This window comes from Rheinheimera gaetbuli (assembly GCF_054781935.1).
The window spans coordinates 1-57,671 of record NZ_BAAGTL010000007.1 but is presented as its reverse complement, the minus strand read 5'-3'; the positions used below and the strand labels follow the sequence as shown (position 1 = coordinate 57,671).

General features: G+C 48.9%; 47 protein-coding genes and 1 tRNA gene (1 of these 48 running past the window's edge). 12 read left to right on the top strand and 36 right to left on the bottom strand.

Going from position 1 to position 57,671, the window contains the following annotated elements; genetic code table 11:
* Positions 1-310, bottom strand: the beginning of a protein-coding gene (locus tag ACYVIC_RS06795; protein WP_460858471.1) for a GAF domain-containing protein. It extends 395 nt beyond the left edge of the window; the window shows 310 of its 705 coding nt (coding positions 1-310); the start codon lies at positions 308-310; its stop codon lies off the left edge, out of view.
* Between the two features lie 161 nt (positions 311-471).
* Between ACYVIC_RS06795 and ACYVIC_RS06790 the strand changes: the two genes are divergently transcribed.
* A complete protein-coding gene (locus ACYVIC_RS06790) occupies positions 472-870 on the top strand; it encodes an SUI1 family translation initiation factor (RefSeq protein ID WP_460858470.1) in 399 nt (132 codons plus the stop codon).
* Between the two features lie 163 nt (positions 871-1,033).
* Here the strand turns inward: ACYVIC_RS06790 and ACYVIC_RS06785 are convergent, their stop codons facing one another.
* The 4 genes from ACYVIC_RS06785 to ACYVIC_RS06770 are packed head-to-tail and all read right to left on the bottom strand — an operon-like array spanning position 1,034 to position 10,211.
* On the bottom strand, positions 1,034-2,728 hold the full coding sequence (locus ACYVIC_RS06785) for a M28 family metallopeptidase (protein WP_460858468.1): 1,695 nt from the start codon (positions 2,726-2,728) through the stop codon (positions 1,034-1,036).
* A 60-nt stretch (positions 2,729-2,788) separates the two neighbouring features.
* Positions 2,789-4,099: an amidohydrolase family protein gene (locus tag ACYVIC_RS06780; RefSeq protein WP_460858467.1), complete on the bottom strand. Its 1,311-nt coding sequence runs from the start codon at positions 4,097-4,099 to the stop codon at positions 2,789-2,791.
* Positions 4,100-4,110: 11 nt separating this feature from the next.
* Positions 4,111-7,233 carry an amidohydrolase family protein gene (locus ACYVIC_RS06775; protein ID WP_460858465.1) on the bottom strand — a complete coding sequence of 1,041 codons (3,123 nt, stop codon included), beginning with the start codon at positions 7,231-7,233 and terminating at the stop codon, positions 4,111-4,113.
* Positions 7,234-7,247: 14 nt separating this feature from the next.
* Positions 7,248-10,211, bottom strand: a complete 2,964-nt coding sequence (locus tag ACYVIC_RS06770; RefSeq protein WP_460858464.1) for a bifunctional diguanylate cyclase/phosphodiesterase — start codon at positions 10,209-10,211, stop codon at positions 7,248-7,250.
* Positions 10,212-10,320: 109 nt separating this feature from the next.
* Between ACYVIC_RS06770 and ACYVIC_RS06765 the strand changes: the two genes are divergently transcribed.
* Positions 10,321-10,773: a c-type cytochrome gene (locus ACYVIC_RS06765; protein ID WP_460858462.1), complete on the top strand. Its 453-nt coding sequence runs from the start codon at positions 10,321-10,323 to the stop codon at positions 10,771-10,773.
* A 17-nt stretch (positions 10,774-10,790) separates the two neighbouring features.
* Here the strand turns inward: ACYVIC_RS06765 and ACYVIC_RS06760 are convergent, their stop codons facing one another.
* Positions 10,791-11,438, bottom strand: coding sequence for a cytochrome b/b6 domain-containing protein (locus ACYVIC_RS06760; protein ID WP_460858460.1), 648 nt, complete (start codon positions 11,436-11,438; stop codon positions 10,791-10,793).
* A 55-nt stretch (positions 11,439-11,493) separates the two neighbouring features.
* Here ACYVIC_RS06760 and ACYVIC_RS06755 point away from each other — a divergent pair, with 55 nt between their 5' ends.
* A complete protein-coding gene (locus ACYVIC_RS06755) occupies positions 11,494-13,839 on the top strand; it encodes a penicillin acylase family protein (RefSeq protein ID WP_460858458.1) in 2,346 nt (781 codons plus the stop codon).
* Positions 13,840-14,023: 184 nt separating this feature from the next.
* Positions 14,024-15,178, top strand: a complete 1,155-nt coding sequence (locus ACYVIC_RS06750) for a chorismate mutase (protein WP_460858455.1) — start codon at positions 14,024-14,026, stop codon at positions 15,176-15,178.
* A 106-nt stretch (positions 15,179-15,284) separates the two neighbouring features.
* On the opposite strand, the gene ACYVIC_RS06745 is transcribed toward ACYVIC_RS06750, so the two are convergent.
* The 4 genes from ACYVIC_RS06745 to ACYVIC_RS06730 form a co-directional block, all read right to left on the bottom strand.
* Positions 15,285-15,710 carry a potassium channel family protein gene (locus tag ACYVIC_RS06745; RefSeq protein ID WP_460858453.1) on the bottom strand — a complete coding sequence of 142 codons (426 nt, stop codon included), beginning with the start codon at positions 15,708-15,710 and terminating at the stop codon, positions 15,285-15,287.
* A 208-nt stretch (positions 15,711-15,918) separates the two neighbouring features.
* Positions 15,919-16,314 (bottom strand): SMU1112c/YaeR family gloxylase I-like metalloprotein, encoded by a 396-nt coding sequence (gene gloA2, locus ACYVIC_RS06740; RefSeq protein WP_460858451.1) that lies wholly within the window; start codon positions 16,312-16,314, stop codon positions 15,919-15,921.
* Between the two features lie 49 nt (positions 16,315-16,363).
* A complete protein-coding gene (locus tag ACYVIC_RS06735; protein WP_460858449.1) occupies positions 16,364-17,335 on the bottom strand; it encodes a tetratricopeptide repeat protein in 972 nt (323 codons plus the stop codon).
* Positions 17,336-17,438: 103 nt separating this feature from the next.
* Positions 17,439-18,845 carry an MBL fold metallo-hydrolase RNA specificity domain-containing protein gene (locus ACYVIC_RS06730; RefSeq protein WP_460858447.1) on the bottom strand — a complete coding sequence of 469 codons (1,407 nt, stop codon included), beginning with the start codon at positions 18,843-18,845 and terminating at the stop codon, positions 17,439-17,441.
* 149 nt (positions 18,846-18,994) lie between these two features.
* On the opposite strand from ACYVIC_RS06730, the gene ACYVIC_RS06725 reads away from it, so the two are divergent.
* Positions 18,995-19,876 (top strand): LOG family protein, encoded by an 882-nt coding sequence (locus ACYVIC_RS06725; RefSeq protein ID WP_460858445.1) that lies wholly within the window; start codon positions 18,995-18,997, stop codon positions 19,874-19,876.
* Positions 19,877-19,901: 25 nt separating this feature from the next.
* Here ACYVIC_RS06725 and tyrA read toward each other — a convergent pair whose 3' ends face one another.
* From tyrA to ffh, 8 genes are all read right to left on the bottom strand, one after another.
* Entirely contained in the window at positions 19,902-21,035 is a 1,134-nt protein-coding gene (tyrA, locus tag ACYVIC_RS06720; RefSeq protein ID WP_460858443.1) for a bifunctional chorismate mutase/prephenate dehydrogenase, read from the bottom strand.
* A 1-nt stretch (position 21,036) separates the two neighbouring features.
* Positions 21,037-22,095, bottom strand: coding sequence for a 3-deoxy-7-phosphoheptulonate synthase (locus ACYVIC_RS06715; protein ID WP_460858440.1), 1,059 nt, complete (start codon positions 22,093-22,095; stop codon positions 21,037-21,039).
* Between the two features lie 234 nt (positions 22,096-22,329).
* Positions 22,330-22,944, bottom strand: coding sequence for a DNA-J related domain-containing protein (locus ACYVIC_RS06710; RefSeq protein ID WP_460858439.1), 615 nt, complete (start codon positions 22,942-22,944; stop codon positions 22,330-22,332).
* Positions 22,945-23,002: 58 nt separating this feature from the next.
* Complete coding sequence (rplS, locus tag ACYVIC_RS06705) at positions 23,003-23,362, bottom strand: 50S ribosomal protein L19 (protein WP_068234280.1); 360 nt, start codon at positions 23,360-23,362, stop codon at positions 23,003-23,005.
* A gap of 22 nt (positions 23,363-23,384) precedes the next feature.
* Positions 23,385-24,173 carry a tRNA (guanosine(37)-N1)-methyltransferase TrmD gene (gene trmD, locus ACYVIC_RS06700; protein WP_460858437.1) on the bottom strand — a complete coding sequence of 263 codons (789 nt, stop codon included), beginning with the start codon at positions 24,171-24,173 and terminating at the stop codon, positions 23,385-23,387.
* Complete coding sequence (gene rimM / locus ACYVIC_RS06695; RefSeq protein WP_460858435.1) at positions 24,173-24,700, bottom strand: ribosome maturation factor RimM; 528 nt, start codon at positions 24,698-24,700, stop codon at positions 24,173-24,175. Before rimM ends, trmD begins: the two co-directional genes overlap by 1 nt.
* Before the next feature lie 30 nt (positions 24,701-24,730).
* On the bottom strand, positions 24,731-24,982 hold the full coding sequence (rpsP, locus tag ACYVIC_RS06690) for a 30S ribosomal protein S16 (protein WP_027671544.1): 252 nt from the start codon (positions 24,980-24,982) through the stop codon (positions 24,731-24,733).
* A gap of 171 nt (positions 24,983-25,153) precedes the next feature.
* A complete protein-coding gene (gene ffh / locus ACYVIC_RS06685) occupies positions 25,154-26,521 on the bottom strand; it encodes a signal recognition particle protein (RefSeq protein WP_460858433.1) in 1,368 nt (455 codons plus the stop codon).
* Between the two features lie 149 nt (positions 26,522-26,670).
* Between ffh and ACYVIC_RS06680 the strand changes: the two genes are divergently transcribed.
* Positions 26,671-27,477, top strand: a complete 807-nt coding sequence (locus ACYVIC_RS06680; RefSeq protein ID WP_460858431.1) for a cytochrome C assembly family protein — start codon at positions 26,671-26,673, stop codon at positions 27,475-27,477.
* Between the two features lie 65 nt (positions 27,478-27,542).
* Positions 27,543-28,811 (top strand): HlyC/CorC family transporter, encoded by a 1,269-nt coding sequence (locus ACYVIC_RS06675; RefSeq protein WP_460858429.1) that lies wholly within the window; start codon positions 27,543-27,545, stop codon positions 28,809-28,811.
* 35 nt (positions 28,812-28,846) lie between these two features.
* Here ACYVIC_RS06675 and ACYVIC_RS06670 read toward each other — a convergent pair whose 3' ends face one another.
* The gene (locus ACYVIC_RS06670; protein WP_460858428.1) at positions 28,847-29,476 is read right to left on the bottom strand and encodes a transglycosylase SLT domain-containing protein; all 630 of its coding nucleotides are present in this window, start codon (positions 29,474-29,476) and stop codon (positions 28,847-28,849) included.
* 93 nt (positions 29,477-29,569) lie between these two features.
* Complete coding sequence (gene gshA / locus ACYVIC_RS06665) at positions 29,570-31,165, bottom strand: glutamate--cysteine ligase (protein WP_460858426.1); 1,596 nt, start codon at positions 31,163-31,165, stop codon at positions 29,570-29,572.
* Between the two features lie 226 nt (positions 31,166-31,391).
* Between gshA and ACYVIC_RS06660 the strand changes: the two genes are divergently transcribed.
* The gene (locus tag ACYVIC_RS06660; protein WP_460858424.1) at positions 31,392-32,939 is read left to right on the top strand and encodes a methyl-accepting chemotaxis protein; all 1,548 of its coding nucleotides are present in this window, start codon (positions 31,392-31,394) and stop codon (positions 32,937-32,939) included.
* A 50-nt stretch (positions 32,940-32,989) separates the two neighbouring features.
* On the opposite strand, the gene pssA is transcribed toward ACYVIC_RS06660, so the two are convergent.
* The 4 genes from pssA to rluD form a co-directional block, all read right to left on the bottom strand.
* On the bottom strand, positions 32,990-33,829 hold the full coding sequence (gene pssA / locus ACYVIC_RS06655; RefSeq protein WP_460858422.1) for a CDP-diacylglycerol--serine O-phosphatidyltransferase: 840 nt from the start codon (positions 33,827-33,829) through the stop codon (positions 32,990-32,992).
* Positions 33,830-33,947: 118 nt separating this feature from the next.
* The gene (clpB, locus tag ACYVIC_RS06650) at positions 33,948-36,524 is read right to left on the bottom strand and encodes an ATP-dependent chaperone ClpB (RefSeq protein ID WP_460858421.1); all 2,577 of its coding nucleotides are present in this window, start codon (positions 36,522-36,524) and stop codon (positions 33,948-33,950) included.
* 93 nt (positions 36,525-36,617) lie between these two features.
* Positions 36,618-37,358 (bottom strand): peptidoglycan editing factor PgeF, encoded by a 741-nt coding sequence (gene pgeF, locus ACYVIC_RS06645; protein WP_460858419.1) that lies wholly within the window; start codon positions 37,356-37,358, stop codon positions 36,618-36,620.
* Positions 37,351-38,325, bottom strand: coding sequence for a 23S rRNA pseudouridine(1911/1915/1917) synthase RluD (gene rluD / locus ACYVIC_RS06640; RefSeq protein WP_460858417.1), 975 nt, complete (start codon positions 38,323-38,325; stop codon positions 37,351-37,353). Before rluD ends, pgeF begins: the two co-directional genes overlap by 8 nt.
* A 123-nt stretch (positions 38,326-38,448) precedes the next feature.
* On the opposite strand from rluD, the gene ACYVIC_RS06635 reads away from it, so the two are divergent.
* On the top strand, positions 38,449-39,198 hold the full coding sequence (locus ACYVIC_RS06635) for an outer membrane protein assembly factor BamD (RefSeq protein ID WP_460858415.1): 750 nt from the start codon (positions 38,449-38,451) through the stop codon (positions 39,196-39,198).
* Between the two features lie 38 nt (positions 39,199-39,236).
* Here the strand turns inward: ACYVIC_RS06635 and radA are convergent, their stop codons facing one another.
* Positions 39,237-40,598: a DNA repair protein RadA gene (gene radA / locus ACYVIC_RS06630; protein ID WP_460858414.1), complete on the bottom strand. Its 1,362-nt coding sequence runs from the start codon at positions 40,596-40,598 to the stop codon at positions 39,237-39,239.
* Between the two features lie 120 nt (positions 40,599-40,718).
* Here radA and ACYVIC_RS06625 point away from each other — a divergent pair, with 120 nt between their 5' ends.
* Positions 40,719-43,238, top strand: a complete 2,520-nt coding sequence (locus ACYVIC_RS06625; protein ID WP_460858412.1) for a PilZ domain-containing protein — start codon at positions 40,719-40,721, stop codon at positions 43,236-43,238.
* Here ACYVIC_RS06625 and ACYVIC_RS06620 read toward each other — a convergent pair.
* Positions 43,209-44,102 carry an alpha/beta fold hydrolase gene (locus tag ACYVIC_RS06620; protein ID WP_460858410.1) on the bottom strand — a complete coding sequence of 298 codons (894 nt, stop codon included), beginning with the start codon at positions 44,100-44,102 and terminating at the stop codon, positions 43,209-43,211. The two genes, ACYVIC_RS06625 and ACYVIC_RS06620, sit on opposite strands and share 30 nt — an antisense overlap.
* A 2-nt stretch (positions 44,103-44,104) precedes the next feature.
* Positions 44,105-45,148 carry a phosphoserine phosphatase SerB gene (gene serB / locus ACYVIC_RS06615; RefSeq protein WP_460858409.1) on the bottom strand — a complete coding sequence of 348 codons (1,044 nt, stop codon included), beginning with the start codon at positions 45,146-45,148 and terminating at the stop codon, positions 44,105-44,107.
* Positions 45,149-45,225: 77 nt separating this feature from the next.
* Between serB and ACYVIC_RS06610 the strand changes: the two genes are divergently transcribed.
* Complete coding sequence (locus ACYVIC_RS06610) at positions 45,226-45,819, top strand: AhpA/YtjB family protein (protein ID WP_460858407.1); 594 nt, start codon at positions 45,226-45,228, stop codon at positions 45,817-45,819.
* On the opposite strand, the gene ACYVIC_RS06605 is transcribed toward ACYVIC_RS06610, so the two are convergent.
* Together ACYVIC_RS06605 and ACYVIC_RS06600 are read right to left on the bottom strand one after the other, a co-directional pair.
* Positions 45,799-46,578 carry a TatD family hydrolase gene (locus tag ACYVIC_RS06605; protein WP_460858406.1) on the bottom strand — a complete coding sequence of 260 codons (780 nt, stop codon included), beginning with the start codon at positions 46,576-46,578 and terminating at the stop codon, positions 45,799-45,801. The genes ACYVIC_RS06610 and ACYVIC_RS06605 overlap by 21 nt on opposite strands.
* A gap of 91 nt (positions 46,579-46,669) precedes the next feature.
* Complete coding sequence (locus tag ACYVIC_RS06600) at positions 46,670-48,202, bottom strand: amidohydrolase family protein (RefSeq protein ID WP_460858405.1); 1,533 nt, start codon at positions 48,200-48,202, stop codon at positions 46,670-46,672.
* A 109-nt stretch (positions 48,203-48,311) separates the two neighbouring features.
* Here ACYVIC_RS06600 and ACYVIC_RS06595 point away from each other — a divergent pair, with 109 nt between their 5' ends.
* Positions 48,312-50,294 carry a winged helix-turn-helix domain-containing protein gene (locus ACYVIC_RS06595; protein ID WP_460858403.1) on the top strand — a complete coding sequence of 661 codons (1,983 nt, stop codon included), beginning with the start codon at positions 48,312-48,314 and terminating at the stop codon, positions 50,292-50,294.
* Positions 50,295-50,299: 5 nt separating this feature from the next.
* Here ACYVIC_RS06595 and pdxH read toward each other — a convergent pair whose 3' ends face one another.
* From pdxH to ACYVIC_RS06560, 7 genes are all read right to left on the bottom strand, one after another.
* Complete coding sequence (pdxH, locus tag ACYVIC_RS06590; RefSeq protein WP_460858402.1) at positions 50,300-50,938, bottom strand: pyridoxamine 5'-phosphate oxidase; 639 nt, start codon at positions 50,936-50,938, stop codon at positions 50,300-50,302.
* Positions 50,939-50,940: 2 nt separating this feature from the next.
* Positions 50,941-52,680 (bottom strand): arginine--tRNA ligase, encoded by a 1,740-nt coding sequence (argS, locus tag ACYVIC_RS06585; RefSeq protein ID WP_460858400.1) that lies wholly within the window; start codon positions 52,678-52,680, stop codon positions 50,941-50,943.
* 12 nt (positions 52,681-52,692) lie between these two features.
* Entirely contained in the window at positions 52,693-54,279 is a 1,587-nt protein-coding gene (gene prfC, locus ACYVIC_RS06580) for a peptide chain release factor 3 (protein ID WP_460858399.1), read from the bottom strand.
* A 128-nt stretch (positions 54,280-54,407) separates the two neighbouring features.
* Positions 54,408-54,848, bottom strand: coding sequence for a ribosomal protein S18-alanine N-acetyltransferase (rimI, locus tag ACYVIC_RS06575; RefSeq protein ID WP_460858397.1), 441 nt, complete (start codon positions 54,846-54,848; stop codon positions 54,408-54,410).
* Positions 54,838-55,230 carry a hypothetical protein gene (locus ACYVIC_RS06570; RefSeq protein WP_460858396.1) on the bottom strand — a complete coding sequence of 131 codons (393 nt, stop codon included), beginning with the start codon at positions 55,228-55,230 and terminating at the stop codon, positions 54,838-54,840. The genes rimI and ACYVIC_RS06570 overlap by 11 nt, the downstream gene beginning before the upstream one ends.
* Before the next feature lie 9 nt (positions 55,231-55,239).
* Positions 55,240-55,316, bottom strand: a tRNA-Trp gene (locus tag ACYVIC_RS06565).
* Between the two features lie 153 nt (positions 55,317-55,469).
* Positions 55,470-57,506 carry a S9 family peptidase gene (locus tag ACYVIC_RS06560; RefSeq protein ID WP_460858395.1) on the bottom strand — a complete coding sequence of 679 codons (2,037 nt, stop codon included), beginning with the start codon at positions 57,504-57,506 and terminating at the stop codon, positions 55,470-55,472.
* Positions 57,507-57,671: the final 165 nt, after the last annotated feature.

The following is a 57,671-nucleotide window of genomic DNA, read 5'->3' as shown; positions in this document are numbered from 1 at the left end:
GGTAAAACGCGGCAATATTAGTTAATTGCGCCAGCAAACGCTGATTGTTTGCGCTTTGGCCACCTAAAATAGCGCTTAAGTCATAAGGCTCGTCGGCTAATTGACCAAACAGCGAGCAGGCGCCGCCGTCGCCTAACTCCGGCACTTTATATTGCCATTGCACTTGTGGTTCCGCCGTAGCTGCAAGGTAAGCCTGTAATTCCGCTTGCAGTTGTTGTACTTTTTCAGCAAAGCTTGCCACATCACCGGTGCTTAGCGCTAAACCGGTACGTTCAATATATTCCGCTACAGAAACAGCATCTCGTGACATTATAGCCATCCAGATTTCTAAAATTGACGAGCATTTTACCAGAAGCGCTTAAAAAGCCAAGCCAGCAGCACACAAGTTAAGGAAATTGTTGCCGCCGCTATTGTGGATGTTTAAGCTGACAGCACTGTAAAGTGAGCGAAGTAAAGTAAGCGAAGCAAATTATGGCAGGTAATAAGATTTCTCTGGCCGATTGGCAGGCCAAAATGAACCCGGCCGCAACCACAACAGCGGTAAAAAACGACCCTAATCTGGTATACAGCACTGAGAGCGGCAAAATAAGTGCAAAACCCGCAACCAAACCGCAGCCGGAAGCATTTACCGATGGCGCAGTACGTATAAGGCGTGAAACCAAAGGCCGTGGCGGCAAGGCTGTGCTTACCATTAGCGGTATTGCCAAGCCACATGACGAGCTGGTACTGCTGGCGACAAAGCTGAAAAAGAAGTGCGCTTGTGGCGGCGCGGTTAAAGAGGGCGTAATTGAAATTCAGGGTGATAAGCGCGAACTGGTAGAGCAACTATTGCAAGCCGAAGGCTTTAAAACCAAATGGGCCGGTGGCTGATTGATGGAAAACTGCCGGTTCATTATCTCTCAACGAGAAGAGAACCGGCTTGCTCTAAGCTAACCGTTGAAGCCCCGGACGGGCTGAGACGAGCCCCCAGGGATGGGTTTACGGCGTGTTAGCGTGAGCAAACCGGTTCGAGTCCGGAGCACTAAACGTTATGCTACTTTACCGCTTCGCGGTTATACGGCTGACCAACAGCGCCATTAAAAAAGCTGTCTTTTAGCCAGTATGGCCGCTGCTCGGTGTTAGCCACATCCAGCGCAATATTAAAGTTAATATCAGCAAAAACGGCACCAAAGTCATAGCGGATAGCACCATAGTCTTTAATTAAACTGGGGATATCATCCGACGGTTTATGGTAGTGCTTAGCAAAAAAGCTGGCCCAAATTTTACCGCCATCCTGTTTCGGATCCTGCGATTTAAAGCCGGTCATTAAAAACACCGCCGGTACGCCTTTTTTTACCAGGGTATAGTGATCTGAGCGGGTAAAAATAGCCTGCTCCGGCATGGGATCAGCACTTAGTGCTATTCCCTCTTTGGCAGCAGCCTGTTCAACCACTTTACCCAGTGATGAATGATTAGCCCCAAAAGCAATCATATCGGCAAACGGATACAGCAATACCGGCATATCCAGATTTACGTTGGCGACTAGCTTATCAATCGGCCGCGTTGGGTTATGAGCAAAATAGTCTGCGCCCAACAGGCCCTTTTCTTCACCGGTTACTACCACAAACAAAATAGAGCGCTTGGGTTTTTCTGGCAGTTGCGCAAACAAGCGCGCCGTTTCCAGCAGTATCGCCACGCCGGCAGCGTTATCCATAGCGCCGTTGTTTATCTTATCGTCGCTGCGTAAATCGTTGCTGTAACCAATGTGGTCAGAATGCGCCGTTATGACCACGTATTCATCTTTCAACAACGGATCAGAACCTTCCAGCACGGCAACAACATTGGGGCTGCTGATATCTTCATGGCTGCTGTCTCGGCTTAAAGTAGCCGATACTCCAAGCTCAAAGCCAACCGGGTTTTGCTTATTATCGACCTGACTAAAAATGTCAGCCAGTGACAAATGGGCTTTGCTGAATAACGCGGCAGCAGCCTCATGGTGCACATAGGCGCCGACTTTTAAATCCGGATAGCTGTCGGCTGGCGTACCGTCTGGTTGCAGCCATTCCATCGACGGCGTATTTAAATACAATAAGCGGGTAGCATAAGGCCGCACTTTTTCCTGCTTTGGTGTATGCACGGTAATAATGCCCACTGCACCACGCTCTGCTGCCAGCCGGGTTTTCTGGCTGCTTAAATGCGCGGCCTCTTCGCTGGGTAAGCTATCCGGCCTGCCGGTTAACAACACCACAATCTTGCCTGCTACGTCCAGCCCGGCATAATCATCCAAACCAAACTCTTTTGAAACCAGACCATAGCCGGCAAACACCAGCGGCGCTGTAACCTTAGTCTGGGCAAACTGTAAGCTTGGACCGGTGAAAAAGGCCTTTGGATAGCTAAACTCAGTATTTTTGTCATCGACATGCAGGGTAAACCTGGCGCTGTCCTGCGCCAACCGCGCTTTGCGCAGCGGCACCTGCTGCAGATAGCTACCGTTATCACCGGCAGGCTGCAAGCCCAATGCCTGCAGCTGTGTAGCAATATATAACGAGGCAATCTCATGCTCTTTGCTACCAGTATCGCGCCCGGCTAAAGCATCCGCGGCCAGAAACTGCATATGTGCTTCAATCGCCTGGGCATTAGCTGCAACACCAAATGCACTGGGTGCAGTCTTTAAAACCGCGGGACCACCGCTGGCACAACTTACTATGGCAGTTAAAGCAAAGGTGCCTAATATGACGTTAATTTTCATTGTTTTTCCTTATAAACAGCAGTGCCCGCGTATAGCTGGCACTGCCATTACTGCAAAAGCTTAACCTTGGTTTATCCGCTGCTGATATTTATTATGCAATTGCTTGTGGCGATTGTTTAAATCAACAGCGCGACCGTCGATCCACAGATGCGTGATCTTATGGCCGAGATAATCGAAAATATCACCTTCTGACACCACCAGACTGGCAGCTTTGCCTACTTCAATGCTACCGATTTTATCGGCAACACCGGCAATTTGCGCAGCATTAATGGTAACAGAGCGAAGTGCCTGTTCCGGCGTTAAGCCGTAGCTGATGGCCTGACCAGCAGCGAATACCAGGTTGCGCGTGTCCCAAAAGCCATCCAGTGACAACGCATACTGCACGCCAGCATCTTGTAGAGTTTTTGGTACCGTAAAAGCCTGACTGTAGTTTTCATCTACCCGCGTCGGCAAGCCGTAGGGTGCGGTATAAATAACAGCCACGTTAGCCGCCGCCAGCTCGTCCGCCATCCGCCAGCTGTCACGCCCACCAACGATAGTCAGCTTCAGTTGATACTGATTGGCCAATAACATCGCCTGACGAATTTGCCGTTCATCATCGGCATGCACAAACAATGGCCGCTTACCGTCAAATACCACAAGCATTTGGTGCCAGCGTGAGTCAACACCACGGTTTAACCCCGCTTTTTCAGCATCATAGTAAGCCTTAGCGTCTTTAAAATGCTGCTGCAACGCCTCTAGCTGGCGGGTATTGGCTTTGCGAATCTCATCGGCTGGTTTCGGGTTCCAACGCGACCCCAAAGTGCTGGCGTTAGGCCAGCGCACATGCAGGCCAGTACCATCTGCGACAACCGCATCCTGATAGTTCCAGGCATCTAACTGCATCAGGCTCGATTGCCCCATCAACATACTGCCAGAGGGATACACCATGCTGTAAGCAAAGCCGTTACTGCGGATCGTCGGGATGACTTCTGAGTCGGCGTTGTAAGCAATTTTGGCTCTAATATCTGGATTAGTTTGGGTTACCTCTGTTGAATCGTCAGTTGAGCGTACGGCTTCAATTTCAATTAAACCCAGCTGATTAGCCAGTGCAATCAAACCAGGGTAAAGGTGCTTGCCATCCAGTGCTAATACGGTCGCGTCTTGTGGCGCGGCCAGGTCTTTGCCTACAGCGGCAATTTTGCCGTCGACAATTAACACATCGCTGTCGGTTTTAACGCCGTCAGTGACAGTGTGTACCGTAAGGCCGGTTAATAATAGCGGCGTAGTTTGGGCTGTGCCCGGCACTATATCGTGTGCAATGGCGGTGGTAGCGCTCAGGTTGGCGGCTAAGGCAGCCAACAGGCTTAAACAGGTTTTGCTAAATTTCATGCTGCAGCTCCTTAGTGGCTATGGTTGTGGTTATGGGCACGGCCATGGATATGGCTACCGATATGCCACCAGTCGCCCTGATCTTCACAGTGCCACTCGGGTTCATCCTGCTTGTAGGCGTCTTTGTCACCGGCTTTGGCCGCTGCAGGGGCATTAAGCAGCTTTTGAATCAGCGCGACTTTTTCCGCCTCCAGCTGTTGGCGTAATTGCTTGTCGGTATTAATGTCAAAGTACTTGGTGCCGGCAATCCAGGTTTGTTGCGCCTGGCTGTACACGGATAGTGGATGAGTATTCCACAGCACAAAATCAGCTTGTTTACCCGCCTTAATAGAGCCTGTTACGCCATCTATTTTTAACTGCATAGCGGGATTAATGGTTACCATCTTCAATGCTTCATGCTGGTCCATTGCGCAGTACATCACTGATTTAGCCGCTTCCTGGTTTAGCCGGCGTTGCAAGCCAGCATCATCTGAATTAATGCTAACATTAACTCCCTGCTCAGCCATCAGGCAGGCATTAGTGGGGATAGCATCTTGCACTTCCATTTTAAACGCCCACCAATCAGCAAAGGTTGATGCGCTAGCGCCGTGCGCAGCCATTTCTTTAGCCGTTTTGTAGCCCTCAAGAATGTGAGTAAAGGTGGTGATATTAAACCCCATTTCTTCAGCCAGCTCGATCAGCATCAGGATCTCTGATGCGACATAGGAGTGAGTATGAATAAAGCGTTGTTTATCCAGGATCTCTACCAATGCCTGCAAACGGTAATCAATGCGTGGCGGCGCTACCTGCTCGCGCTGGCGTTTAGATAACGTGTTATAAGCTGCCAGATTAGCTTTGTATTCTTTAGCGGCTTGAAACGCATCGCGAATGGTGGTTTCAACGCCGATACGGGTTTGCGGGTAACGCTCTGTAAACTCATCCCCCCAGTTTGACTGTTTAACGTTTTCACCCAGCGCAAACTTAATGCTTGGCGGTGCCGCCTGCATTTTCAGCCCTTCTGCGCTTTCGCCCCAGCGAAATTGAATAACCTGTGCCTGGCCGCCAATCGGGTTGGCGCTGCCGTGCAATAGTTGTGCAGTAGTGGTACCGCCGGCTAAACCGCGATACAGGTTAATATCTTCCGGATTTAACACATCACCAATACGCACTTCTGAAGTTACCGCATCAGTACCCTCGTTTACGCCGGCCTCTATTGCGACATGCGAGTGCTCGTCAATCATACCCGGTGTCAGGTGCATACCACTGGCGTCAATCACGTCGAAGCCTCGCGGAGTCGTCAGGTTTTTACCAATTTTGTCAAACTTACCGTTGCGTACAATAACATCAGTATTTTCCAGCACACCGTCTTTTTCAGCTGTCCACACTGTGGCATTTTTAATATGTACATTCTGCTGTTGTGCCAGCGCCGGTAAACCGTAAGCGCGATTGGGAAAGGTTAACTGCGATAATAGTGTCAGGTCGTTCGTCTCGGTTTTCGCATCAGCTTTGTTATCGGCCAAGGGCTGACGCTGTGCAACAACGGTCTCGCTAACGCCGGCTAGCTGCCACTTACCGCTTAACTGATTGTCCAGCAATTGGCCACTAAATTGCGCGACTTGTTTGTCACCGGTTAACTCTGACAGATTGAGGTTAAATTGCAGCTGTTGTTGCAGGCTGTGCACATGCTTTAGCTTTACGCCTTTAGCATCAGCACTGCCGCCAAGCACAACCGCGGTGCCACTAAGCTTATCGGCATTGCCTTTCAAGCTGATTTTAAGCACTTTTCCGGCTAACGTTAACTGGTAATCACCGGCAAATTCAACCGGCGCAATGGCTTTAATGTTATGTTGCTGGCCGCGCGCCCAGGTGGCAACAATTTCACCATCAGTAAACAAGTCACCACTAACTAAAACTAAATCAGCCTGATACCCGGGTGCTATTTTACCCAGCTTATCTGCTACACCGGCAATAGACGCTGGCACTGTCGTTAATGCGGCAAGCGCAGCATCAACAGGTAAACCATGTTTTACCGCCTTGCGCAGATTGGGCCAAAAATCTTTTTTCTCTTTTAACTTAAAGGTTGTCAAAGCAAAAGGCACACCAACCCTGGCTAGCTCTGCAGCATTGGCAGGCGCCCGTTCCCAATGACGTAAGTCAGCCAGATTCACATCAAGTTGATCAGCAACCTGTTCAACTTCAGGTGCAGCAGGAAAGTTCAGCGGTAAAATCAGTTTGCGTTGCATTGCTTTGACGTCTTTCAGCCTGACGTACTCAAAGCCCGAGCCGACCATCGCAGCATTATCCAATTTAAATTCGTTCAGCAAATGATGGGCCCGCAGCAATGATCTGTCATCAGTCGTTTCAAATACCACTCCGGTTTGATTAACGTTTGTCAGGCTTTGCAGCGCAGCGTTAAACTCAACCGGCGCGTCAAAATAACGTACATCGGTTTTGCCGTAGGCTTGGTTATACCAGGTAGCATCGCTTAGCGTTTGGCGGATTAACGCCATACTACCCATCAGTGATGACGGATAACTCTGTTTTGATGTGCCTTTACTAAACGCCATAAACTGTGGGCCATTGGCATTCAACACCACATCGTTGGCGATACCATCGGCTAACGAGCTAACAAAGGCCCGGCCGCGAAAAATGCCGTCAAACCTGGCAGACTGCACCGCGGTAAAACCAAGTTTTCGCAGCTCATCAGCTGATTTGGCATCAGGTTTAAATTGCGTAACCCATTCTAATTCAGCATGAATAGCAGCATTGCTGGCATTGCCCCCTTTGCGCTCGTTTTTGTATTGCGGCGCATCGCGGTAACTGCCTGGTTTTGCTGGCTTAGCCGCTGCAATACCATATTGGGTATAGGGGTCAATAAAACCGGGGTACAGAGTATAGCGGCTGGCGTCAATTTGCTGATAGCCGGCTGGCACAACAACATCAGTTCCCACTGCGCTAATGCGGTCATTAGTAATTAACACCACGGCATTTTGCAGTATTTTACCGGGTTCGGTATAAACAGTTGCCCCGGTTAACGCAATTAAGTTAGGTGTTTTGTCGACAATTCCCTGTATGGGGGAAGTTTGATCGGCATGGCTGCTTACACAAAGCGTTAACAACGCTGAGCTTAGCAACGACAGGCGGGCTTGGGTCATATAATGTTCCTGGATTAACTATTAATGTTGTAGCTCAGGCGGCTCAACTCCTGCTCAGCCAGCGGCACGCTGAAGTAGTAGCCCTGAACCTGGTAGCAAGCATTTTTTCTTAGAAACTCTACCTGTTCAGCTGTTTCTACCCCTTCGGCAACGACACGCAAGTTCATCTTTTGCGCCATAGCGATAATCGCAGCAACAATATCCATGTCGTTACGATCATCCGGGATGTCTTTAACAAATGAGCGGTCTATTTTCAACTCGTCTACCGGAAAACGCTTTAGATAACTAAGCGACGAATAGCCTGTACCAAAGTCGTCGATAGATAAAGACACTCCAAGGCGTTTTAACTGATTTAACTGACTGATAGCCGCATCAGTGTCTCCCATTAGCATACTTTCTGTAATTTCAAAAATGATACTGGCCGGATCAGCGCCGGTTCGTTGCAAAATACGCTCAACGATTTCCGGCAGGTTGTCATCACGAAACTGTCGAACTGACAAGTTAATTGACAAAGTAACATTATAGCCACGGGCTTGTTGTCGGGATAAAAACCGGCAAGCTTCCCAGATAATCCATTCACCTATTTGTACAATCAGGCCGGTACTTTCGGCAACACTGATAAACCGCAATGGTGGGACCAGGGTGTTATCCGGACGCAGCCAGCGCAGTAGTGTTTCATATCCCACAATACTGTTATCACGCAGGTCTATCTTTGGCTGGTAGTACAATAAAAATTGATGATCCCGAATGGCTTCACGCAGTTGGTTTTCAATTAGCAGGCGCTCATTAGCCGCTTCATTTAAATCCGGGCTGAAAAAATGAAAGGTATTTTTACCGCGGGCTTTGGCTTCATACATCGCCAAATCAGCATGTTTTAGCAATAACTCCTCTTCTGAGGCGTCTTCCGGCGCGACTGTAATCCCAATACTGGCACTGATAGACACTTCGTGGTTACCCAGTTTTACCGCTGCTGCAAAAGCTTGCTGTAAATTTGCCGCAATACTGGATGCCTGAGCCCTATCCTTTATACCACTTAGAATTACTGCAAACTCGTCCCCCCCCAGGCGCGCTATCGTATCTTCTTCGCGCAAGCGACTGGTTAGACGACGCGATACTTCTTTTAATAACTCATCACCGGCATCATGGCCTAGAGTGTCGTTAATACGCTTAAATTCATCTAAATCAAAATACAACAAAGCAAAGCTATAATAGCCTCTGTGCGACATAGCTATGGCTTTACGCAGTTGGTCTCGAAAGTAGCTACGGTTGGCCAAGCCGGTTAACACGTCGTAATAAGCCAGTTGTTCCATTTTCTTCTGGCTTTGCTTAATAAAAGAAATATCCTGCATCGCACATACATAGTTGGTGACATCACCTTTATCATCACGGATAGGTGCAATAGCAAGCGACACCCAAAGCTGACGGTCTTTGTACTGCAGCAACATGTCACCGCGCCAGTGCTGACGTTCAGCCAGTGTTTGCGCAATCACTTCAGCAACATGAAACATCTCTTGGGCAAACAGGTTATGCAGAGGTTGCTGTTGTAACTGCTCGGCACTACACCCCATCATTTCTATCAAAAATGGATTGGCATATTCAATATTTAGCATAGCATCAGTCAGCACAATACCTGAGCTGGAAAAAGATACAGCCTTACTAAGCTTGCGAGCCGAGCGCTCTGCAAGCTCCTTTTCTTCAATACGCGCATTTAGCCCGGATACCAACTCAGAAATCTCGCCGGACATCCGGCCAAACGCCTGATTTAGCATGCCAATTTCATCAGATGTATAATCAAGCTGCGCCGGTTCCAGCTCACCGCGTGACAGCCTGGGAATAGCTGCAGACAACCGGTTCAGCCGTTTTAATATTAAGTGGTAAACAACCAGTTGCAGCGCCAAGGCAATTAGCAAGGCTGCTGCAACAAAACTAAGCAACAGTTTGTAACGAAAACTCACTAACGACGCCATGATCTTACTGTTGTCGGTATAAACACCAATATACCAATCCAACCTATCCACCGCCGCCGCTGCAACCAGATGCCCGGGCAAACGCTGAGTGCTGATTTTGCGGTTATCAGTCGCGGCGACAACCTGACGTATGTAGTGCTCTAACTCAGGCTGATTGAGACTAACGCCCTGAAAACGGGCATTCATTGCTATAGTTTGCTCGGTAAGCGGTGCCTGCGGTTTAAGTAGAGTACCGGTGGCATCAAACAAGAAAATTTTGCTCTGATAATTGTTTTCGGATAGCTCGGGTAAGATGTCGAGAATATCGCTCAACACATAATCAGTACCTGTTACACCAACAAACTTATCATTGATATATACAGGGATCACCAGGCTGGTCATCCATTTTTGCCAGATACTGTCGTAATATACCGGTGTCCAGCGTGGCTGCCTGGCGGGGTTTTGTTCAGGTGTCGCTATATGATAAAAAATATCGTTCGAAAAGTCATGCCCGCTGTCAACCTGCAGTGCCCAATCTCCAGGCGAGATGCGAATGAAGTGCTCTGCGGAAATAAAATAGAAATTAAAGAAATCTTGTAATATCAGCGGTGACAATTGCTGCCACAATACCCCGGTGCGCTCAAACAACGCTGCAGTTCGCCTGTTGTAGCGCTCAGCATTTATAAAAGCAGCAGAATAATCATCCTGCATTCTTACACTATTGTCAGGTTTAATTGTAAGTCGCTCAGCAGACTGCAGTTCCTGCTGAGCCAGTGCCCGCATAACTATTTGATTTGCCGCTATAGCTTTTTGCTCTTTATGCAAAAAATTATCGCTGAGTAATTTAGCGTTTTGCGTTGCCTGCTGGCGCAAGAACTGTTGCTGTTGGCTAAACACGATATCTTGCTGCTGCCAGCTGACCAGGTAACCCACCGCCATACCAGCAACGACGATAGCAAGAAATACAACCAGGGCAAATTTGCGGCCAAGTGAGTCCATCCCAACGGGTTTATTAAAAATAACGTCCTTCACCTGCTCTGCCTGTTATAAGAAAACGCTTAGTTATTGGCAAGATACTGCTTTCTGTTAAGATACTACTTAACCATTATTGCATGTAAATTCAGCAAAAGAGAACGCCACGATGAAAAAACCATTAATTTCAGTTCTATTAATAGGCGCTATTAGCTCGTCAGCCTATGCCGGCAGTGCCTTTACCGATGCTAAAGACAGTGTGACCTACCGCCAGGCAGCATTTCAGCTCATTCGACATAATATGGCAGATATCGCTGACATGTTAAAAGGTGAAGTAAATTACGATGCTAACCGTGTTACGCAGCGAGCAACTGCACTTGCGACCTTAACCACACTGCCGTGGCAGGCTTTTTCGGTGCCGGGTACAGAGCAAGGTGGTGGTGATGCCAAAGCTGAGATCTGGCAAAATCTGCAGGACTTTAACAGCCGTGGTGAGAAGCTAGCCACGGATGCGCTGGCATTAAAAGCGGCTGCCGACAGCGGTGAACAAGCAAAAGTTCGCAAAGCCTTTGGTGATTTTGCCCGCAACTGTAAAGCTTGTCACGACGACTACAAAAACTGACCTTTAATGGCGCTGTGCTATAGCAGCGCCATTAACTTACTGCCCTGCCAGTAATACAACAGCACTAACAACGCCACAAACAACAGAAAAAACCAACCGCTGTGTCGCAGGTTTACGGCTTGCTGTGCTACTTTATCCTTACCGGTAAAAAGTGCCGTCAACACATTATGCACCCGCACACTGTGCCACAATGCTGCTACAACATGCACCGCTATAGCAGATAATAATATATTGATATTTATTTTGTGAATATCTGACGCCACTTCTACCCAACTGGCAGGCAACCAGGCTACCAGCGGACCGTCACTCATATAACTGTTATCAAATGTCGCCAGCCCGGTAAGTAATTGCAGCAACACCAATGCAAGCAGCAGTATGATCATATAAAACGATGCCGGATTATGGCCGGTAACGGCATAGGGCTTACGAAAATAGCGTACTGCAGCGGTGGGTGTTGCTGCAAAGCGGGCAAACCTGGCGCTGTCACTGCCGACAAAACCCCAGACAATGCGTGCAATAACCAACGCAAGTAACGTATATGCCAACAACTGGTGCTGTGCGGTTAAGCCTTCTTCGCCGGTATACCACAAACCAGCAATCAACAGTAGCTGACTCCAGTGAAAAAACCGTACGGCCAGATCCCATACTTTTACTTTATGTGACATTGAGTTTTGTCTCCGTTATGCTAAGTTTTTGATTTTATACCAGAGAAGCAAAAAGATGAATTGGTGGAAATGGATAATCGGCGCAATAGTCTCCCTGACAGCTCTGGTGGCGGTAAGCCTTTATACCTTGCTGTACCTGAGCTTGCCGCAATATGATGGCGAGCAACAGGCTAAAATCAGCAATACTGCGCGGCTTGAACGCGACGGTACCGGCTACCTGAGTATACATGCCGCTAACCGCAATGACGCAGCCTACGCGCTAGGTTTTGCCCACGCTCAGGAACGTTTTTTCCAGATGGATTTGCTACGGCGTAATGCAGCTGGCGAATTATCTGCCCTGTTTGGTGAGCGGGCGCTAGAGGCAGACAGAAACCTGCGTCAGCATCGCTTTCGCGCCAGAGCCCAGCTCGCACTGAGCTTGCTGAGCAAGCCAGAACAACAGCTGCTCAGTGATTACAGTCGTGGCGTCAACGCAGGACTATCCGCGCTTAGTTTAAATCCGTTTGAGTACCTGTTACTGCAGCAAAAGCCAGCACCATGGCGTGATGAAGATGCCTTTTTAGTTATTTACTCAATGTACCTTGATTTGCAAGGTAAACTGGGACGCGATGACTACGCGATGACACTATTGCAACAGGCCGTGCCCGCGCAGTGGTATGCCTTCTTGCAGCAGCACTCTACTACCTGGCAGGCGGCATTGGATGACAGCACAGTTCAACCTGTGGCTGTGCCCGACACAGCCTACCCTGCAGTACTACGCGACGATAGTCTGGCCTGCAATAGCTGCCAGTTGCATGATGCAGCAGACATCGGTAGTAACAACTTTGCAGTTGCCGGCAGTTTAACTGCACACGGCAGTGCAATTCTGGCAGATGATATGCACCTGAGCATCCGGGTGCCGGGCACCTGGTACAAAGCCCAGCTAAACTGGCGAGAAGATGGAAAAATCCTCACTGTTACGGGTCTGACATTGCCCGGGGCGCCTGCCATAGTGGCTGGCTCAAATGGCAATATTGCCTGGGGCTTTACTAACAGCACGGCAGACTGGCACGATTTAGTCACATTGCAACTATCTGAAGACGGCAAGCGCTACCTGACACCAGATGGCTGGCAGGCGCTACAGTACCACTACGAAACTATTAAGGTGGCGGGCAAACCGGACCAAACGCTAAAACTGGCAGAAACAATCTGGGGACCGGTGGTCAGGTTTGGCAGCAGCCCGGCTTATGCGCTGCGTTGGGTAGCGTATGACGAGGTAGCCGTAAATTTTAATCTGATACAACTTGAGCTGGCAAACACCGTACAACAGGCACTCGCTATCGCCCCCAAAGCCGGCATACCGGTGCAAAATTTACTGGTTGCAGATAATCAGGGCCAGATTGGCTGGAGTCTGATGGGGCCAGTACCACAGCGGCAATTATCAGATTTCGATATCGCACAAGACTGGAGTAACGGCGACCAACGCTGGCTGGGTTATATTGATGCTGCACAACAACCACAACTCACCGGCTCTACACGCTTATGGACCGCAAATTCTCGTATGATTGGTGGTGACGCCTATCAACTGATTGGTAATGGCGGTTATGATTTAGGCGCACGTGGCTGGCAGATCAAGCAAGGGCTGGACACTTTACTTCAGGCAGATGAACAGGCTCTGCACAGTATTCAACTGGACAATCGTGCCCTGATGTTACAACCCTGGTATCAATTACTATTGGAAACGCTTACTGCAGACGTTGTGGCACAGCATCAGCTGCAAGCATACCAGCAGCACCTGGTTAACAGTAACCAGCAAGCAGCAATTGATGATATCGGTTATACGTTAGTGCGGGCATTCCGCTTAAAAGCGCTTGAACTACAGTTTGCTCCGCTGTCATCTTATCTGGAGCAACATGACGCCCGCAGCCAGGATTTAAAGTACTCTCTGGAAACACCGTTCTGGGCGCTACTACAGCAAGGGCGAACCGATACACTTCCTGCCAATTACGCCAGTTGGCAGGCACTGTTACTGGAGGCGATACTACAAAGCAAACAACAGCTTGAGCAAAAAAATGGCAGCCTTAATGCCAGTAACTGGGGAGCGGTAAATCAAGCCCGTATTCAACACCCGCTATCTTCTGCCGTACCGCTGCTGGGTGACTGGCTAAATATGCCGGCAACGCCGTTAAATGGTGACAGCCATATGCCAAGAGTACAGCGGCCGGGCTTTGGCCAGTCGCAACGCATGGTTGTCGCACCCGGGCAAGAACATTTGGGCATTTTAACCATACCAGCCGGTCAGTCCGGCCATCCGTTATCGCCGTTTTACCGCGCCGATCACCATTATTGGTTAAATGAAGTTGCGCTACCATTTCTCCCCGGCGAGAAAAAATATCAACTGCTACTGACACCACAGGGTTGACTTTAGCCATCCGGACGGATTATGTTAGAACCAATGAAAACTGTATTTATCGCGCTCAGCTTTTTTAACTTTACCACCCCCAACGGGAGGCGGTGAGCTGCGCGCGCAGTAAAACCAGAAAACCTCCCCGTCCGGGAGGTTTTTTTTTGCCGTTTAAAAATTATCACATAAAGAGAATACCAACATGGAACTGGATGAAATACGCCGCGCAATAAGCGATACCGATCAACAACTACTTGGCTTACTGTCTAAACGGCGCAAGCTCGCGCTGGCAGTTGCCGATGCCAAGCTGGTACAAAACAAACCAATTCGGGATCAGAAGCGTGAGCAGGAACTGCTGGTATCTTTAATTGGCCAGGGCAAGCCGCTGGGGCTGGACGCCCAATATGTCACGCGGCTTTATCATGTTATTATTGAAGACTCTGTATTGCAGCAACAAGCAAAAATTCAGGGCCAGCTAAACGGCACCAGCAGCCCCGCAGTGAGGGTTGCCTTTCTCGGTGGCCAGGGCTCGTACAGTTACTGGGCAACACAAAAATACTTTACCCGCCGCGCCGAGCGCATTATCGAGCAAGGCTGCGACAGCTTTAACGAGATAGTTCAGGCAGTAGAAACCGGCCATGCCGATTATGCCTTGCTACCAATTGAAAACACTTCGTCTGGCAGTATTAACGAGGTATACGACATATTGCAGCATACGCGGTTATCGATAGTTGGCGAGCTAACTCACCCTATCGCCCACTGCTTACTCGGCTTACCTGACACAGATTTAAGTAAAATCCGCCAGGTGTGTGCGCATCCGCAGGTTATCGCTCAGTGCAGCCAGTTTTTACAGGGCTTGTCGCAAGTAAAAATTGAGTACTGCGACAGCTCATCCGACGCCTTTAACCGCATTAAGCAGCAGCAAGACCCTACGGTAGTAGCCATTGGCGGTGAAGAAGGCGGTCAGTTATATGGTTTGCAAGTACTTACCCGCGACCTGGCCAACCAGAAAGACAACGTTAGCCGCTTTATCGTGGTAGCACGCAAACCAGTAGTAGTGGCCAAAGCCATACCGGCGAAAACCACCTTTATTATGTACACCGGCCAGCAACCGGGTGCGCTGGTAGATGCATTGCTGGTGCTAAAACAGCACGGTATCAGTATGGGCAAGCTAGAATCGCGGCCAATTAACGGCAACCCGTGGGAAGAGATGTTTTACGTTGACGTATTTGCCAACCTGAACGACTACGCCATGACACGCGCCCTGGAAGAGCTGAATAAAATTACCAAATTTATTAAGGTGCTGGGCTGCTACCCCAGTGAAGATATCGAGCCCACTCAGGTTGTCGCAGGTTAAACCGAGTAACGCAGGGGCGCATAGTTGCGCCCTGTTGCAGTAGTTTTTAATCATAGAGCGCAACACTCCGGCAATACTGGCAATACTGGCAATACGCTAACGCCTATTATTTTGTAATCCAGTAGCGCTGCATTTCAAAAAATAAAAAAGACGCCGACCAGGTAATCAGCACCAGCCCGGTCAGCGATTCAATACCGGTTAAATAGCGTAAATCGCCCATTGGCACTATGTCGCCAAAGCCTACAGTACTGAACACTGTAAAAGAGAAATACACGCAGTCCATCAGGCTGCCGTTAAAATTACCGGTAAGCTCACCCCAGCCTTCGGCTTTATGCATTAAATAATACGCCACAGCAAACAGCCAAATTTCAACCGCATGGGCAACCAGCGCACCAAATACGCCAAACACAATTTTATAACGATGTTTTATCTGTATTTTCGGGATAACTGCAGATAAGCGGAATAAAAACTCGTAGTGCACCAATACCGCAGTGGCGACAACCAGGCAGTTAATCAAAAACACATAAAACATATTGTACCTCTTTTACATACAGCTTCAGCAGATAGCCGTGTTGGTTGCGCTGTTTTTTTAATCTTAGCTACCGTAGTTAACTATAGATGTTGTCTTGCGGCCATGAGTAGCCTTGGCACTTAGTCCTGATATTTAGCAGCAGTAAAAATTGGAAAGCTGCTATTTAACCGGCGCGGTATTAATTCAAAGTGCTGTTGTCTGCCTCGGACTAGCGTTGATATAACTCCAGCGGCAGGCCGTCGGGGTCTTGAAAGAAGGTAAAGGCTTTGCCGGTAAATTCGTCGATGCGAATTGGCTCGACTACTACGCCCTGCGCAGTTAAGTAATCGGTAAATTCTGCGACGTTATCTACCACAAACGCCAGATGGCGCAGGCCTTGCGCTTCGGGTTGGCTTGGCCTTGGTGGTGGATTAGGAAAGCTGAACAGCTCGATTTGGTTGCCGTTTGGCAGGGCTAAATCCAGTTTCCATGAATCGCGCTCGCGGCGGTAGTTTTCGGCAATAACGCTTAAACCCAGCAACTGCGTGTAAAACTGCTTTGAGCGGGCGTAGTCGCTGCAAATAATGGCGACATGATGGATGGCTAATAAGGATGGTTGTGACATAACAAAGGCCTTAATGCGCTAACTATTGCTGGTTAAGGCCCGTAGTGTATCAGAGCAGTGCTTTAAGCTCATCTTGTAATCTTTTATCTGTGCTGGAGTGCAACTGCTGAACTAACAGCGTTGCCTCCTCTGTTTGCCCCGCTTGCTGATGCAACTGCGCCAATCGCAAGGTCGCCCATTCGGCAAACATTGGCTCCGGCCCCAGTTCAATATATTGTTGCAGCACGGCTATAGCATCTGCGGTATGCGTTTTACCTATTACTGCAGCACGAGCCAGTTGATAACGTGCCGTTTGCTGGCTGTTTTGTTGCGCTTCATCTTGCGCCGGCAACTGCAGTGCCAGGTTAAAGCTGATAATTGCCTGAGCATACTGTTTCGCGGCCGTTAGCGCCTGGCCGCGGCGTAAAAAGCTTTCCGGCTCTTGCCGCAGTTGCGGGTATTGCGCTAAGGCCTTATCAAAAACCGTTTCATCTTCCAGTTGCAGTGTTTTCAGATACAACAAAGCGCCCTGACCCGGTTCCAACTTTAATAGTTGCTGCGCCAGCGCACGCGCCTGTTCTTTATCACCACCGGCAATACCCGGAGCCTGCGCATAAAAGCTACCCAGCGCCATATAGCTGCGCGGATTTTCCGGCGCTAACTTCAATGCCGCTTCATAGGCTTTTTTACAGCGTTTGGCATAACCCAGTGCACTGAGCATACCGGCCGAGGTTGCCAGGTTACAACTTACCGTAGCATACCAGTGCTGATAGTCAGCATTGCGGCTATCGTATTTCAGCGCGGTTTCTAACAGCTGCTCTGCCCGTGCAGCATTATGCAGCGCCGCCTCAGTTTGCCCCAGCAAGGCCAGCAGCTGCGCATCTTTGGTTTTTTTATTAACCATAGGTGCCAACAGCGCCTGCGCTGTTGCATAATCCTGCGCCTGCCACAAACTTTTAACCTGTTGCGCCAGCTCCGGGTTACTGGCTTGCGCTGTGCTGCTTAGCAGCAACAGGCTGGAAAATATAATAGTATTGCGCATTTAAGTGCCCCGCTCAGTGCTTAGCTAATTAAACCAGCAAGCACTTTAAAGCAGTACTATCCGCTTCGCTATAGGCGAAAAGTAACAAAATATATGTTAACGCCTATAGTTCAATAACATCGCCTTTACTCGGAATTTTCGCCGCTATGCCAAGCTGTGCCAATTCCTGCTGCAATACGGCTTGCGCCTCTGGCTCGCCATGCACCAGATAAAACGCAGGCTTACCACCAATCGCCTGCGCCCAATCCAGCAGTTCACTTTGACCGGCATGCGCCGAAAAACCGCCGATGGTGTGCACTTTGGCTTTTACCATGATTTCCTGGCCAAACAACTTAACCCGCCGCTCGCCATCTACCAAACGCCGGCCCAGGGTACCGTAAGCCTGAAAGCCGACAAAGATCAGATGGTTGCTGCTTTTCCACAAACTGTGTTTAAAGTGATGCACTATACGGCCGCCGTTACACATGCCGCTGCCGGCTATAATAATAGCGCCGCCGCTAACGCGGTTTATTGCCATCGACTCTTCTACACTTTCGGTTAGCCGCAACATAGGCAGCAAGTCCTGCAATTGCATACCTTTTTTAAAGCCGATAGCTGCAAGATCTTTTTGGTCCAGGCAATGCAGGTAATCGTTGTAGATATTGGTAATGCTAATCGCCATGGGGCTATCGAGAAACACCATGCGCTGCTTTAACCGGCCCTGATGATGTAACAGTGCAAGGTAATACAGAATTTCTTGTGAGCGGCCAAGCGCAAATGCAGGTATAAATACATTGCCACCGTCTTTGTCAGCCTGTTGCAATGCATTAGCAAACTCATCTAGTGAGCTGTCCATATTTTGATGATTACGATTGCCGTATGTGCTTTCCATCAACACAATATCGGCCTGGCCAATATCAGTTGGGTCGTACATTAATACCGTAGCCGGGTTGCCTAAATCGCCGGAGAACACCAGTTTACGCATCGCCTGGCTGCCTTTTAACCACAATTGTACTATTGCCGAGCCAAGAATATGGCCGGCATCGGCAAATTCCAGCTCTACCCCTGACAGTGGCATAACACGCTTTTTATAATTCACCGTTTCACATAGCTGCACCACCCTCTCAGCATCGCTTATCGACAGCACTGGGTCTTGCAGTTTTTTACCGGCCCGCGCCGCCTTCTTGTTTTGCCACTCCAGGTCTTTTAAATACAAATGTACTGAGTCTTTCAACAATACCGGTAACAGTTCAGCCGTGCCGGGGGTGCAAAGTATTTTGCCGTCAAAACCACGCGCTATTAACAATGGTAATAAGCCACTATGGTCGATATGGGCATGAGATAAAATCACCACATCGATGTCTTTGGGTTTGAACGCAAAACGAAACTTATGCCACTCACGAATTTGATCGGCACCCTGCACCATGCCGCAATCCAGTAATATTTGTTTGTCATTCAATTTGATAAGATAACAAGAGCCGGTAACTTGCTGAGCAGCTCCGATAAATTGTAACGTAGCAGAAAGAGGCATGGAGGTTGTCCTTTTCGATGTGATGCATAGCGTTATAACGCACACGGCAAGGTTAAAGATTAGCCTATATCAAACAATATGTTAGTTTTGAAATTTTTGCTTTCAGCTGAACCACACTGTAGCGCAACTTAGTGACAGAGGAAGAGACAATGGCAAGCGATCCACATCAGCTACATGAGCGCCATCTGGCGTCGGCGCAGCAATCTTTAGATGCTGTTGCGAAACTGCAGGACCATAGCTCGTACCGGCTGGCCTTTGCCGATAATGAATTTTTAATGCAGGACGAACTACGCCACGTGCGGCTGCAACTAGAATACTTAAAACCACAGTTAGTGCTGGAGCAGCACAACATTAATGCCACGATAGTGGTTTTCGGCAGTGCACGGTTTTTGTCACCACAGCAAGCTCAAACCGCGCTGACGCTGGCAGAGAAAACGCTAAAAGACGCAGATACACGTGAAAACCGCCAAGCTGTACAGCGGGCGAAAAAACAGCTGGATAACAGCCAATACTATGCCGCCTCACAGCAATTTGCTGCATTGGCAACCCGCTACAGCTGTTGCACCCCCGATTGCGCTATGACCATTATCAGTGGCGGTGGCCCTGGGGTGATGGAAGCGGCGAATCGCGGCGCCATGGACGCCGGCGGCGAAAGTATCGGTTTAAACATTGTGCTACCCAAAGAACAGCAGCCTAACCCTTACATTACACCCCGCTTTTGTTTTCAGTTTCACTATTTTGCCATTCGTAAAATGCACTTTTTGCAGCGCGCCCGCGCCTTAGTGGCCTTTCCGGGTGGCTTTGGCACCTTGGATGAGCTATTTGAAACGCTAACGCTTATTCAAACCAAAAAAGCCGAACGGGTGCCGGTGATTTTATATGACAAAACGTTTTGGCAGCGCCTGATTAACTTTGACATGCTGGTAGAAGAAGGCCTGATTAGCCCTGAAGACCTGGATCTGATCCAATACGCTGATACACCCGAGCATGCCTGGCAGCTGATAATGGATTATTATCAGCTGAAGCAGTAGACACTGATAAAACGCCGCGGTTTGTTTAGCTACGACTATCGGCGGCTTTTTGCAGTAGTTGCTTACTTTCCTGCAAAAATTGCCCGGCCAACTCACCAAAAAACTGCTGGCCTTTGCCAAACTGCGCCATTAAACCGGCTTTGTCTTTGTTTTTCAGCAGTTGCAGCAAAGCAGTGAAGCGTTGTTGATAGCGCTCAAGCAAAGCAGCCACTTCGCAGGATGACAACATAATATCGGCGTATAGCTCGGCGTTTTGCGCGAACAGGCGACCTACCATCGCCAACTCGAGACGGTATATCGGTGAGCTGAGTTGCAGCAGCTCATTAAGGTCAGCGTTTTCATCGGCCAAATGCACGCCGTAAACTAACGACGAAAAGTGCCGCATAGCCTGAATCAGCTGCATGGCGCTGTCGTGCTCAGCCGCCTGTTTTACTGCCAATTCAGCGCCCCAAACATTAAGCTGTTTTAACAGCCATTGGTATTGGCTTTCATCGCGGCCATGACATACCACTACCACTTGTTTTACCAGGTTAGTAATATCCGGGCCAAACATTGGGTGTAGCCCCACAACCGGGCCTTTATGTTGCTGCAGCATGGCATTAAGCGGCTGTTGTTTAATACTGGTGATATCAGCCAGCACGCAGTCCAACGGCAATGTCGGTAGCTTGCTAACTAGCTGCGCCGTCAAGGTAATGGGCACAGCCAGAAGCACCAGCGCAGCATCAGCACAAATCGCTTCTGCATCTGGCCAGTCTTGTTGCTCCAGCACTGCGACCTCGTAGCCGGAGCGGGCAAATAAGCTGACAAAGCGGGCACCCAGCGCACCAGCACCGCCAACAATAACAACCTTGCCACCGCCTTCGCGACAACAAACAAAGCCACTTTCCTGCGTTTGGTAAGACTCGCGCATGATTCGCCGCAGCACATCTTCGGCTAAATCAGCCGATACTCCGAGCACTTGCGCCTGTTCGCGCCGGGCACTTAACAGTGCCTGCTCTCGCTCGGGCACATATACCGGCAAAGCAAATTGCTGCTTTATTTTACCCACCTGCGCCGTAACATTAGCGCGCTGCGCCAGCAGCGCCACCAGTTGACTATCGATGCTGTCTATTTGCTGGCGCAATGGCGCCAGTGCCTGCTGTGCTGTCAGCTGTGTCATATCAGGCCGCCACTACCGCCGGTTGCATTTGCTGGTGTAAGCTGGCTAGCAGCGCAGCGGTAGTATCCCAATCAATACAAGCATCGGTTACCGATACACCATATTTCTCTGCTTTGCCGTCAATTAAATCCTGCCGTCCGGCATATAAATGACTTTCCAGCATAATACCAATGATGGCTTCATTACCCGCCAGACGCTGTGCAATAACATTGTGCGCCACTTCGCCCTGGCGGTTATGATCTTTGTTCGAATTACCATGGCTGCAATCGACCACTATGCCACGCGGCAATTTAAGTTTATCCAACTTAGCCAGAGCCTCGCCGATGCTATGCTCGTCGTAGTTTGGTTTAGCACCGCCGCGCAGAATAATATGCCCGTCCGGGTTACCGGCCGTTTGCACCAGACTAACTTCACCGCGCTGATTTATACCGATAAAGCTGTGGCCACTGGCTGCAGATTGCAACGCATTAAGTGCGATATTTAAATTGCCGTCAGTACCGTTTTTAAAACCAACCGGCATCGATAGGCCACTGGCCATCTCGCGGTGGGTTTGCGACTCTACCGTGCGGGCACCAATGGCTGACCAGCTGATTAAGTCAGATAAATACTGCGGGCTGATAGGGTCCAGTGCTTCGGTGGCGGTAGGTAATTCCATCTCAACCATTTTCAGCAACAGCTCGCGGCCCCAGGTTAAGCCGGTTTCCAGATCGAATGAGTCGTCCAGATGCGGATCGTTAATAAAGCCTTTCCAGCCCACCGTAGTGCGCGGTTTTTCAAAATATACCCGCATTACTATGTACAGGCTTTCAGCGTATTGTAACTGCAGCTGCTTTAACTTTTGTGCGTACTCAATTGCTGCGACCGGATCATGAATGGAACAAGGACCGGTTACCACCAGCAGGCGCTTATCGCGACCGTGTACTATGTCGGCAATGGTATTGCGCGCCTGTTGCACAAACTCTGCACCTTGCTGTGACAAAGGTAATACTTTTTTTAATACCGCCGGCGGGCTTAACGGCTTTTCTGCCACTATGCGCAGGTCATCTACTATTTTACTCATGCTAAAACTCCGGTGTGCGGTGTTGCAGGCATTAAGCATAGGTAAAAACGCTGAAGTTGCTAAGGCGCGCCCTTACGTAAACTTTACTGTACAACACGTAATCATTTAAATACGATTTTCAGATAGTAAAGATCTGGAAGCGGCCCGTCAACCCATCGAAGACCAATAAAATCAAGATGGCAGCAAATAATTGCACCATGGTAAATTCGTATAGTTAAGTGTACAGAAAAACTATCAGCCGGGTTGTTGCAGTTGCTGATAAGCCTGTTGCAGTAAAATAAATTGCTGCTGCTCGCCACCGCGATCCGGGTGTAGCTGCAATGCCTTAGTGCGATAAGCTTTTTTCAGCTGTTGCGGCGTAAACGCAGCAGGTAAGTCGAGCAAGGCCAGCGCTTCGCTGTGCGCCATAGTATTTACCAATACAGCCGGCCGTTGCCACTGTTGCCAGAAAGCATCCAGATGCTGATCAAGCAATTGCTCTGTCATGGCATAAAAGTTCTGCCAGTTCAGATAATAGTCTTGCCGGCCGGTATCGGAGTCAGGCGGCAATGCTTGCGTTAACGGTAATAGCTGCAGTTTGGCCAAGCCAATGGCTAAATAGCCGTGGCGCTGTGCCAGCCAGTGCTGCTGAATGCGGTATAACAAGTGGTACAGCACAAAATGTTGTTGAAAGCGGGCAAGATCGGCGCTTTGCAGCGTATCGCTGTGTAGCTTTAACCCAAGGCGCGATAACAAATACTGCTCTTCTATCGAGCTATGCGCCGGTGTAAACGCCAAAATCAGGCTTTCCAGCTGGCCTTGCAACAGGTTAAGAATGGGGGTTGCCAGTGGTGCTGTCGTATCGGTCATAGGCTGCACTATGCCAAAAAGAAAAAAGGCCGACAAGTGTAGGCCTTTTAAGGGTAGCTTAGTTAAGCTTTTCGCGGATACGCGCTGATTTACCTGAACGATCGCGTAAGTAGTAAAGCTTAGCACGGCGAACTGCACCACGACGTTTCACGGTGATGCTGTCTACCATTGGGCTGTGCGTCTGGAATACACGCTCAACACCTTCGCCATTAGAGATTTTACGTACAGTGAATGCAGAGTGCAGACCACGGTTACGTTTGGCGATAACTACGCCTTCAAAAGCCTGCAGACGGGTTTTATCGCCTTCAGTTACTTTCACCTGAACTACGACAGTGTCGCCCGGCGCGAACGCTGGAACGTCTTTCTTTAACTGCTCGTCTTCAAGCATTTTGATAATGTTTTGGCTAACTTTGCTCATAACAATCTCACTTTACCTGGAATTAACTGTCTTCTTGCTGCCCCGTCCGGCACTCTTGCTGATATTCACGTTGAAACTCAGCCAGTAACCGTCGTTGCTCCTCAGTCAGAGCCAGGAGATTTAACATATCCGGTCGTCTAAGCCAGGTTCTCCCAAGAGACTGCTTTAAACGCCAGCGTCGTATATTTTCATGGTTACCACTCAGTAAAACTGCTGGTACCTGTTTGTCTGATAACACTTCAGGCCTTGTGTAGTGTGGACAATCCAGCAAACCGGATGCAAAAGAATCCTGCTCTGCTGACTGCTCATGCCCAAGTACACCAGGTACTAAGCGCGACACTGCATCTATCAATGTCATCGCCGGCAATTCACCGCCACTTAACACGTAATCACCAATTGACCACTCAGAATCAATTTCGCCCTCTATTACGCGCTCATCAATACCTTCATACCGGCCAGCTACTAACAGCAGCTTAGAATGTTGCGCCAGTTCAGTGACACCTTGTTGGTCTAACTTGCGGCCTTGCGGCGACAAATACACCGTGTGTACACCTTCACCTGCAGCTTGCTTGGCGGCGCGTATAGCGTCACGTAGCGGCTGCACCATCATCAGCATACCGGGGCCACCACCATAAGGCCGGTCATCTACAGTGCGATGCTTGTCCGTTGTGAAATCACGCGGGTTCCAACATTGCAGCTGCATAATGCCTTGCTTTACAGCACGGCTGGTTACCCCATATTGCGTTATTGCTTCAAACATTTGCGGGAATAACGTTACTACGCCAACCCACAACTTACCGTTTTCAGACATTAAAACGCCGGGTCCCAGTCTACGATAATGCGACGCTCGGTTAAATCGACGCTTTTAATGACAGAACCCATCAAAAACGGCAACAACCTTTCTTTCTGACCAAATGCATCGGTACGGTTAGCCTTAACAACTAATACGTCGTTAGAGCCGGTTTCCATCATGTCGGTTACTTCACCTAAGTGATAGCCCGCTTCGTTTATTACTGCTAAGCCCATCAGGTCTTTCCAGTAATAGTCACCGTCTTCTAATGAAGGCAGTGCCTGGCTTGCTACGGCAATTTCAGCATTTACATACTGCTGTGCCAGATCCCGATCATTGACGCCGTCCAGTTTCGCTATCAGGCCATTACTATGGCGCTTCCAGCTGGAAACCTGCACTGGTTGCCAGTTACCCTGAAATTTTATTTGCCAGGGTGTGTAATCAAAAATCCCTTCCGGGAAGTCGGTGTAAGCGTTAACTTTCAGCCAGCCATTGATGCCGTAAACCGCACCAAATTTGCCAAGAACGACTAAATCTTTCTCACTCAAGCTGACTACTCCACACGACCTTTAAGCTAATTAAGCAGATGCTTTCTCAGCAGTTTTTACCAGGTTGGCAACGCGATCACTTAATGAAGCACCTTGTGCTACCCAGTGATTAACACGGTCCAGGTCCAGACGCAGTTTCTCTTCAGTACCGCCAGCGATTGGGTTAAAGAAACCCACGCGCTCAATAAAGCGGCCATCACGAGCAAAACGGCTGTCCGCTACCACAACTTGGTAAAATGGACGCTTTTTCGCGCCACCACGTTGTAAACGAATAGTTACCATAAGGCCCTCTAATTTTATCGTTCAGGTTTTATCAAAAATAACAAAGCCCCCGGCTAGACCGGAGGGCTGCAGCATTTTACTGATTTAGGGCGTAATTGCAAGGTATTTCGCGGCTTTGCTGTATGTAGTGGTTACTAAAAGCCCGCATTAAAGCGGGCCTGGGATCTTACATTAACGCGGTGGTAGCATACCCGGTGGCATCTTGCCGCCCATGGCGCGCATCATTTTCATCATGCCGCCCTTGCCCGACATTTGCTTCATCATCTTTTGCATCTGCATAAATTGTTTCAGCAACTGGTTAATATCTTGCACCTGGGTACCAGAGCCGGCGGCAATACGCTTTTTACGCGAGCCTTTAAGTAAATCCGGGAACTCACGCTCTTTGGGTGTCATCGAGTTAATAATGGCTTCCATTTTTACAAACTGCTTGTCGCCCATCTGGTTCATGGCGCCAGCTGGAAGGTTTTTCATGCCTGGCAGTTTATCCATCATCGACATCATGCCGCCCATGCCGCGCATCTGCACCAGTTGTTCACGAAAATCTTCCAATGAAAAGCCTTTGCCTTTCATCATCTTCTGCGCCATTTTGGCGGCTTTGTCTTTATCGACTTTCTGTTCCAGATCTTCAATCAGGCTTAATACATCGCCCATGCCCAGAATACGCGAAGCTACACGGTCCGGGTGAAACGGCTCTAAGGCATCGGTTTTTTCGCCGGTGCCCAAAAACTTGATTGGCTTACCGGTAATATGGCGGATAGACAAGGCCGCACCGCCACGGGCATCACCGTCAGTTTTGGTCAGCACCACGCCGGTAAGTGGCAAGGCGTCATTAAAAGCTTTAGCGGTATTGGCGGCATCCTGGCCGGTCATGGCGTCTACCACAAACAGCGTTTCAATCGGCTTTACCGCAGCATGTAAGGCTTTTATTTCGTCCATCATGTCGGCATCGACATGTAAGCGGCCGGCGGTATCGACTAACAGCACATCAAAAATACGGGTACGGGCATGATTAATAGCCGCATTAACTATATCAATTGGCTTTTGCGAGATATCGCTGGGGAAGAATTCGACGCCAATGTCTTTGGCCAGGGTTTCCAGCTGTTTAATGGCGGCAGGGCGATATACGTCAGCTGACACCACTAACACTTTTTTCTTTTTACGCTCAGTTAAAAACTTTGCCAGTTTGCCGACAGAAGTGGTTTTACCAGCACCTTGTAAACCAGCCATCAACACTACAGCCGGCGGCTGGGTGTTTAGTTTTAACTCTTCGTTTGCCTCCCCCATCGCCTCTTCTAAGGCTTTACGGACAATTTTCAGGAACTCCTGCCCGGGTGTTAAGCTTTTACTGACCTCAAGCCCCATGGCGCGTTCTTTCACATTGGCTACGAAGTCACGCACTACAGGCAAAGCTACGTCAGCTTCCAGTAAGGCCATACGCACTTCGCGCAGGGTGTCTTTAATATTGTCTTCAGTTAAGCGACCACGCCCGGTAATGTTTTTCAGGCTCCGGCTTAAACGATCAGAAAGGTTTTCAAACATATGGCTGCACTCAATAGTGATAATGTTGCGAAGTATACCAAACCACAGCGCGCGCTGCAGCCGTTAAGAAACTGTTGCCTTCGATGCTGGGCATCTGCTAAAAGTTGCAATACAATACCAAGCTACCGTAACGAAAGGAATTGCTATCAATGTCTACCGGCTTGTTAACCACCCTGGCCTTATTTGCTTATCTGGTTGCCACCGGCTCGGTATTGCTGCGCATTTTTCATCCGCAAGGCCCACATTTTAAAACAACTTTTACCGCCGCAGTTGTCGGCATAGTGCTACATACACTGGTGCTGGTAACCATGTTGTTTGCCGGGCCAGGCCAGAACTTTAGTTTATTAAATGTCAGCTCGCTGGTGTGCTGGCTTATTACCGTTGCCGTCACCTTAACGGCGCTACGTACGCCAACAATTTTGTTGTTACCGGTAGTATATGGCTTCGCAGCCCTGATGCAGCTTGCTGTGCTTTTACTACCGCACAGCGTAACAGTGCAGCATTTTGAGCACAATTTTAGCCTGCTGCTACATATTTTATTAGCTTTTATTGCTTATGCCATATTGATTATGGCCATGCTGTACTCGTTTCAGGTAAGTTATATCAGCAACAAGTTAAAACAAAAAGACTTTAGTGCGGTAACCCGGCATATGCCACCGCTGGTGCAAGCTGAAGTGTTACAGTTCCGTTTGCTACTGGCCGGTACTGCTGTGCTGGGCCTAGCATTGCTGATCGGTGCAGTTTTTTTGGATAACTGGCTGGCAAGAGAAAACCTGCATAAAAATGTGTTTAGTTTATTAGGTTTTGTTGTTTTTGCTGTGCTGTGCTGGGGCCATGCCCGTATGGGCTGGCGTGGCAGAGTCGCCAACGTGTTAACCATCAGCGGCGCTATTTTGTTGACACTGGCCTATTTTGGCAGCCGTTTTGTACGCGAAGTGTTGCTTAATACACTTTAATTCTTGACTCACCTGCCACTTCGTAATATCAAGTACAGGTGTTTGGCAATACAGGTATTTAACTCTTGGACGACATATCGACGGGTACGCTGTTTATTGTTTTGGGCGTGCTGCTATTCATATCTGCCTATTTCTCGGGATCAGAAACTGGCATGATGTCTGTTAACCCTTATCGTTTGAAACATTTAACAAACGAAAATCATAAGGGTGCCATCCGGGTTAGTGAGCTGCTAAAACGGCCTGACCGTTTAATAGGTTTAATTCTGATTGGTAATAATCTGGTTAATATTGCTGCCTCAGCAATTGCCACTATTATTGGCATCCGATTGTACGGTGATGTCGGTATCGCTATTGCAACGGTAGTGTTAACTTTGGTGGTGCTGGTATTTGCCGAAGTGACGCCTAAAACTATCGCCGCACTGCACCCCGAGCGCATAGCCTTTCCCAGTTCAGCTTTGTTAAAGCTGTTACTAAAAGTATTTTACCCGCTGGTATGGCTGGTTAACTTTATTACCAACGGTATTTTGTCAATTATGGGCATCAGCCCGGAGAAACATCTCGGTAATAGCCTGAGTGCGGAAGAGCTGCGCACTGTGGTACATGAGGCCGGCGCGCTGATCCCAGAGCAACACCAGAGCATGCTGGTTGGCGTGTTGGACCTGGAAAACGCCACTGTTGAAGATATTATGGTGCCGCGCAATGAAATTGTTGGCATTGATATTAACGACGACTGGAAAGACATAGAGCGCCAACTGGCCAATATGCAGTACAGCCGCATTTTACTGTACCGCGACACTATTGATGATGCGGTGGGCTTTGTGCATCCGCGTGAATTAATGCGTCTGCTGATTAAAGAGCAACTAACCAAAGCATCGCTGATGCGTGCGGTTAGCGAAATTTACTTTATTCCGGAGGGTACGCCGTTAAATACCCAGTTGCTAAAATTTCAGCGTACTAAAGAGCGTATTGGGCTGGTGGTAGATGAATATGGCGATATTCAGGGTCTGGTAACGCTGGCCGATATTCTGGAAGAAGTGGTAGGTGAATTTACCACCGATATTGCTGAAAATGGTAATGAAGATATTGTTGCCCAGCCCGACGGTTCTTATTTGGTCGACGGCGGTGTTAACCTGCGCGACTTAAACCGGGAGATGCAACTGGAACTGCCAACTGATGGCCCGAAAACGCTAAACGGTTTAATTCTGGAATATCTGGAAGAGATCCCCCAGGGCAAGCTAAGTATTCGCCTTGCCGGTTACCCGATGGAAGTCGTAGACGTGCAGGACAATATGATTAAAACGGTACGCTTGCTGCCGCATCTTAAAAAAGACTGAGCATTAAAAAACCGGTATAGCCGGTTTTTTGCTTTTTAGCCGAGGAATAATCGCCACAACCAACCACGTTTTAAATCATCTTCACAGCGATGTAGCTGAGCCGCATAAGTTTTGGCCCTACTGTCTACGCGTTTTGCAGTGCTCACTAACCAGGCTTTGCTATTGTAGCTGCCGCGTTTATAGCCGCCCCAACCTTCATGGTAGTTAAGATACTGCGCATAAGCGTCCCACTTAGATACGCCATTGAGCCTATGGCTTTTATCAACAAACCAGCCGATGAAATCTATCGCATCATCAAAATTATCTCGACTAGCCCAAAACCGGTCTGCCTCGTTAACATATTCGTCCCAGGTTACCGTTTTCGCCTGTGAGTAACCATAAGCCGAACTGGCGCGGCCATAAGGTATAAAGCCTAAAAACCAGCGCATAGGTGGCTTAGCATTATGTTTAAAGCTACTTTCCTGATACATAATGCTCATGGGTACATGAATTGGCACGCCCCATTTATCCCGCACCTTAGCGGCAGCATGATACCAGTCACGGTGTTCATAAAAGATTTCACAGATATCTGAGCTGTTTTGCGGCGGCGGTGTCGCACAACCTGCCAACATTGTAGTTGTCAGTATCACTATGCTCAGCGGTTTGAATAAATTTTGAACTTTCATCATCACGCCGATTCTAATCCCTCGCATGGATGCACCCAAGTTTTTTGTTTTCCCTGGATATACCTTTACGGCTACCTCTTGGTAGCCGTTTTTTTATGCCGGTGTTTTACCACATGCCGGCACCTCGGCATAGTATTGCGCAATATACTGCTCAAAACTGACGCTATCCTGCTGTTCTATCTGCTGTTGCGTTTGCACAGATAACGCCGCCGCCTCGATAAATTGGTGTTCGTTATAATACTGATATGGTTGTTGCTGCAGCTGTTGACGATACTGCGCCGAGAGCTGTAATAACACAGTGCCATTATCTTGCTGCGTTGCCAGTAATTGATTTAACAACTTACCCGAGTATGTTTGTGCTGGATCCAGCAATGACAAATAGAACTGTTTTAGTGCGCCGCTGTATTTGCTATGTTGGTGTGCATTATCCAAATAGTGTGCAACCGGCATCATGTCAGCAAATAACTGTTCGGCCCAATCCTGCATCAGGCGTGGATGTCCATCACACAATAACTCCAGATTATTGCGCCTGCCATCAGTCACTACTTTCTTCAGATTCTGCTCGGTAATAGTTTGCTCGGCAGCTGACAGTGCCGGGCTATCTTGCAACAGGCAATACAGCAAAAAGACATCAAGGAAATACATCTGTTCAGCGGTAATACCTATTGGGCTGAACGGGTTTACATCCAGGCAGCGTACTTCAATGTATTCAATGCCTCGTTTGGCCAGCGCACAGGTTGGCCGCTCACCGGATTGGGTGGTACGTTTAGGCCGGATAGTTGAGTAAAACTCGTTTTCAATTTGCAGCACGTTAGCATTTAACTGCTGATATTCGCCATTAACCTTAACACCGATATTACGGTATTCTTCTGATGGCATACTAATCGCCGCGTGCAAACCTGAGATGTACTCCGGCAAGCTGTTATACGTTACATTTAAGCTAGATTGTGCACTGTTGGTATAGCCCAAGTCACTCATGCGCAGCGATGTAGCATAAGGTAAATATAACGAGCCTTTGCCTAATGACTGAAACGGGTAACGGCTGCTGCGCCCTTCCAGAAAAGATTTACACATCGCCGGTGAAGCACCAAACAAGTACACTAACAGCCAGACATTGCGCTTGTAGTTACGAATAAGCGTCAGATATTGCGCTGATATAAAATCCTGCAGCGCTGAGCTGTCGCCGATCTGCTGCTGATACTGCTGCCAGAAGCTGTCTGGTAACGAGAAATTAAAGTGCACGCCACTGATAGCCTGCATCATACTGCCATAACGATTATGCAAGCCCTTGCGGTAAAGAGTCTTCATTCGCCCGACATTAGATGTGCCATATTGTGCAAACGGAATTTGCTGCTGGTCGCTAATAAAACACGGCATACTGGCCGGCCACAGTTGCTCGTCAGCAATATTATTCACCGTAAAATGGTGAATATCTGCCAGCTGCGCCAGTGTCGTTTCTATGCTGTCACTAACCGGGGTAATAAATTCAAGCAATGACTCCGAAAAATCAGTGGTGATCCATGGATGCGTTAGCGCAGAGCCCAATGCCTGGTGATGCCCAGTGCGTGCCAGAGTCCCATCGGCATTTACCCGTAATGTTTCCCGCTCTATCCCATGCAAAATACCCACTATCGCTTGCGGATTTGCGTTTGTCAGCTGAGCCAGCCGTTTTTGAAGAAGTGAACCCAAGTTAATTCCTTAATCGGTAAGGGCGTCCAGCAGAAGTTGGGGCGCCGGCGCAAACTTCAATAGCGAAGCTTAATTTAGCCTGCAAATAGCTAATCAACAATATCAAATCCGTTGTTCAACCACCATGGCAGGTTAAAGCAGGCGGCTGCCGGCTGAAAGATTTCCCGTTATAGAGTACACTTAGCATTTCTGGTCATTTGACAATACCTCTGAATAAGTAGAGAAAATGAATCGTCGTAATCAACAGCTTATCAATGAAGAAGTCCGTTTTACTGCAGAGCAGGAACTGGTATCCACCACCGATTTGCGTGGCGTTATCACCTATGCTAATCCGGCATTTTGTCAGGTAGCCGGTTTTAGTTCAGAGGAGTTGCTCGGCAAAAACCATAATTTGGTGCGCCATCCCGATATGCCGCCAGCAGCATTTGCTGATTTATGGCAGAAACTTAAGCAAGGCAAATCGTGGCGTGGTCTGGTAAAAAACCGCTGCAAAGACGGCCGTTATTACTGGGTCGATGCCTTTGTTACGCCAATTTATGACAACAACAAACTGGTAGGTTATCAGTCCGTGCGGGTAAAACCTGATGCACAGATGGTGCAGCGCGCACAGCAGAGCTACCCGGCAATGTTACAGGGTAAAACACCCTCAGATTGGCGCAGCCGGTTTGGTTTAAAACGCCTGATTGCCACAATACTAACCTTAGCGCTGGCGGTCACAGGCAGCCTGTTATTTGGACTGCAATTTTTACTGGCGTTATTGCTACCCCTGGTGTGGTTTATCTGTTGCTATGACGAATTGTGGATAATACCGGCAAAGCTGCAGCAGGCACGTAACAGTTTTGATAGTGTATCGCGCTGGATTTACTCGGGGTTTGGCCCCTATGGCATTGCTGATTTTCAGCTGAAAATGGCGCAGGCCAGGTTGCGCACTGTGCTTGGCCGCACTGCAGACAGCACCGATGCGTTAAATATTATCGCTGAAACACAAAGTGAAGCGGTACGTATGACAGAACAAGGTATTCATCAACAGCACGACCAACTGCGCAGTATTGTTACGGCCACCACCCAGCTCTATAGCACAGTGCAGGATATTGCTGAGCGCACCAAACAAACCCATCATCAGGTTAACGATACCCACCAAATTTGCGAAACAGCCAAAACGGTAATGCAGCATACCGCCGGCACAGTACAAAAGCTGGCGACAGAAGTGCAGGGAGCCGCCGCTACTGCAGATAGCCTGGCGGTCGAGGCAGAGCGCATCGGGCTGGTTATGACAGAGATCCAGGGTATTGCTGATCAAACCAACTTACTGGCGTTAAACGCCGCCATTGAAGCAGCCCGGGCCGGTGAGCATGGGCGGGGGTTTGCCGTAGTAGCTGATGAGGTACGGGCATTATCTTCGCGCACCCACAAGGCGACCGAACAAATTAAGCAATCTATTGCTGAAATTCAGCAAACGCTGCTTAGTTGGGGCAAAGTAATGCAACAAAGCCGGCAGCAGGCCGACAGCTGCGTAGTAGAGACGCAACAAAGCCAGACACAGCTGGCGCAGATTTCCACTATGGTGGATCAGATAGCGCATTTGTCATCACAAATCGCTACTGCCGCCACACAGCAAGGTGTTGTAGCACATGATGTACAACAAAATGTCGTTCATATTCAACAAATTGCAGAATCCAACCTGGCCAATATTGCTGTAGTGGCAGAAAACAGTAAAGCGCTGCAACAGAAGACCGGGCAAATAGCGGGTTTAAATAAAAGTTTTGGCGGCTAAGCTGAAAAAATTAACCCCGCAAAGCGGGGTTAGTTTTACTTTATTAAACACTATTCAGTTTTATCTTTTTCTGTATCCTGGTTCTTGGCAGCTGGTTTTTGACCGCTTGCATCAAGATCAGCAAAGTCAGCATCGTCCGAGTCGCCCACTACATGCTCCAGCTTTAATTTACGTACGCTGCGGATAGTGGTGACCGGCCCTGAACAGGCGTAAATAAAGAAAATCCCAAATAACATCTCTGCTGGCCGTGACGCTATTACAACAAACACCAACAGCACCATTAGTATGGTTAAAAACGATACCCGGTCACGCCAATTCAGATCTTTAAACGAGTTATAGCGGAAGTTACTTACCATTAACAAGCCCGACGCTATCGTTATCAGCCCTACCAGATAGCCAATATTATCGCCATTGATTTCATAGATACTGCCTGTCCACACCATGCCGGCAATAATACCGGCACCGGCCGGACTGGCCAGCCCCTGGAAAAACCGGCTGTCGGTTACGCCCAGGTTAGCGTTAAAGCGCGCCAGGCGCAGCGCTGCACAAGCAACATAAACAAATGCAGCCAACCAGCCAAACTTACCGTAGTCAGCCAGCCCCCAGTTGTATGCCACTAAAGCCGGGGCCATACCAAAGGCGACTAAATCCGACATGCTGTCATACTGGGCGCCAAATTCACTTTGCGTATTGGTTAAACGCGCAACACGGCCATCGAGGCCATCGAAAATCATGGCGATAAAAATGGCCACTGCCGCCGCTTCAAACCGGCCATTCATTGACGCCACTATGGCAAAGAAACCAGAGAACAAACCACCTGTTGTCAGTAAGTTAGGTAGTAAATAAATGCCCTTGCGCGGCCCGCTGTCATTAGTTTTAGGTTCTGTCATATCACACTTCTATAGAGGAAATTGCTGAAGATTATAAGTGACATACCTTAGCATGCATAGCCTGTAAGCCAAAGTGACCGCCAAAGCGGTCACTTTTTTGCTGCCGTATGCGTGAGAATTAGTGGCTGCTTACCACAAACCTGTCGCCATCATGATCAAGCTGCACTGTGCTACCGGGCGCAACATCACCCTGCAGTAACGCCTGAGCCAGCGGGTTCTCCAGGTGTTGTTGAATAGCCCGTTTTAGCGGTCTGGCGCCGTAGAGTGGGTCAAAACCAACTTCCGCCAGTTTATCCAGCGCGGCATCAGTAATATCAAACTTATACTGCCGCTCTGCCAACCGTTGCTCCAACCGTGCCAGCTGAATTTTAGCGATACTGCGAATTTGGCTGCTATCCAACGGATGAAATACTACAGTCTCGTCCAGCCGGTTTAGAAACTCAGGCCGGAACTGCTTACTGAGCACGCCCATCAACATGTCTTTCATTTCACTATAACTGTACTCGCGATAATGTTCCTGAATAAGATCCGAGCCCAGATTAGACGTCATAATAATAACGCAATTTTTAAAATCGACCGTGCGCCCCTGACCATCGGTTAAACGGCCATCATCCAAAACCTGCAGTAAAATGTTAAACACATCCGGATGTGCCTTTTCCACTTCGTCCAGCAATATTACCGAATAGGGTTTCCGCCTTACCGCTTCGGTTAAATAGCCGCCCTCTTCATAGCCGACATAACCCGGCGGAGCACCAACTAAGCGCGATACAGCATGTTTTTCCATAAACTCAGACATATCAATGCGTACCATTGCATCCGGGCTGTCGAACAGAAAATTAGCCAGTGATTTGGTCAGCTCGGTCTTACCAACACCGGTCGGCCCTAAAAACAGAAAAGAGCCAATGGGTTTATTCGGATCTGCAAGGCCGGCCCGGGAGCGACGAATGGCATGCGATACTGCCGTAACCGCTTCATCCTGGCCAATAACTTTTTCGTGCAATGCCTGCTCCATCCGCAGTAGCTTGTCACGCTCACCTTCGAGCATTTTGCTCACAGGTATGCCGGTGGCTTTAGATAGCACATCAGCAATTTCCTGCTCGGTTACTTTATTGCGTAACAAGGTGTTTTCGTGCATCTCGGCCTGCGAGGCTAAATCGAGTTTTTTCTCCAGCTCAGGAATACGACCATACTGCAGCTCCGACATACGTTGTAAATCGCTGACACGACGCGCTACTTCAAGGTCCAGACGGGCTTGCTCCAGTTCTGCTTTAATATTTTGCGTACCTTGCAAAGCCGCTTTTTCGGATGCCCATACCTCATCGAGCTCGTTGTATTTACTATCCAGTTCACAAATTTGTTCCTGAATAATATCGCGTCGTTTTTTAGTCGCGTCGTCGGTTTCTTTTGCCAGGGCATTATCCTCCAGCTTCAGCTGAATAATACGCCGCTCAAGCCGGTCCAGCTCTTCTGGTTTAGAATCCATCTGCATACGAATACTGGATGCAGCCTCGTCAATTAAGTCGATGGCCTTGTCAGGCAGCTGCCGGTCTGACACATAGCGATGTGATAAAGTTGCCGCGGCGACTATCGCCGGGTCGGTAATTTCTACCCCGTGATGCAGGGCATAACGCTCTTTTAAACCACGCAAAATGGCAATGGTATCTTCTACGGTAGGCTCGCCAACCAGTACCTTTTGAAAGCGTCGCTCTAATGCTGCGTCTTTTTCAATATACTTACGATATTCGTCCAGGGTTGTGGCGCCTAAACAATGCAACTCACCGCGCGCCAGAGCTGGCTTTAGCATGTTGCCGGCGTCCATGGCACCATCAGCTTTACCGGCACCGACCATGGTATGAATTTCATCAATAAACAGAATAACCTGGCCTTCTTCCTTTGCCAGCTCATTAAGTACGGCCTTTAGCCGCTCTTCAAACTCGCCACGGTACTTAGCACCAGCCAGTAACGAGCCCATATCCAGTGATAGCACCCGTTTATCTTTTAGCCCCTCAGGAACTTCTTTATTAACAATACGTTGCGCCAGGCCTTCTACAATAGCGGTTTTACCGACTCCGGGTTCACCAATTAATACCGGGTTGTTTTTGGTGCGCCGTTGCAACACCTGAATACAGCGCCGAATTTCTTCATCGCGGCCGATAACCGGATCTAGCTTACCAGCTTCGGCACGGGCAGTTAAATCAACGGTGTATTTAGTGAGCGCCTGGCGGGTGTCTTCAGCATTAGGGTCGTCAACTTTCTGGCCGCCACGCATTTGCTCAATGGCCGATTCAACCCCCTCTTTGGTAACACCCAGCAAACGCAGCGTTTTGCCCAGATCCGATTTATCTTCCGTAGCTGCCAGCACAAACAGCTCACTGGAAATAAACTGATCTTTACGTTTTTGCGCAAATTTATCGCACTGTTGTAAAAGCTGGGCTGTTGCCGGTGACAACTGCAGGTTAGCCCCCTCGCCCTCTACGCGTGGCAGGCGGTCAATCGACTGGCTGACTTTAGAACGCAATTCATTAAAATTAATAGCAAGCTTGTTTAATAGCTCGCGAACTGTGCCACCTTCCTGATTTAGTAAGGCGAACATTAAATGTACCGGCTCGATATATTGCTGATCGCGACCCAATGCCAGCGACTGCGCATCAGCGATCGCTTCCTGGAACTTACTGGTAAATTTTTCAAGACGCATTTATGTCTCCTACAAGCACAATGTTGTTGTGTCATAAGATTGGGTGCTATTGGCGGAAATTCAAGCAAGAAAACGTCAAAAAATTGACTTAGATCAGACTAACCAAATTGAACTGGCCATACGGCCTGTTTGTCCATCTCGGCGGTAGGAAAAAAACAGCTCAGTTTGCTGATAGGTACAAAAGCTACCACCATAGATTTGACTGACACCACAGCGCTGTAAACGCTGACGTGCCAACAGGTATAAATCGGCAAGAAATTTGCCATTGTCTGTCACAACGAAGGCGGCCTCTGCTTCAGCGTTATGCGCCACAAAGGCTGCACGCACCTCAGGCCCTACTTCAAAAGCCCTTTGGCTAATAGCCGGGCCAAGATACACCATCACATGTTCAGGTATAGTGAAATGCGCTAAGGTGGCTTCAATAATGCCGTGGCATAAGCCGCGCCAGCCGGCATGTATTGTCGCTACCTGAGTGCCTCTTGCATCACACAATAGTAAAGGTAAGCAGTCTGCGGTCATTACCGTGGCCACAACGCCGCGCTCAGCCGTAACACTAGCATCAGCAGTCTCGCCTGATGCTGTATAGCCGCTTAGTGATAGTACCCGCACACCATGAACCTGCTCCAGCCATACCGGTGGCGTTGGCATTTTCGCTTGCTGCTGATAACGGCGCCGGTTTTCGATAACCAACGCAGTGTCATCATCCACATGCAAACCAAGATTCAAACTGGCATAAGCCCCTGTTGAACAACCACCCAGGCGTGTACTGCAGACGGCCCGCACATTAGCGGGTGCCGGCCAGTCTGGTGTTAACATCATAGCGCTATCAGACAAAATCCAAACCGTGTTCAGCAGTGTCTGCGCGCAGTTCTGTCGTCAACTGCACCATATCGTCAGGAATTGGCGCATGCCATTCCAGAATCTCACAGGTAATAGGATGTGCTAAGCGCAACATAGCTGCGTGCAGAGCCTGACGACGGAAATTGCGTAATATCGTTAGCAATTGCTCACTGGCTTTGCGTGGCGGCCTTGGCCGGCCGGCATATACCGGGTCGCCAACCAAGGGGTGGTTTACAAAACTCATATGTACGCGTATTTGATGGGTACGGCCAGTTTCAAGCCGTAAGCGTAAACGGGTGTGAGCACGGTATTTTTCCATCACCCGAAAGTGTGTGGTAGCCGGCTTGCCCGATTGCGTCACAGCCATATGAGTACGTTTAGTCGGGTGACGGCCAATAGGTTCGTCAATAGTGCCACCACCAGTCATGGCGCCATGGCACACCGCCTCATACTCGCGGGTAATTTCCCGTGCTTGCATTGCCTCTACCAGGTGAGTTTGTGCCGGTATGGTTTTAGCAACCACCATCAAACCTGTGGTGTCTTTATCTAAGCGGTGAATAATACCGGCACGAGGCACTTCGCCTATGCCCGGACAATGGTGTAACAATGCATTGAGTAAAGTACCGTCAGCGTTGCCTGCACCGGGGTGCACCACCAAGCCGGCCGGTTTATTAATCACCAGGATATGTTCGTCTTCATACACAATATTCAGTTCTATCGCTTCGGCTTCAAAGCGCTGATCTTCGGGTAGTTCGGCCAGAATATCAATTTGCTCGCCACCGAGTAGTTTTTCTCGTGGCTTGTTATGCAAAACGCCATTGATGGTAACTGCATCGGCAAGGATCCATTCTTTTATCCGCGAACGCGAATAATCAGGGAACATTTCTGCAAGCACCTGATCTAAGCGTTTGCCAAATAAATGCTCAGGTACAATTTCTGAAAGTTTTAGCTGTTTTGTCATGACGGAAGCAGTTATCCTGTGTGCAACCCCGGCGGGTCTGGGGTAAAATCGCAATATGGTGTATTTTAGCGACTTTACCCCAGACTAGACAGCCATTTAGCTCAAGTAGTAATGGATTTTTAAATGAAAGCGAATTTTTTACTGATTTCTGCGCTGGCGCTGATGCTAAGTGCTTGTGCAGGAAAGCCTGAACAACCCGATGTCAGCAACACCCGCACTGCGCAATCGTTATATCAGGAAGCCAAAGCAGTTCTGGACAATGGCTTATATAACAGGGCGATTGAATTATTGTCTGCGGTTGAAAGCCGTTATCCGTTTGGCCCTTTAGCCCGGCAAATTCAACTGGATCTGATTTATGCTTATTATCAATCAGGTGATGTCGATAAGGCGCTGGCGGGCATTGACCGTTTTATCCGGTTAAACCCAAATCATCCTGAGTTAGATTACGCTTACTATATGCGTGGTTTAAGTAACCTTAAAGCCGACGAGAATGCGCTACACAATATGCTGGGCATTGACAGATCAGATCGTGACCTGGCAAGCACCCGCCAGGCATTTGATGATTTTAAAAAGCTGGTAAGTGCGTTTCCTGATAGCAAATATGCCACCGAAGCAAAAAACCGCATGTTAAGTATTAAAGATACCTTGGCACGGCATGAGCTGATTATCGCCGATTATTACATGCGCCGGGGCGCTTACTTAGCAGCCGCTAACCGGGGCAAGTACATTGTCGAATTTTATCGCGATTCTCCTTTGGTTGAACAAGCGTTAGAAGTGATGGTTCAAAGCTATGACAAGCTTGGCTTAACCAAGTTGAAAGATGACACCTATCAGGTGTTAAAGCTAAACTTCCCGCAAAACAATAAATTCTAAACCAGACAGCCCCGCAACAGCGGGGCTTTTTTTCGGGGTTAAATTGCTTCCAACGCTTCAGACAACTTACTAACTCCTATTACTTCCATACCAGCTATAGGGTCTTTAGGTGCATTGGCCAGCGGCACTATCGCCCGTTTAAAACCATGTTTTGCCGCTTCGCGTAAACGCTCCTGACCACTGGGTACCGGTCGTATTTCACCGGCTAAACCAACTTCACCAAACACCACTAAGTCGTTTGGCAACGGTTTATCACGAAAACTCGACACCAATGCCAGTAAGGTGGCCAAATCAGCACTGGTTTCATTTACCTTGACTCCACCCACCACGTTAACAAACACGTCCTGGTCGGCCATTTGAATGCCGGCATGACGATGCATAACAGCCAGCAACATCGAAATGCGATTTTGCTCCATACCAAGGGTAACGCGACGTGGGTTATTCAGTGGCGAATAGTCTACCAGGCCCTGAATTTCCACCAATAGCGGTCGGGTACCTTCCCACAACACCATCACAATACTGCCAGACTGATCCTCTTTACCACGGGTTAAGAAGATTGCCGACGGGTTTTTAACCTCTTTCATGCCCTGGCTGGTCATGGCAAATACACCTAATTCGTTAACCGGCCCAAAGCGGTTTTTATTACCGCGCATAGTGCGGTAACGGTTGTCGCTGTCGCCATCGAGCATAACCGAGCAATCGATACAATGTTCCAGTACTTTGGGCCCGGCCAATGAGCCGTCTTTAGTAACATGGCCCACCATGATAATAGCGATATGATGTTGCTTGGCAAAACGGGTTAAAAAAGCGGCACTCTCGCGCACCTGCGACACGCTACCCGGTGCCGACTGAATATCAGCTAAATGCATTACCTGAATAGAGTCGATAACCATGATGCGCGGTTTTTCCTGCTGCGCCAGCAGGCAAATCGTTTCGACATTGGTTTCAGCCAGCATTTTCAGCGCATTGGTTGGCAAGCCCAAACGCTGCGCCCGCATCGCCACCTGCTGCAAGGATTCTTCGCCGGTAACATAGAGCGCACCGCCCTGTTGTGCAAGGCCGCACATAATTTGCAATAATAACGTGCTCTTACCGGCGCCCGGATGGCCGCCTATTAAAATCGCTGAGCCCGGCACTATGCCGCCCCCCAGCACCCGGTCAAATTCAGCAAAACCACTACTAAAGCGCGGTACGTCTTGTAAATCTACTTCATCCAGGCGCATAACTTTGGCTACTGCCGCACCGGCGTAACCTTCAAAACGGGCATTTTTACTGTTGGCCGTACCCAAGCGCACTTCGCTTACCGTATTCCAGGCACCACACTCGGTACACTGCCCCTGCCAGCGCACAAAATCCGCTCCGCAGTCACTGCAGACGTAAGCGGTTTTTACTTTTGCCATAATTAATTATCCTGAGCTAAATGAAAGGCATGGATATTGCTTTTCAAAATGTAACAACGTAGCGTACTACAAATTATAACCCTAAGATGCCGGTATTTTGGCATTCAACCTGACAGAACTATGACAACAGCAGATTTACAGGAATATATTGGCGTCATTGAGCGCATGAAAAGCTCACTTAACTCTGCCGATTTTGATCAGGTATTCAGTTTACTCACCTCAGATCTGCCAAAATCAAAGCAATTTTTGCTGAAAATGGAACTAAAACGCATGGCCCAGCCATGTAATTTCTATATCGACTTGCGTGGCCATGTCGACGGTGATGTCAGAGCTTATGAACACATGGGTAAAACACATTACATGGATGACAATGCCATTAATGTATTTGAGCAAGGCCTGAAGCAATATGGCTCATATACCGTGGGCTTGTATGAAGAAGTAATGAATACCGAGAATAACTTTCGGGTAATGCATCGCAAACAAACAGAACAACGGGTGAAAACGGCGCTACAACAGGCCTCAGCCAGCGATGTTGACACTGACGAGCTACCTGCCATCCAAAGCCAGTATGCCCGCTTGATCCCCATTGGCAATTACACGGTCAGACGCGATGAACGGATGCACTTTAGCATTGATGTCGAGTTAGCGTTGGGCGGGAAAAGATATCGCGCCAGTACGTCTGATTTGTCGGTATCGGGTTGCAAGATAAAACTGCAGCAACCGTTGCCGTTAGAAGTGGGCCAGAACATACGTTTACACTTTACCGGCCTGGAGCAAGAGTTCATGCTGGGGTTTGCTGATGGCATTTTGTATCAGTTGATAGACACTGAGCAGCAAGGTGCCAACCTGTATTGGCGTATGCAGCGCTTACCGGGCGAAGATGAACAGCAGTTTGCCGAGTTTCTGCAGAAATTTATCAGCGGCAATAAGCGGCGCTACAAAGTTAATCTGGATAACATCAGCCAAAGCTTATTAAGCAAAGGTTATGAACAATTTTACCTGCCGAAACTTAGCAGCTTGCCGGTGTATATTGCAGTGCGCGACGGTGCGCCGTTACCGCTTTGTGCATTAACAACCGATTTTAACAAAGTAAGCTGGCACCATTTTCTTGATGAGCAACATCAAGCTGTGTTCAACAGTATATTGTCAGTGCGCCGGCTAAAAGCCATCTTGCAACAACTACAACAAGACAAAAGCACTATTTTGTACAGCTTTACCCATGCCGTTAAAGGCAAGCTGTATTTCTACAGCGCAACAAGTGAAGAATTGCTTGAAGATGATACATTGCGGCAATTGTTTCTCGGTTTTGGCGCCAGCAAAGCTAGTTGGAGAGTATTTCAGCTTACTATACAGCGTGTTACCCCTGCAATGGCAGAAATGCCATCCACCCTGCCTGAGACTGAAAGCAGCCCGAAAAGCCCGGGGCTTTCCAGTTTGATAAAGCAGTTTATTCAGGATATTCGTTACGTAGCTACTCTGACCGATATCAGTTCTGCAACCAGTACCGACTGGTATCAGACTTACCCGATAGACCAGCAGCAATTAAAACGCCTGGCGCAGTTTGGCCATAAAAAAGTGCCGCAACAGCCGCCCTGCGAGGCTGTCGCTATCCAGTACGTGAATTTGCGCTCAGAATCGCGTTATCTGTATAAAACCAGTGTTTTGGTTACAGATAACGAACAACAAACGCCGTTATCAGGCCATAGCCGTGATTTTTCTTCTAAAGGCTTGCAGCTGGAGACAACCTTACCTGTACGCTTTCAAAAAGGCGATATTTTGCTGTTAGATTTACCCGACATGCAAAAGATTAGCAATAAGTACCCATTGACAGCACTAACCTATGAAGTGATGGCTGTCAGTAAAAGCCGCACCATCATGAACCTGCGCGCACAAGAGGGAACAGAGCCCCATACCGGCCGGCTGTTTTTTCAACAGCTGATCCAAAACAACAGAGCCAAGTTAACACCTGCAGAAGAAAGCCCTCGCTATCCCGGGCTATCGACGGCGTTACGCAATATGTATCTGAGCGTACAAAACCATTTTACGCTGTACCTGCACCGCAAAGGTATTCGTTACGAAGTTAACACTGTTACTCAAGGGAATAACCCAGCAAGCCTGCACCTGCTACTTAGCCTGTTCAGCAAAGACATAACCAAACAGGACCTGGCGTTAATTCTGCAAAACAATGCAGCCAGTTTGCACTTTGCCCAACATCTGAAACAAATGAAGCGGCTGGAAGCACCAAAATCCTATGAAATGTATCTGGTGATTAAACAAAAAAATTCGGCGACAGAACTTAGCTGTTTGTTCGACTATGAATTTCGTGACGAACAGCATAAACGTCAGTTTGTGCTTAACGCGTTACAACACCATATCGTTTTCAGCTATCGTCTGCAGTTGTGCCGAACCGGTAGGCCAGATGTTGATTTTATTGCCGCTGAACTCAGCTATATAAGCACCTACGCCATTCATAAAGCCAAGCTGCTGGAAGAAGAGTTGTGGAGTGTCGCCGGGATGATTGATGCTGTGGATATCAGTACAGAAGTAGCCTGGCGTTTTGGCGCAGACACTGAGTTGTATCAACGACAGCGCCAACGTCAGCTGGCGTTACTAAACACGCTGCAACAACCAGTCGCGTAGCTCAGTAAAATGCTCTTGCACCGCCGCCGGATGGGTTAGCATTGAAATATGATCATAGTCATGTTTGTAGCCGGTAGTAGTTCCCAACAGGGTAAAGCGGGCCTGAGGCGATGTTTCTGCAATAAAAGCTTTTACATCCTGTGGATGGCCCAACAGTCGATCATTTTGCCCGGCAAAATGCCATACCGGCGGCCAGTTTAGTTGTTGGCTGGCGGCCGCATAATCAAACTGATCGCACAGATCGATATAATCGGCGCCTTTTATCCACTGCACCGTATCCTGTAAAAACCTGGCCGGTTCATCATCGGCGCCGAAGCGCCATTTTCGTGCCGGAAAATAGCCATGCCGGCGGCTTAGCCAAGGCGCCAGGGTGTTCCAGATCAGGTTTATTTTTAATTTGCGCTCAATACTGTTAATGCTGATAACCCGCTTAGTGCCAAAACATACCTTTACAGCGACCTTGGCAGCAAGCTCAGGAAATCGTGCCAAACAGGCTGCCGCCAGAACACCGCCCCATGAATGGGCGATTAGTATCACCTTTTGCTGATGCAGCTGATACACATGTTCAAGCAGCGCCGGTATATCGCGGGTTATCATCTGCTGCTGGCTTTGAGCAAAGCCTTGCGATACGTGTGGCCGCGACAAACCGCGACCGGCAAAATCGGCGCAATACACCATAAAGCCATGATCGGCCAAAAAGCAACCTAAGCCTTTACCTGACGGGCTGTAAAAAATACGGCCATTTTCTATCGCACCGTGCAACATTAACACCGGCGCTATGCCCTGCTGCATTGGCAGCAAGCGGCGTAAATGCAACTGATACTGCTGCATATCAAGATACAACGAGCTTTGCTGATGCTTCATACTTAATCCAGCAAATACAGCAGCTGCAATAACGAGCCCTGCCGGATTGCGGCCTTTGCCTGCGCCTGTACTTTAGGCTTAGCATGAAAAGCAACCCCAAGCGCTGCGGCGTTAAGCATCGGAATATCATTGGCGCCGTCACCTATGGCGACCGTCTGTGTTGGTGCCAGACAATATTCGGCAGCTAATTGACTCACTACCTGCGCTTTGGTGTTGGCATCAACAATATCGCCCAGTACCTTGCCGGTTAGCTTTCCATCGATAATTTCCAGCACATTAGCATAGGTGGCTGTTAGCCCCAGGCGCTGCTTTAACGCATCAGTGAAAAACGTAAAACCACCGGAGGCAATAGCCACCTGCCACTGATGTTGTTGTAAATGCTGCACCAGCTCAGTCAAGCCTGGCATTAATGGCAGAGTGTCCAGTACCTGACGTAGTATGGTGTCAGGTGCGCCTTGCAGTGTTGCCACCCTTGCTATCAAACTTTGGGCAAAGTCCAGTTCGCCATTCATCGCCCGGGCCGTAACTGCTGCAACCTGCTCACCGGTACCGGCCAGTTTAGCTATCTCATCGATGCATTCAATCTGAATAGCCGTTGAGTCCATATCCATCACCAACACTCCAGGCTGGTGTAGCGTAGGTGTAGCGGATAAACACACTAACTCAAAACCCTGCTCTTGTGCCAAAGTGTTAAGTGCTGCGATTACATCAGGTGCTGGTAAAACGGCCAACTGTAACTCTATCGCTGTGGCCAATTTGGAGTGCGGTTGAAAGCAGCGGCCAGCAACGGCGACGTTAAAACCTAATCGTTGCAATACCTGCTGCAACTGCCCCCAGCTAACAGCGGAGCCGAAAACCCGTAGTACTGCCACGGGAGGCGCACTTGCCAATATAAAAGGTTCGCCAGGCATTAATGGCAAAGCTTTTCGACTACAAAGCGCGATGCCATTGTCGGCACTAAGCCGCAGCTGGAACTGTTCTGGTAGCAGGGTTAACGGATTGGCTTGGCTGAAATCAGTTGCAGAGATCTGATAAAAAAACGACACTTGGCTACCTGTAGTTGCTACCGCGGCTTTGGCATGGTGCTTTTTTACCACCAGGCTGGCCGACTCTAATTGAAATTATGCAGAACGATATCCCAATACCAGACAGTACATCAAGCACTATTAAACTGCTGCAGATCAGTATTGCCATCGCGGGTATCTGGCTGTTGTTGCAATGCTGGGTTTGGACGCAACAGCAAGGCAAGCATCTACTGCAGCAACAAAGTACTCAGTTGACACGGGAAACCTTAGTTACCTTGTCTCATACGGCGGCCTATCTAATAGAAAATGACCAGTTGGATGGGCTGGAACAACTTACTCAGCATATTGCGCAAAGCCCATATTTGTATGACGTTGTAGTGTACGACGCTAACGGCATGAGGATGAGTTGGTCACAAAGTAGTGCGCCAGCACGCATTTTATATTCACCGGCGCAAGCTGAGCCCTTGTTGGCGATGGTCGAGCCCATTATGCAGGGCCAACAGTTACTGGGCTACATCAAGTTGAGCTTACGCCTGGATGCATCGCTAACCCCCGTCGTCTTGTCATGGCAACAACTGATGCAGCAACTACTGGCTATGTTGGTACTGGCCGGTATTGTTGGTTTTTTACTGCGCCGTGGCTTTTCCCGCTTCTCCCGCCAGTCACTGCGTTTACGCCGCCCCAAGCCTTAATACATTCAAGCTGTTTTGCCATAGCGTTGCTGCAATCTGCCGGCGTGGCTCCGGCCGTAACTGGCAAAAAGCCTCAAACACCCGTGCCAACTGTGCCGGAGTGTTCAACTTGCCCTGATAACCGGCCAACGGCATGGCTGGTGCATCTGTTTCCAACACAAAGCTTTCAAGCGGCAATTTTTGCACCGTTTTACGGGTTTTCTCTGCCCGCTCATAAGTAATAGTACCGCCGATCCCGAGCTTAAAACCCAAATCGATAAACGCCATTGCCTGTTGCTGACTGCCAGAAAAGGCATGCAAAATACCACCTTCGCTAAACTGTTGCCGTTTAAGCTCTGAGAGCAATTGCGGCTGACTTTTACGATGATGTAGTATAACCGGCTTATTATGCTGTTTTGCCAGCGCCAATTGCGCTGTAAACAGCTGTTGCTGTATAGCGAAAGTAGCTTCATCCAGCGCAAAATCCAGCCCAATCTCGCCTACAGCAACAATAGCACTGCTATGAGTTGTTAGTAGCTTATCCAGCTCTACCAAAGCGTCAGACGAATGCTTAGCCGCCCACCACGGGTGTATACCCAAAGCGATGTGCCAATCGAAATGTTGTTGATGTAAGCTCAGCAGATTTTGCCAGGCCGATTGTTGCACGGCAGGAATAAGCAACGCCTTTACACCGGCTTGCTCTGCACTTTGCCAGTAAAGAGCTTGCGAAGCGGCAAGCTCGGGTAAGTCGAGGTGACAGTGGGTATCGAAAAGTTTCATTTAGCTATTGCAGCAGATCCTCACTGCAACCACAAGGCCTTGATGCAATGAACATCTGACTGATTTAATTCATCTGATTGGCAATAGCACACTATTGTCTGTCGGCTGCATTTTTAAAGCTATAGCGGGCAGACAAACTTGGCCGGGCTATCGGCCGACCATGTAAAATCACGGTTTCAATGCTGTCCCAAGCTGCTACATGTTGCAGCGGGTTGTGCTTTAGCAGCAATAAATTGGCTACCTTACCAACGCTGACAGTGCCATATTGTTCATCCAGCTGCAGCAAGCGGGCATTGTTAATTGTTGCGGCTTCAAAAATAGCCTGTAACGAAATACCTGCCGCTGCCATTTCTGTTAACTCGAGATAGGTGCTGTAGCCAGGTTGGTGGCTGTAAGCCGGAGCAGAGGGGGTGTCACTGGCTAGCAGTAATGGATGCCCCATCTTATACAATGTCTTCGCGGCTAAGGCGCCGCGCTGACCAATAGCTCGCAGCCGCGCTGCGGCATCTGACGCTGGTAAATCACCGAAATCAGCCAACAACTCCTGCTTAAACCATTGAGCCTCTTCTTGTTGATACCAATTGAGCAACGCCGACGGTACCACATGCTGTAGCTGCGGATCGGTTAAGACATCTGCTTGCAGCATTGCGGCAAGTCGTGACATGACACTCAGAGTCGGCTGGTACCCCACACCTGCACGGCTTACTGCCTGCAAATGTGCTACCAACTCTTCGGGCAACGCTGGGTCTTCAGCTAACGACGGCGTAACAGACATTCCCGTCCAGTTCCATAAACCATGAGCAAGCACATCGACATTATTCTGCAAGGCGATTGTCTGCATATCATAGGCGTTGGCATGCGCGAACAGCGGCAACTGATGCCGGCTAGCCGCGGCGCGAATGTCACTCAGCGTTTCTTTGCTGTATAAAGGCAAGTGGCTGGCGTCACCAAAGCCATCTTCAATAAAAATTTTCAGGCAATGCGCACCACTTTCAGCAATACGCTCAACCACTATTGCCGGCGTATTGCCCTCTCCTGCGGATTCTGGTCGCTTCGCGCCATCTTGATGAATGTAGTTTGGTTGCGTCTTATGGACGTGTCCGTAGCCACCGGCTACAGGTGCAGCACCACAGTGCCATAAATCAGGTGCCTGCGGCTGCTGTTTAAACATAGCAATCCCTTGTGGGCTGCTGCTTAAATCCAGTAATTGCGTCACACCAAAGTACAGATAACTGCGCGGCTGCTGTCGGAAAAAGTCAGGCAGATAATCATCCGCTCTGGCAGATGTGACACCGGGCGCTTCACTGACATGCACATGGCTATCCATCAATCCCGGCGTAAGGTATAAGCCTGTGCCATCCAACCTCTGCAGCCCCTGTTGCTCGGCAGCCGTAAGCTGGCTACCCGCAGCAGCCAGCCTGACAATAATGCCATCGCGAATAAGCACTTGCTGTTGCATCAATGGCTGTGATTGCTCCGGCGACAACACGGTAACAGGCTCAATCAGTAAATGTCTGCCCGTGTGCTCAGTTGGTGAAGTTGACGACGATGTCCCTTGGGCCAGGTTTGAGCTTGACAGCAGGATCGCAAGCCACGCACACTGTATTGAAGATGTGTATTTCATTTTTATTGCTCCGGTTATTCAACGGTTTCAGCCTGTATAAATACTGTCTGTTATGCCTGAAGAACTTCTGAAGCTTTTCTGAAGATTACCTGTAGAACCTTTTTTTCCGATGACAGCACCGAATAGCATAAACCCGGTAACGCTTATACCAAGTAGCATAGAGCCGACAGCACAATGTCAAAATCAATTGTTACAGCCTTGCTGGCAACTTGGCGTCTGGTATATCGAGCCCGGCATTAACCGGATAAGTAGTGAAGAGTGCAAACTACAATTAGAACCGCGCTTAATGACAACACTGCTGTTATTGCTACGGGCCAACGGCCAGACAGTTAGTGATGAGCAATTGCTTAATAACGTCTGGCCCAACGTCGTGGTGTCTGACGCATCCTTGTATCAGGTGATTGCGCAGTTACGTAAGGCATTAACGGATCAGCAAAAGCCGTATCAACTGATTGAACGGGTGCAGCGAAAAGGCTATCGTCTGTTGCAACACGCCAGCATGCTGCCTCCTCCGAATACGGCTATTTCACAACATTCACCGCAACATACGCCAGCTGTGTCTGGCAAAGTCAGGGGCAAAACGCGGACAAATCGCGCTATTTTTGCTGCTGTTACCGCATCTTGCCTGGCGCTGTATGTTATTTCGCTAGCCTTTTGGCATGACGAGCAAATACCAGTCATTTATACGCCATTAACAGCTGCCCCCGTTACCTCACAACAACCATTGCTACCATATACCGGATTCGAGCAACATGATTGGAGCACGTTACAGCAGGCCCGGTATTTGCTGAATCAACCGCAAGCAGCGGCTATCAGTGACGGCATAAGCTATTTGCATACGCTACTGCCGCAGTATCAACACCACCCTGCGCTGCTGGTTGCGCTATGCAACGGCTATCATGCTATGCATACCTACAGTGATTGGTCACTACAAAAAGCGCTGGCGTTATGCGAGCCTCTGCTGCAACAAGCACTAAAATTGCAGCCAGATTTTGCGCCGGCGCTTGGCAGTTTTGGCGCGCTGCAGCTGTCGCGAAACAACCTGGATGGTGCGCGCTTTTACCTCGATAAAGCGGGACAGCTTGCACCTGAAGACACGCATATTATGCTCTGGCGCGCTGCGCTACATCGGGTACAAGGGCAATATGATAAAGCCATCGAATTAATGGATAAAGCGACAAAGTTGGCACCGTTATCCGGATTACTAAAACGGCATTATGCCTATAGCCTGCTCGGCGATGGCCAACTTAGCCGGGCACGTGTGGAGTTCCGGCACGCTTTGTTGCTCGAAGATAACTATTCAGATCGAGCGCTGGATGAATTAGAGCTATTACCGTTAACCAGGCAACGCGCACTGGCATTTCTGCTTTGGGCTGAACGCTTTCCTGACAGGTTGCACAACCCTGAACGCTGGACACAATTAAGCCTGGTGCAACTGAGCCTGCAACAAATTAAGCAGGCTGAAGCCAGTTTACAGCAGGCGACATTAATGTCGGATAAGCATCCCTTTGTGTTATTGGCGCAGGCAATGCTGGCACAAGCTCAAGGCCAGGATGCTATTGCCAATGCTTATCTGCAACAGCGGCTGAGCCTTAACCCGCAGCATAAAATTTTTCAGCTACAAGCCATGTTTTTATCAGCAGCACAAGCTACAACAGCACAGCGCAGTGTATTGCACAAGTTATTGCCGGCTTATTTTCAGGATGCTGACCAAGCGCTGCAACACGATTTAGCGAATAACGAACAAATTAACGCGCTGTATTTTCTGTTAAGCCTGCCACAGACTGAGCGCCAGACTTATCAGAGTCATATCAGCGACTTTGTCAGCAGCCAACAGAATGCCGACAGCCTCAGCTTGCAATTGTTATCTGTCGTCGGTTTGACAGAGCAAGCAAACCAGCTGGCGCTGCATTTGCTGGACAACGGTTGGTTGCCATCACCGCATGATGACTATTACCTGGCCGAACAACACCCACTGTGGCAACAGCTGTCAGTCGAGTTTTTCAGCAAACTGCAGCAGCAACGACAACAGGTGTTAGACGCCTTTGCTGCAGAAATGGCAGAAATAAAGCCCAATGAAGTACCGCAGTAACAGGGTTAAGGGCACAACCTTTCGATACCCCAGCTACCATCGGCTGACTTGCTATACATAAAGCGGTCGTGCAACCGGTGCTCGCCACCTTGCCAGAATTCAATTTTATGCGGCCGCACTAAAAAGCCGCCCCAAAATGATGGCAAAGGTACTTCGCCATGTTCAAATTTGTGTTTTATCTCAGCAAATTTTTGCAGCAGCGCCTGACGGGTAGACACCGGCCGGCTTTGTTCTGACGCCCAGGCAGCCAGTTGGCTTTCTTTGGGCCGTGATAAAAAGTACTTAGCCACCTGCGTTGCTGTTACCCGCTCGGCTGTGCCATACACTATTACCTGGCGCTCCAGCGGGTGCCACGGAAAATGCAAGCACACTTTAGGGTTGGCACCTAACTCGGTAGCTTTTCGGCTGCCTAAATTGGTGTAAAAGGTAAAGCCCTCTACGCCGACATCTTTTAACAGTACCAGCCGCTGCGATGGCTGACCATGCTCGTCGACGCTTGCCACACACGTAGCAGTAGGATCGGGCAATTCGGCCGCTATGGCATCTTTTAGCCATAACTCAAACTGAGCTATCGGATCCGGGTTTAGTTTATCCAAATCCAGCTTATCTTTGGTATAACTGCGGCGAATTGCGTCGATCTTCATATCTACATGCGCTCCATAACCTCAATACCCAACAAGTCCAGACCCTGCTGTAATAAGCGTGAGGTAAAAATACTCAGCATTAAACGGCTGTCGCGTACTTGTGGTTCAACCCCGTCTTTTAATATCGGGCAGGCCTCGTAAAAGGTCATATACAAACTGGCCAGCTCGTACAGGTAATTACACAGTAAGTTAGGCTGGGCGTCTTTAATTACCAGCTGCAGCGTTTCTTCAAACCGCAGCAGCTTCACCGCCAGTTGTTTTTCCTGCTCTTCTACCAATTGTAGTGTCGCGCTATAGCCATCGGCGACTTCAGCGCGGCGCAAAATACTGCGCACCCGGGTGTAAGCATATTGCAGGTAAGGTGCCGTGGCACCTTCAAAGCTCAGCATCGCGTCCCAGCTGAAAATATAGTCACTGGTGCGGTTTTTCGATAAATCGGCAAATTTAACCGCGCCAATGCCGACTTTACGCGCGACTTCAGCAATTTCATCTGCAGTTAAGTCAGTGGCTTTTTCCTGCACCACGGCTTTGGCGCGCACCACGGCTTCTTCCAGCAGTTCTGCCAGTTTAACCGTGCCGCCGGTACGGGTTTTAAACGGCTTACCATCTTCGCCCATCATGGTGCCAAACGGGCAATGATCATAGGCAGTTTCGCTGCGCAAATAACCGGCTTTGCGTGCTACCAGCTCAACTTGCTTAAAGTGTAAGCCTTGGCGGGCATCAGTAAAAATAATCACCCGATCAGCATTCAGCGTATGGCTTCGATGCTGACAAGCAGCTAAATCGGTAGTGGAATACAAAAAGCCACCGCCGGTTTTTTGCACGATAAACGGCGATGGATTGCCTTCTTTATCGGCTAACTCCTGCAAAAACACCACCAGAGCGCCTTCACTCTCTACCGCTAACGACTGTGCTTTTAAATCGGCAATAATGCCATGCAACATAGCGTTATAAGCACTTTCCGGCTTAATGTCAGCATGCGTCAGGGTAACATTGAGCTTTTGATACACTTCATCGCTGTGTTTAATCGAGGTATCAATAAATAGCTGCCACAGCTTTTGGCAGTGAGCATCCCCGCTTTGCAGTTTCACCACATAATCACGTGACTTATCGGCAAAGCCCTCTTCATCATCAAAGCGCTTTTTTGCTTCGCGGTAGAAATCTTCCAGGTCAGCCAATGCCACCTGCTCTAAATCGATGCCTGCAGCCAGCTTATCTTCCAGATGCGCAATCAGCATACCAAACTGAGTACCCCAGTCGCCCATATGGTTCTGGCGAATAACCTTATCGCCCCAGAACTCCAGTGCGCGCACGACGGCATCACCGATAATAGTCGAGCGTAAATGGCCAACGTGCATCTCTTTGGCCAGGTTAGGCGCCGAGTAATCAACCACTACCGTTTGTGGATTTGCATTTTGGCTGACACCCAAACGGCTATCGCTGCTGGCCTGCTGTAATTGTGCCGCCAACCAGCTTTTGTTCAACGTAACGTTAATAAAACCCGGGCCGGCAATGTCGGCTTTATCAGCCATATCGCCAAGGTCCAGCTGCTGTACCAATTGCTCGGCTAACTGCCGCGGATTAGTTTTTAACAGCTTGGCGGCTGCCATAGCGCCGTTAATTTGATAATCACCAAACTCGGGCTTAGTACTTACCGTAACCGCAGCATTGGTATCGGCAGGTAAGCCAAGAGCGACAAAGGCGGCCTGCGTTTTTTCGGTTAATAAATGCTTAATGTTCATGCGCCCAGCCTGTTAGTGTTCACGGGTTTTATGGAATTTAATTTTCGGGTAGCGCTCTATCGACAAGTTCAGGTTGACCATGGTCGGCGCGATATAGGTTAAGGCATCGCCGCCATCCAGCGCTAAATTCTGGCTGGCTTTATTTTTAAACTCGTCCAGCGCTTTGGCGTCATCGCTGTATACCCAGCGCGCGGTGGATACGTTAACCGACTCGTACAACGCATCAACGTTATATTCCGACTTTAACCGGCTAACCACCACATCAAACTGCAGCACGCCTACAGCACCAACAATCAGATCGTTATTGTCCAGTGGCCGGAAAACCTGTACTGCACCTTCTTCGGATAATTGCACCAGGCCTTTAAGCAACTGCTTTTGTTTTAAAGGGTCGCGCAGGCGAATACGGCGGAACAGTTCAGGCGCAAAGTTCGGTATACCGGTAAATTGCATATTTTCACCGGTAGTAAAGGTGTCACCGATTTTAATGGTGCCGTGGTTATGCAAACCGATAATATCGCCCGGGTAAGCCTCGTCCAAATGCTCACGATCGCCGGCTAGAAAGGTTAGCGCCTGCGGGATCAGCACATCTTTACCAATGCGTACATGGCGCACCTTCATGCCTTTTTCGTACTTGCCCGACACTATGCGTAAAAACGCTACCCGGTCGCGGTGCTTTGGGTCCATATTGGCCTGAATTTTAAATACAAAACCGCTAAAGCCGGCTTCAACAGGTTCAACCGTGCGACTATCGGTAGCACGCGACTGCGGCGCTGGTGCCCACTGTGTTAAACCGTCTAGCATATGGTCGACACCAAAGTTACCCAGGGCGGTACCAAAAAACACCGGCGTTAACTCTCCCTTTAAAAATAGCTCCTGGTCAAACTCGTTACTGGCGCCCTGCACCAGCTCCATTTCATCACGCAGTTGCTGGGCGTAATAACCGATACGTTTATCCAACTCCGGGTTGTTCAGGCCTTTAATGATATCGACATCCTGAATGGTGTGGCCCATACCGGATTTATATAAAATGATTTCATCACGTAAAATGTGATACACGCCTTTAAACTCTTTGCCCGAAGCAATTGGCCAGGTAATAGGCGCACAGGCAATTTTCAGTACGCTTTCTACTTCATCTAACAAATCGACCGGGTCGCGAATATCGCGGTCCATTTTGTTCATAAAAGTTATAATAGGCGTGTCGCGTAAGCGGGTAACTTCCATCAGTTTAATGGTGCGATCTTCAACACCCTTGGCGCCGTCGATCACCATCAGGCAGGAATCTACCGCGGTTAAAGTACGGTAAGTGTCTTCCGAGAAGTCTTCATGGCCCGGCGTATCCAGCAGATTTACCAAACAGTCGTTATACGGAAACTGCATAACCGAGGTAGTAACCGAAATACCGCGCTCTTTTTCCATTTCCATCCAGTCGGAGGTGGCATACTGACCGGACTTTTTACCTTTAACGGTACCGGCTTTTTGTATCAGATGTCCGAACAGCAATACCTTTTCGGTAATGGTGGTTTTACCGGCGTCGGGGTGCGAGATGATCGCAAAGGTGCGGCGGCTGTTTACTTCGGCTAAAAAGTTATCTGTGCTCATAATATCCAATAGTGTGTTACCGCAGGCATCCGGCTACGGTGCAGGGCCAAAACCCAAAAGTAAATGATAATGCGGGCGATTATAGCAGCTTGAATGGCGCGGGCACAGAGTGCAAATGCGTGGTTGCGTTACAGAATACAACTCATCAGTAAGGCATCTTCTTTACCCGTCCTACTGACATAATAACCTTTGCGTAAGCCTGTTTGCGTAAAGCCATAGCGCTGATACAAGGCGATAGCACTGAGGTTGCTGCTGCGCACCTCCAAAAAGACGTCGGTTGCCCCTCTGGCAGCACCTTCCTGTAAAAAGTGCTGCATTAATATATGGCCATAACCTTTACCTTGCTGCGTTGGCGCAACACAGATATTAAACAGCTCCAACTGCTCTAAAATCAGCTGAGCAATATAAAACCCGACAATATTGCCGGCGTTATCCAGCAACTTGTAGCTGAAGTAACTCTCGGCAAAACTGCTGGCAAAGGACGCCTCTGTCCACGGATAACTATTGGCGGCTTGTTCAATACGCAGAACCGCAGCGATATCATGCGGGCTTAGCAGTTCAATCTTCATCTTGCGTGCTCAATAATTGCCACAGAGCCTTCTTCGCGGCTGCATGGTTCAGCTCAGATAAAGCAGGTGTAATAAGCTGATGATCGGTGAGTTGAGTAGCAGCCTGCAAATTAATGCACCAACTGACCCCCTCCGGCAGCGCGAACTGAATATCCTGCGCCAATAAATGGCTAAGGTCCGGTGCTGCATTGCCTGAAACTGTCTGTGGAGATGAAACCGCGCAAGCAGCAATATCAACCGGTAACGAGCTGCCTGGCGAATCAGTATCTTTGGTTGTGCGGCTAGTCTCTAAATGCTGAGAAGCAAAAGTATTAGTTAATTTAACCGGCGTAATTTGCAATACGTTGAGTAACTGCTGCTGTGAATAAGAAAATGTTTTCATAAAAAGAAGTGGCAGGGGCAGAGGGATTCGAACCCCCAACCATCGGTTTTGGAGACCGCTGTTCTACCAATTGGAACTATGCCCCTGTAGCTGGTCTCGCCATTATACAAAAGCAGCTCCAAAGGTAAAGCAAAAAGCTGTGCTAATACATTCAACTGCATATAAAACGAGCATTCAAGGCGAAATCAGGTGTTTAGCCTAACATAAGCCCGGCAGCCTGCCTACCGGGCCCGAATAGCTTATTCGTCGGTTCTCTGCCGGTACTTTTCAAACCAGTGAATAATATACGCCGGTTTGGCCATCATATTACTGGGTCTGGCATGCAATGCATGCGATGCACCGGGCACCCGCACCATAGCCGTATCTATGCCGCGCAATTGTAATGCCTGATAATACTGCTCAGTTTCCGAAATTGGTGTGCGATGGTCACTCTCACCGGTAAACAGCATTGTCGGTGTTTTTACTTTGCCAACATGAGCAATCGGCGAGTGCTTTAAGTAGTGCTCCGGCATCTCCCAGGGTAAACCTGGGAACCAATACTGGCTAAAGTAGCTATACATATCGGCATTTAATACAAAGCTGAACCAGTTAATTACCGGGTTTACCGCCACTGCTGCGGCAAAACGATCAGTATGAGCAATACTCCAGGTAGTTAATACACCACCACCACTGCCGCCGGTAATAAACAGCTCTTTATCATTAATAAAACCCTTTGCCAGGATCGCATCAACACCGTCCATCAGATCGTTGTAGTCCTGACTGGGGTAATTATGGTGAATAAGGTTGGCAAAGTCTTCACCATAGCTGGTGCTGCCACGTGGGTTGGTATATAGCACCACATAACCCTGTGCTGCCATTAGCTGCAGCTCCATTGCAAACTGTGGACCATAAGAGGTATGCGGGCCGCCGTGTATTTCCAGGATCAGTGGATATTTTTTAGCGGGGTCAAATTCTGGCGGATACATAATCCAGCCCTGAAGCTTGCGTTGATCTACCGAAGAGGTATACCAGAACTCGTCAACTTTACCGATCTCGCGGGCAAACAGCAGGTCGGCATTCAGGTTGGTTACAGTTTGCTTTTTGCGCTTATTAATCACCGCCAGCTCAGCAGGCTGCTGTGTATTCATTTGGGTATAGGCAATAAGACCGTTATCTGCGGCAGCAAATTGGCCACCGCTATAAGGCCGGCTATAAGAACCACCACCTAAATCATCGGTCAAAACAGTACGCTTACCCGATAACGCCTGCTCAGCCAACATACCTTTGCCTTCGCTATCATAAGAGATATAGAGCGCTTTGCTGTTAGGCAGCCACTGAAAATCATCAATAGCACGATCCAAATCCTCTGTCAGGTTGCGAATGTTGCTGCCATCGCTATTCATTATATACAACCGGTTAGCCTGGTGAGCCAGCTTTCGATCATCATAACCGACATAAGCAATCAGTTTGCCATCAGGTGATACTGCCGGGCGTGAATCAGGTCCGTTACGATCCGTTAGTTGGCTCAGCTTACGATCTTGCAACGTAAGCTGAAAAATCTCGCTATTAAGCGGCTGCGCTTGCCAGTTTTCATGCCGGTTAGCTGAAAAATACAGCGCTTTGCTGTCTTTCGCCCAGCTTAGTGAGCCGGCATGATTAAAATCACCTGCAGTAAGCTGAATAGCAGAGCCACCGTCGGCCGGCATGATATAGATATGCTGATAACCGGATTTGAGATAGCCGGCACCATCGGCGCGGTAGTGCTTGTTGTCAATGTAAACAGGGGCTTTGGCCCAATCGGCCTTCTCCGGCTTGCCGGGCAAGGCAACCGGTGCTTTAACCGGCTTAGGGGTAAACATGCTGAATGCCAGCCATTTTCCGTCCGGCGACCAACTTAGATTGGCCGGGTTGTGTTGTAACTGGCCCAATTGTGACGACCGGCCGCTATCAAGCCACTTAATATGGATTTGGCCATTAGCAATGTATCCCAGGCGGTTATTATCCGGCGCCCAGCGTGGTGACATCGCGTTAATATCTTTATCAGTTAAGGCTTGAAGTGTTTTACCATCAGCCGAGCTTAGCCACAACGTCATGCGACGACGGTCCGTTTGCCGGTCCATCCAGTTACGCACGAATACTATCTGTTCACCTTTAGCGTCAGGCTGTGGATCTGATACAAACTCAAGCTCAAACACATCGTCATATTGTAATGCTCTAGCGGCAGCCGCTGCGCTGCTTGTTGTTAACAGCAGTAATGCGGTTAAACATAAACCGTTGGTTATATGCTTTAGATTCATCTTGGTATCCGATTTTATAGTTATAGATGCCGTTTGATACTAACTGAATAACAGTGCCGGATTAAACGCTTTCGTCGAAGTGAGAGTTCTGAGAGATAAAAAGCAAAAAGCCCGACTCTTTCGAGACGGGCTTGTTTACTTATTGGGAGCCTGGCGGTGAACTAC

Excerpts from the sequence above, each read along its gene's own strand:
- ACYVIC_RS06790 (WP_460858470.1), top strand. The coding sequence starts at position 472 with ATGGCAGGTAATAAGATTTCTCTGGCCGATTGGCAGGCCAAAATGAAC.
- ACYVIC_RS06785 (WP_460858468.1), bottom strand. The coding sequence starts at position 2,728 with ATGAAAATTAACGTCATATTAGGCACCTTTGCTTTAACTGCCATAGTA.
- ACYVIC_RS06780 (WP_460858467.1), bottom strand. The coding sequence starts at position 4,099 with ATGAAATTTAGCAAAACCTGTTTAAGCCTGTTGGCTGCCTTAGCCGCC.
- ACYVIC_RS06775 (WP_460858465.1), bottom strand. The coding sequence starts at position 7,233 with ATGACCCAAGCCCGCCTGTCGTTGCTAAGCTCAGCGTTGTTAACGCTT.
- ACYVIC_RS06765 (WP_460858462.1), top strand. The coding sequence starts at position 10,321 with ATGAAAAAACCATTAATTTCAGTTCTATTAATAGGCGCTATTAGCTCG.
- ACYVIC_RS06760 (WP_460858460.1), bottom strand. The coding sequence starts at position 11,438 with ATGTCACATAAAGTAAAAGTATGGGATCTGGCCGTACGGTTTTTTCAC.
- ACYVIC_RS06755 (WP_460858458.1), top strand. The coding sequence starts at position 11,494 with ATGAATTGGTGGAAATGGATAATCGGCGCAATAGTCTCCCTGACAGCT.
- ACYVIC_RS06750 (WP_460858455.1), top strand. The coding sequence starts at position 14,024 with ATGGAACTGGATGAAATACGCCGCGCAATAAGCGATACCGATCAACAA.
- ACYVIC_RS06745 (WP_460858453.1), bottom strand. The coding sequence starts at position 15,710 with ATGTTTTATGTGTTTTTGATTAACTGCCTGGTTGTCGCCACTGCGGTA.
- gloA2 (WP_460858451.1), bottom strand. The coding sequence starts at position 16,314 with ATGTCACAACCATCCTTATTAGCCATCCATCATGTCGCCATTATTTGC.
- ACYVIC_RS06735 (WP_460858449.1), bottom strand. The coding sequence starts at position 17,335 with ATGCGCAATACTATTATATTTTCCAGCCTGTTGCTGCTAAGCAGCACA.
- ACYVIC_RS06730 (WP_460858447.1), bottom strand. The coding sequence starts at position 18,845 with ATGCCTCTTTCTGCTACGTTACAATTTATCGGAGCTGCTCAGCAAGTT.
- ACYVIC_RS06725 (WP_460858445.1), top strand. The coding sequence starts at position 18,995 with ATGGCAAGCGATCCACATCAGCTACATGAGCGCCATCTGGCGTCGGCG.
- tyrA (WP_460858443.1), bottom strand. The coding sequence starts at position 21,035 with ATGACACAGCTGACAGCACAGCAGGCACTGGCGCCATTGCGCCAGCAA.
- ACYVIC_RS06715 (WP_460858440.1), bottom strand. The coding sequence starts at position 22,095 with ATGAGTAAAATAGTAGATGACCTGCGCATAGTGGCAGAAAAGCCGTTA.
- ACYVIC_RS06710 (WP_460858439.1), bottom strand. The coding sequence starts at position 22,944 with ATGACCGATACGACAGCACCACTGGCAACCCCCATTCTTAACCTGTTG.
- rplS (WP_068234280.1), bottom strand. The coding sequence starts at position 23,362 with ATGAGCAAAGTTAGCCAAAACATTATCAAAATGCTTGAAGACGAGCAG.
- trmD (WP_460858437.1), bottom strand. The coding sequence starts at position 24,173 with ATGTCTGAAAACGGTAAGTTGTGGGTTGGCGTAGTAACGTTATTCCCG.
- rpsP (WP_027671544.1), bottom strand. The coding sequence starts at position 24,982 with ATGGTAACTATTCGTTTACAACGTGGTGGCGCGAAAAAGCGTCCATTT.
- ffh (WP_460858433.1), bottom strand. The coding sequence starts at position 26,521 with ATGTTTGAAAACCTTTCTGATCGTTTAAGCCGGAGCCTGAAAAACATT.
- ACYVIC_RS06680 (WP_460858431.1), top strand. The coding sequence starts at position 26,671 with ATGTCTACCGGCTTGTTAACCACCCTGGCCTTATTTGCTTATCTGGTT.
- ACYVIC_RS06670 (WP_460858428.1), bottom strand. The coding sequence starts at position 29,476 with ATGAAAGTTCAAAATTTATTCAAACCGCTGAGCATAGTGATACTGACA.
- ACYVIC_RS06660 (WP_460858424.1), top strand. The coding sequence starts at position 31,392 with ATGAATCGTCGTAATCAACAGCTTATCAATGAAGAAGTCCGTTTTACT.
- pssA (WP_460858422.1), bottom strand. The coding sequence starts at position 33,829 with ATGACAGAACCTAAAACTAATGACAGCGGGCCGCGCAAGGGCATTTAT.
- clpB (WP_460858421.1), bottom strand. The coding sequence starts at position 36,524 with ATGCGTCTTGAAAAATTTACCAGTAAGTTCCAGGAAGCGATCGCTGAT.
- rluD (WP_460858417.1), bottom strand. The coding sequence starts at position 38,325 with ATGACAAAACAGCTAAAACTTTCAGAAATTGTACCTGAGCATTTATTT.
- ACYVIC_RS06635 (WP_460858415.1), top strand. The coding sequence starts at position 38,449 with ATGAAAGCGAATTTTTTACTGATTTCTGCGCTGGCGCTGATGCTAAGT.
- radA (WP_460858414.1), bottom strand. The coding sequence starts at position 40,598 with ATGGCAAAAGTAAAAACCGCTTACGTCTGCAGTGACTGCGGAGCGGAT.
- ACYVIC_RS06625 (WP_460858412.1), top strand. The coding sequence starts at position 40,719 with ATGACAACAGCAGATTTACAGGAATATATTGGCGTCATTGAGCGCATG.
- ACYVIC_RS06620 (WP_460858410.1), bottom strand. The coding sequence starts at position 44,102 with ATGAAGCATCAGCAAAGCTCGTTGTATCTTGATATGCAGCAGTATCAG.
- ACYVIC_RS06610 (WP_460858407.1), top strand. The coding sequence starts at position 45,226 with ATGCAGAACGATATCCCAATACCAGACAGTACATCAAGCACTATTAAA.
- ACYVIC_RS06605 (WP_460858406.1), bottom strand. The coding sequence starts at position 46,578 with ATGAAACTTTTCGATACCCACTGTCACCTCGACTTACCCGAGCTTGCC.
- ACYVIC_RS06600 (WP_460858405.1), bottom strand. The coding sequence starts at position 48,202 with ATGAAATACACATCTTCAATACAGTGTGCGTGGCTTGCGATCCTGCTG.
- ACYVIC_RS06595 (WP_460858403.1), top strand. The coding sequence starts at position 48,312 with ATGACAGCACCGAATAGCATAAACCCGGTAACGCTTATACCAAGTAGC.
- pdxH (WP_460858402.1), bottom strand. The coding sequence starts at position 50,938 with ATGAAGATCGACGCAATTCGCCGCAGTTATACCAAAGATAAGCTGGAT.
- argS (WP_460858400.1), bottom strand. The coding sequence starts at position 52,680 with ATGAACATTAAGCATTTATTAACCGAAAAAACGCAGGCCGCCTTTGTC.
- prfC (WP_460858399.1), bottom strand. The coding sequence starts at position 54,279 with ATGAGCACAGATAACTTTTTAGCCGAAGTAAACAGCCGCCGCACCTTT.
- rimI (WP_460858397.1), bottom strand. The coding sequence starts at position 54,848 with ATGAAGATTGAACTGCTAAGCCCGCATGATATCGCTGCGGTTCTGCGT.
- ACYVIC_RS06570 (WP_460858396.1), bottom strand. The coding sequence starts at position 55,230 with ATGAAAACATTTTCTTATTCACAGCAGCAGTTACTCAACGTATTGCAA.
- ACYVIC_RS06560 (WP_460858395.1), bottom strand. The coding sequence starts at position 57,506 with ATGAATCTAAAGCATATAACCAACGGTTTATGTTTAACCGCATTACTG.